58 protein-coding genes, 1 rRNA gene, 1 pseudogene and 2 other annotated features are annotated in these 47,601 nt (G+C 39.6%); all 60 genes and pseudogenes read left to right on the top strand.

Translation table 11 applies throughout. The annotated features are described in order from the left end of the window. A 5S ribosomal RNA gene (gene rrf / locus ACIQZI_RS22970) occupies positions 1 to 93 on the top strand; the annotation flags it as partial. 483 nt (positions 94 to 576) lie between these two features. After that, a complete protein-coding gene (locus tag ACIQZI_RS22975; RefSeq protein ID WP_062187155.1) occupies positions 577 to 1,038 on the top strand; it encodes a CtsR family transcriptional regulator in 462 nt (153 codons plus the stop codon). Positions 1,039 to 1,059: 21 nt separating this feature from the next. Continuing rightward, positions 1,060 to 1,617, top strand: a complete 558-nt coding sequence (mcsA, locus tag ACIQZI_RS22980; protein ID WP_403077892.1) for a protein-arginine kinase activator protein McsA — start codon at positions 1,060 to 1,062, stop codon at positions 1,615 to 1,617. After that, the gene (gene mcsB / locus ACIQZI_RS22985) at positions 1,614 to 2,690 is read left to right on the top strand and encodes a protein-arginine kinase McsB (RefSeq protein WP_403077899.1); all 1,077 of its coding nucleotides are present in this window, start codon (positions 1,614 to 1,616) and stop codon (positions 2,688 to 2,690) included. Before mcsA ends, mcsB begins: the two co-directional genes overlap by 4 nt. A gap of 14 nt (positions 2,691 to 2,704) precedes the next feature. Next, entirely contained in the window at positions 2,705 to 5,146 is a 2,442-nt protein-coding gene (clpC, locus tag ACIQZI_RS22990) for an ATP-dependent protease ATP-binding subunit ClpC (protein WP_403077901.1), read from the top strand. A gap of 211 nt (positions 5,147 to 5,357) precedes the next feature. Next, positions 5,358 to 6,752: a DNA repair protein RadA gene (radA, locus tag ACIQZI_RS22995; protein WP_403077903.1), complete on the top strand. Its 1,395-nt coding sequence runs from the start codon at positions 5,358 to 5,360 to the stop codon at positions 6,750 to 6,752. 2 nt (positions 6,753 to 6,754) lie between these two features. Continuing rightward, positions 6,755 to 7,828: a DNA integrity scanning diadenylate cyclase DisA gene (gene disA / locus ACIQZI_RS23000; RefSeq protein WP_403077905.1), complete on the top strand. Its 1,074-nt coding sequence runs from the start codon at positions 6,755 to 6,757 to the stop codon at positions 7,826 to 7,828. A gap of 154 nt (positions 7,829 to 7,982) precedes the next feature. Further along, on the top strand, positions 7,983 to 9,071 hold the full coding sequence (locus ACIQZI_RS23005; RefSeq protein WP_403077907.1) for a PIN/TRAM domain-containing protein: 1,089 nt from the start codon (positions 7,983 to 7,985) through the stop codon (positions 9,069 to 9,071). 40 nt (positions 9,072 to 9,111) lie between these two features. Beyond that, positions 9,112 to 9,795, top strand: a complete 684-nt coding sequence (gene ispD, locus ACIQZI_RS23010; protein WP_403077909.1) for a 2-C-methyl-D-erythritol 4-phosphate cytidylyltransferase — start codon at positions 9,112 to 9,114, stop codon at positions 9,793 to 9,795. A gap of 18 nt (positions 9,796 to 9,813) precedes the next feature. After that, positions 9,814 to 10,293, top strand: a complete 480-nt coding sequence (gene ispF, locus ACIQZI_RS23015; RefSeq protein WP_062187163.1) for a 2-C-methyl-D-erythritol 2,4-cyclodiphosphate synthase — start codon at positions 9,814 to 9,816, stop codon at positions 10,291 to 10,293. Between the two features lie 124 nt (positions 10,294 to 10,417). Next, complete coding sequence (gene gltX / locus ACIQZI_RS23020) at positions 10,418 to 11,875, top strand: glutamate--tRNA ligase (RefSeq protein WP_403077913.1); 1,458 nt, start codon at positions 10,418 to 10,420, stop codon at positions 11,873 to 11,875. A gap of 44 nt (positions 11,876 to 11,919) precedes the next feature. Further along, positions 11,920 to 12,154: a binding site (T-box leader), on the top strand. A gap of 154 nt (positions 12,155 to 12,308) precedes the next feature. Then, entirely contained in the window at positions 12,309 to 12,968 is a 660-nt protein-coding gene (gene cysE, locus ACIQZI_RS23025; protein ID WP_062187165.1) for a serine O-acetyltransferase, read from the top strand. Continuing rightward, positions 12,958 to 14,355 carry a cysteine--tRNA ligase gene (cysS, locus tag ACIQZI_RS23030; protein ID WP_403077917.1) on the top strand — a complete coding sequence of 466 codons (1,398 nt, stop codon included), beginning with the start codon at positions 12,958 to 12,960 and terminating at the stop codon, positions 14,353 to 14,355. Before cysE ends, cysS begins: the two co-directional genes overlap by 11 nt. 5 nt (positions 14,356 to 14,360) lie before the next feature. After that, positions 14,361 to 14,774, top strand: coding sequence for a Mini-ribonuclease 3 (locus ACIQZI_RS23035; protein ID WP_403077920.1), 414 nt, complete (start codon positions 14,361 to 14,363; stop codon positions 14,772 to 14,774). Between the two features lie 4 nt (positions 14,775 to 14,778). Next, entirely contained in the window at positions 14,779 to 15,522 is a 744-nt protein-coding gene (rlmB, locus tag ACIQZI_RS23040) for a 23S rRNA (guanosine(2251)-2'-O)-methyltransferase RlmB (RefSeq protein ID WP_062187168.1), read from the top strand. A 3-nt stretch (positions 15,523 to 15,525) separates the two neighbouring features. Beyond that, positions 15,526 to 16,035 carry an NYN domain-containing protein gene (locus ACIQZI_RS23045; protein WP_403077923.1) on the top strand — a complete coding sequence of 170 codons (510 nt, stop codon included), beginning with the start codon at positions 15,526 to 15,528 and terminating at the stop codon, positions 16,033 to 16,035. 69 nt (positions 16,036 to 16,104) lie between these two features. After that, positions 16,105 to 16,755, top strand: coding sequence for an RNA polymerase sporulation sigma factor SigH (gene sigH, locus ACIQZI_RS23050; protein ID WP_062187170.1), 651 nt, complete (start codon positions 16,105 to 16,107; stop codon positions 16,753 to 16,755). Positions 16,756 to 16,855: 100 nt separating this feature from the next. Next, positions 16,856 to 17,005: a 50S ribosomal protein L33 gene (gene rpmG / locus ACIQZI_RS23055; protein ID WP_082675257.1), complete on the top strand. Its 150-nt coding sequence runs from the start codon at positions 16,856 to 16,858 to the stop codon at positions 17,003 to 17,005. Between the two features lie 50 nt (positions 17,006 to 17,055). Next, entirely contained in the window at positions 17,056 to 17,238 is a 183-nt protein-coding gene (secE, locus tag ACIQZI_RS23060; protein ID WP_403077927.1) for a preprotein translocase subunit SecE, read from the top strand. A gap of 364 nt (positions 17,239 to 17,602) precedes the next feature. Continuing rightward, positions 17,603 to 18,136, top strand: a complete 534-nt coding sequence (nusG, locus tag ACIQZI_RS23065; protein WP_062187250.1) for a transcription termination/antitermination protein NusG — start codon at positions 17,603 to 17,605, stop codon at positions 18,134 to 18,136. A 176-nt stretch (positions 18,137 to 18,312) separates the two neighbouring features. Beyond that, positions 18,313 to 18,738, top strand: coding sequence for a 50S ribosomal protein L11 (gene rplK / locus ACIQZI_RS23070; RefSeq protein WP_028390474.1), 426 nt, complete (start codon positions 18,313 to 18,315; stop codon positions 18,736 to 18,738). 107 nt (positions 18,739 to 18,845) lie between these two features. Further along, complete coding sequence (gene rplA / locus ACIQZI_RS23075) at positions 18,846 to 19,547, top strand: 50S ribosomal protein L1 (RefSeq protein WP_062187172.1); 702 nt, start codon at positions 18,846 to 18,848, stop codon at positions 19,545 to 19,547. Between the two features lie 48 nt (positions 19,548 to 19,595). Then, positions 19,596 to 19,744 (top strand) — a sequence feature (ribosomal protein L10 leader region). 39 nt (positions 19,745 to 19,783) lie between these two features. Continuing rightward, positions 19,784 to 20,284 carry a 50S ribosomal protein L10 gene (rplJ, locus tag ACIQZI_RS23080; protein WP_062187173.1) on the top strand — a complete coding sequence of 167 codons (501 nt, stop codon included), beginning with the start codon at positions 19,784 to 19,786 and terminating at the stop codon, positions 20,282 to 20,284. Positions 20,285 to 20,342: 58 nt separating this feature from the next. Then, positions 20,343 to 20,702 (top strand): 50S ribosomal protein L7/L12, encoded by a 360-nt coding sequence (rplL, locus tag ACIQZI_RS23085; protein ID WP_403077930.1) that lies wholly within the window; start codon positions 20,343 to 20,345, stop codon positions 20,700 to 20,702. 131 nt (positions 20,703 to 20,833) lie between these two features. After that, on the top strand, positions 20,834 to 21,439 hold the full coding sequence (locus ACIQZI_RS23090; RefSeq protein ID WP_403078035.1) for a class I SAM-dependent methyltransferase: 606 nt from the start codon (positions 20,834 to 20,836) through the stop codon (positions 21,437 to 21,439). Positions 21,440 to 21,678: 239 nt separating this feature from the next. Beyond that, positions 21,679 to 25,260 (top strand): DNA-directed RNA polymerase subunit beta, encoded by a 3,582-nt coding sequence (gene rpoB / locus ACIQZI_RS23095; protein ID WP_062187175.1) that lies wholly within the window; start codon positions 21,679 to 21,681, stop codon positions 25,258 to 25,260. Positions 25,261 to 25,450: 190 nt separating this feature from the next. Then, the gene (gene rpoC, locus ACIQZI_RS23100) at positions 25,451 to 29,050 is read left to right on the top strand and encodes a DNA-directed RNA polymerase subunit beta' (protein ID WP_403077933.1); all 3,600 of its coding nucleotides are present in this window, start codon (positions 25,451 to 25,453) and stop codon (positions 29,048 to 29,050) included. 191 nt (positions 29,051 to 29,241) lie between these two features. Further along, positions 29,242 to 29,490, top strand: a complete 249-nt coding sequence (locus tag ACIQZI_RS23105; protein ID WP_062187177.1) for a 50S ribosomal protein L7ae-like protein — start codon at positions 29,242 to 29,244, stop codon at positions 29,488 to 29,490. A 105-nt stretch (positions 29,491 to 29,595) separates the two neighbouring features. Continuing rightward, on the top strand, positions 29,596 to 30,018 hold the full coding sequence (gene rpsL / locus ACIQZI_RS23110; RefSeq protein ID WP_028390466.1) for a 30S ribosomal protein S12: 423 nt from the start codon (positions 29,596 to 29,598) through the stop codon (positions 30,016 to 30,018). Positions 30,019 to 30,058: 40 nt separating this feature from the next. Beyond that, positions 30,059 to 30,529 (top strand): 30S ribosomal protein S7, encoded by a 471-nt coding sequence (rpsG, locus tag ACIQZI_RS23115; protein WP_403077938.1) that lies wholly within the window; start codon positions 30,059 to 30,061, stop codon positions 30,527 to 30,529. Positions 30,530 to 30,579: 50 nt separating this feature from the next. Continuing rightward, entirely contained in the window at positions 30,580 to 32,658 is a 2,079-nt protein-coding gene (gene fusA / locus ACIQZI_RS23120; RefSeq protein ID WP_403077941.1) for an elongation factor G, read from the top strand. Positions 32,659 to 32,777: 119 nt separating this feature from the next. Then, on the top strand, positions 32,778 to 33,965 hold the full coding sequence (gene tuf, locus ACIQZI_RS23125; RefSeq protein WP_403077943.1) for an elongation factor Tu: 1,188 nt from the start codon (positions 32,778 to 32,780) through the stop codon (positions 33,963 to 33,965). A gap of 615 nt (positions 33,966 to 34,580) precedes the next feature. Continuing rightward, positions 34,581 to 34,889 carry a 30S ribosomal protein S10 gene (gene rpsJ / locus ACIQZI_RS23130; protein ID WP_040372540.1) on the top strand — a complete coding sequence of 103 codons (309 nt, stop codon included), beginning with the start codon at positions 34,581 to 34,583 and terminating at the stop codon, positions 34,887 to 34,889. 36 nt (positions 34,890 to 34,925) lie between these two features. Beyond that, positions 34,926 to 35,555: a 50S ribosomal protein L3 gene (gene rplC / locus ACIQZI_RS23135; protein WP_403077948.1), complete on the top strand. Its 630-nt coding sequence runs from the start codon at positions 34,926 to 34,928 to the stop codon at positions 35,553 to 35,555. Positions 35,556 to 35,580: 25 nt separating this feature from the next. Further along, positions 35,581 to 36,204: a 50S ribosomal protein L4 gene (gene rplD / locus ACIQZI_RS23140; RefSeq protein WP_062187182.1), complete on the top strand. Its 624-nt coding sequence runs from the start codon at positions 35,581 to 35,583 to the stop codon at positions 36,202 to 36,204. After that, complete coding sequence (gene rplW, locus ACIQZI_RS23145; RefSeq protein WP_403077952.1) at positions 36,204 to 36,488, top strand: 50S ribosomal protein L23; 285 nt, start codon at positions 36,204 to 36,206, stop codon at positions 36,486 to 36,488. Before rplD ends, rplW begins: the two co-directional genes overlap by 1 nt. A gap of 26 nt (positions 36,489 to 36,514) precedes the next feature. Next, positions 36,515 to 37,345, top strand: coding sequence for a 50S ribosomal protein L2 (gene rplB / locus ACIQZI_RS23150; RefSeq protein WP_403077955.1), 831 nt, complete (start codon positions 36,515 to 36,517; stop codon positions 37,343 to 37,345). Between the two features lie 60 nt (positions 37,346 to 37,405). Beyond that, the gene (gene rpsS / locus ACIQZI_RS23155; protein WP_062187185.1) at positions 37,406 to 37,684 is read left to right on the top strand and encodes a 30S ribosomal protein S19; all 279 of its coding nucleotides are present in this window, start codon (positions 37,406 to 37,408) and stop codon (positions 37,682 to 37,684) included. Positions 37,685 to 37,701: 17 nt separating this feature from the next. Then, positions 37,702 to 38,043 (top strand): 50S ribosomal protein L22, encoded by a 342-nt coding sequence (gene rplV / locus ACIQZI_RS23160; protein WP_049679545.1) that lies wholly within the window; start codon positions 37,702 to 37,704, stop codon positions 38,041 to 38,043. Positions 38,044 to 38,046: 3 nt separating this feature from the next. After that, on the top strand, positions 38,047 to 38,703 hold the full coding sequence (gene rpsC / locus ACIQZI_RS23165) for a 30S ribosomal protein S3 (protein WP_403077959.1): 657 nt from the start codon (positions 38,047 to 38,049) through the stop codon (positions 38,701 to 38,703). Between the two features lies 1 nt (position 38,704). Next, positions 38,705 to 39,139, top strand: coding sequence for a 50S ribosomal protein L16 (gene rplP / locus ACIQZI_RS23170; RefSeq protein ID WP_062187186.1), 435 nt, complete (start codon positions 38,705 to 38,707; stop codon positions 39,137 to 39,139). Continuing rightward, positions 39,129 to 39,332 carry a 50S ribosomal protein L29 gene (gene rpmC / locus ACIQZI_RS23175; protein WP_028390454.1) on the top strand — a complete coding sequence of 68 codons (204 nt, stop codon included), beginning with the start codon at positions 39,129 to 39,131 and terminating at the stop codon, positions 39,330 to 39,332. The genes rplP and rpmC overlap by 11 nt, the downstream gene beginning before the upstream one ends. Positions 39,333 to 39,351: 19 nt before the next feature. Beyond that, positions 39,352 to 39,615, top strand: coding sequence for a 30S ribosomal protein S17 (gene rpsQ / locus ACIQZI_RS23180; RefSeq protein WP_049679548.1), 264 nt, complete (start codon positions 39,352 to 39,354; stop codon positions 39,613 to 39,615). Between the two features lie 42 nt (positions 39,616 to 39,657). Beyond that, a complete protein-coding gene (gene rplN, locus ACIQZI_RS23185; RefSeq protein ID WP_028390452.1) occupies positions 39,658 to 40,026 on the top strand; it encodes a 50S ribosomal protein L14 in 369 nt (122 codons plus the stop codon). A gap of 42 nt (positions 40,027 to 40,068) precedes the next feature. After that, positions 40,069 to 40,380, top strand: coding sequence for a 50S ribosomal protein L24 (rplX, locus tag ACIQZI_RS23190; RefSeq protein ID WP_049679550.1), 312 nt, complete (start codon positions 40,069 to 40,071; stop codon positions 40,378 to 40,380). 29 nt (positions 40,381 to 40,409) lie between these two features. Continuing rightward, a complete protein-coding gene (rplE, locus tag ACIQZI_RS23195) occupies positions 40,410 to 40,949 on the top strand; it encodes a 50S ribosomal protein L5 (protein WP_049679551.1) in 540 nt (179 codons plus the stop codon). A 25-nt stretch (positions 40,950 to 40,974) separates the two neighbouring features. Next, positions 40,975 to 41,160 (top strand): type Z 30S ribosomal protein S14, encoded by a 186-nt coding sequence (locus ACIQZI_RS23200; protein ID WP_028390449.1) that lies wholly within the window; start codon positions 40,975 to 40,977, stop codon positions 41,158 to 41,160. A 30-nt stretch (positions 41,161 to 41,190) separates the two neighbouring features. Further along, on the top strand, positions 41,191 to 41,589 hold the full coding sequence (gene rpsH / locus ACIQZI_RS23205) for a 30S ribosomal protein S8 (protein WP_062187187.1): 399 nt from the start codon (positions 41,191 to 41,193) through the stop codon (positions 41,587 to 41,589). A gap of 30 nt (positions 41,590 to 41,619) precedes the next feature. Beyond that, positions 41,620 to 42,156: a 50S ribosomal protein L6 gene (gene rplF / locus ACIQZI_RS23210; protein WP_062187193.1), complete on the top strand. Its 537-nt coding sequence runs from the start codon at positions 41,620 to 41,622 to the stop codon at positions 42,154 to 42,156. A 32-nt stretch (positions 42,157 to 42,188) separates the two neighbouring features. Further along, positions 42,189 to 42,551: a 50S ribosomal protein L18 gene (gene rplR / locus ACIQZI_RS23215; protein WP_062187195.1), complete on the top strand. Its 363-nt coding sequence runs from the start codon at positions 42,189 to 42,191 to the stop codon at positions 42,549 to 42,551. Positions 42,552 to 42,574: 23 nt separating this feature from the next. Beyond that, positions 42,575 to 43,075, top strand: coding sequence for a 30S ribosomal protein S5 (rpsE, locus tag ACIQZI_RS23220; RefSeq protein WP_062187203.1), 501 nt, complete (start codon positions 42,575 to 42,577; stop codon positions 43,073 to 43,075). 13 nt (positions 43,076 to 43,088) lie between these two features. Further along, positions 43,089 to 43,271 carry a 50S ribosomal protein L30 gene (gene rpmD, locus ACIQZI_RS23225; RefSeq protein WP_062187205.1) on the top strand — a complete coding sequence of 61 codons (183 nt, stop codon included), beginning with the start codon at positions 43,089 to 43,091 and terminating at the stop codon, positions 43,269 to 43,271. Between the two features lie 35 nt (positions 43,272 to 43,306). Next, positions 43,307 to 43,747 carry a 50S ribosomal protein L15 gene (rplO, locus tag ACIQZI_RS23230; RefSeq protein WP_028390443.1) on the top strand — a complete coding sequence of 147 codons (441 nt, stop codon included), beginning with the start codon at positions 43,307 to 43,309 and terminating at the stop codon, positions 43,745 to 43,747. Continuing rightward, positions 43,747 to 45,042: a preprotein translocase subunit SecY gene (secY, locus tag ACIQZI_RS23235; protein WP_062187207.1), complete on the top strand. Its 1,296-nt coding sequence runs from the start codon at positions 43,747 to 43,749 to the stop codon at positions 45,040 to 45,042. Before rplO ends, secY begins: the two co-directional genes overlap by 1 nt. A gap of 62 nt (positions 45,043 to 45,104) precedes the next feature. After that, positions 45,105 to 45,755, top strand: coding sequence for an adenylate kinase (locus ACIQZI_RS23240; protein ID WP_062187209.1), 651 nt, complete (start codon positions 45,105 to 45,107; stop codon positions 45,753 to 45,755). A gap of 79 nt (positions 45,756 to 45,834) precedes the next feature. Continuing rightward, positions 45,835 to 45,968, top strand: a pseudogene (locus tag ACIQZI_RS23245) (type I methionyl aminopeptidase); the annotation flags it as partial. 244 nt (positions 45,969 to 46,212) lie between these two features. After that, complete coding sequence (infA, locus tag ACIQZI_RS23250) at positions 46,213 to 46,431, top strand: translation initiation factor IF-1 (RefSeq protein WP_028390440.1); 219 nt, start codon at positions 46,213 to 46,215, stop codon at positions 46,429 to 46,431. A gap of 40 nt (positions 46,432 to 46,471) precedes the next feature. Further along, entirely contained in the window at positions 46,472 to 46,585 is a 114-nt protein-coding gene (gene rpmJ / locus ACIQZI_RS23255) for a 50S ribosomal protein L36 (RefSeq protein ID WP_003156543.1), read from the top strand. 23 nt (positions 46,586 to 46,608) lie between these two features. Further along, positions 46,609 to 46,974: a 30S ribosomal protein S13 gene (gene rpsM, locus ACIQZI_RS23260; RefSeq protein WP_049679559.1), complete on the top strand. Its 366-nt coding sequence runs from the start codon at positions 46,609 to 46,611 to the stop codon at positions 46,972 to 46,974. 22 nt (positions 46,975 to 46,996) lie between these two features. Further along, on the top strand, positions 46,997 to 47,386 hold the full coding sequence (gene rpsK, locus ACIQZI_RS23265; RefSeq protein WP_028390438.1) for a 30S ribosomal protein S11: 390 nt from the start codon (positions 46,997 to 46,999) through the stop codon (positions 47,384 to 47,386). The last annotated feature ends 215 nt before the right edge of the window (positions 47,387 to 47,601 follow it).

Below are 47,601 nucleotides of genomic sequence, written 5' to 3' on the forward strand. Positions count from 1 at the left end.
CACACCCGTTCCCATTCCGAACACGGAAGTTAAGCTCTTTAGCGCCGATGGTAGTTGGGGGTCTCCCCCTGTGAGAGTAGGACGTTGCCAAGCAAATTGAGAGGAGAGGTCAGCTATTTATAGCTGGCCTCTTTTTAATTTAAATGAGCCGTTTAAGGTACTGCTACGAAATCAAAAAAACCAGCTATTTATAGTTGAGTTTTTTGATTTCTCACATATATACTCAATAAATAGCATCATTCCTGAAACTAACTATAGTAATGGTGCTTTTACACACCACTTTTATTGACTAAAGCTTTGCTTGGTATTGAAGGCTAACTCCTTAATTTAAGTTTGAATTTTATAAATTTGTTTAGAGTTTTCCTTCCGAACAAAAATTAAAAATCCTGCACAACCTTTCATTATGGTTAAAGAAATCACTGAGTATTAAAAAAATTAATTTTCAAGTTAAAATACATAACAAATGGAAATAATGGATTATATAATCAAAAAAATAAATGCATCTAGGTTGCAAAATTGGTTTTTCGTTGTATAATGATAGTCAAATATAGTCAAAGTCAGGATGGGGGAGGGCGAGTGAAAAATATATCTGATATTATCGAAGGTTATTTAAAACAAGTTCTCGAGATGAGTCAGAAAGACATTTTAGAAATTAAAAGAAGCGAAGTTGCTGATAAGTTTCAATGTGTACCATCTCAAATAAATTACGTAATTAATACGAGATTTACCATTGAACGAGGCTACTTAGTGGAAAGTAAGCGCGGTGGTGGGGGTTACATTAGAATTATGAAGGTTCAAACACACGACCACGCGGATTTAATAGATCAACTACTGGCATTAATTGGTTCTAGAGTTTCTCAAACAGCAGCTGAAGATATTATTATACGGCTTGTGAATGAGGATATTATTTCTAATAGAGAGGCGAAAATCATGCTTAGTGTGATTGATCGTTCTGTGATTTATATCGATTTACCTGTACGTGATGAATTAAGGGCAAGCATTTTAAATGCAATGCTAACCACTTTAAAATATAAATAAAGACCCGGCAGAGGTGATAAAATGGTTTGTCAAGAATGTAATCAAAGACCAGCAGCTTTGCACTTCACAAAAATTATTAATGGTGAAAAGAAAGAAATCCATATTTGCGATAAGTGTGCACAAGAAAAAGGTGATTTATTTATGCAAAGTGGTGCAAACGGATTTTCAATAAACAACTTATTGTCCGGTTTACTTAATATAGAACCATTTCTTCAGCAAAAGAAAACGAGTACGTTTCCACATGTTGAAGAGTTAAAGTGTAAGAACTGTCATTTAACGTTTAAAGAATTTGTCCATGTTGGGAAATTTGGATGTGCAACATGTTATGAGGAGTTTAAAGATAGTTTGGATCCTATTTTAAAAAGAGTGCATGGCGGCAATACTGCACATGTTGGGAAAATACCAGAAAGATTAGGCGAGAGCATTCATCTTAGAAAACAAATAAAGGATTTAAAAAGTGAACTGAAAGCCCTCATTGATCAAGAAGAATTTGAACAGGCGGCTTTGGTGCGAGATCAAATACGTTTACTTGAAAAAGGTGACGAAGCAGCTGTAGAGGAAAGGGGAAACCAGCTATGACTTTAGATCACTTTGCGCAAAATGCAAAAAGCTCTTGGTGGAATGAAGCTGGTCCTGATGCGGATATTGTTCGAAGTTCCAGAATTAGATTGGCGAGAAACTTCAGGGATTATAAATTCCCAACTATATACAATAAAGAAGAAGCCAACGAAATTATGGAGTTAGTAAAGGAAAAGCTAGAAAAGTCAAATGCCACTGTAGTGGGAAATTTGGAGCTTTTCGAATTAGAGAAGCTTGAACCTCTCGAAAGGCAGGTATTGGTTGAAAAACACTTGATCAGTCCCAATTTAGCCGAAGATTCCTTGTGCGCTGCTTGTCTGCTATCTGAAAATGAGGAAATTAGCATTATGGTGAATGAAGAGGAGCATATCCGGATTCAATGCATGGTATCTGGTTTGCAGTTAACAGAAGCCTTGGAAGTAGCTAATAAATATGATGATTGGGTGGAGCAGCAGATTGATTATGCGTACGATGAAGAGAGGGGCTATTTAACAAGCTGTCCAACAAATGTAGGAACAGGCTTAAGAGCGTCAGTTATGATGCATCTACCGGGCCTAGTCCTGACTCGTCAAATTAACAAAATTATCCCAGCAATTAACCAATTAGGTCTTGTTGTCAGAGGAATGTATGGGGAGGGCAGTAGTGCAGTAGGTAATATTTTTCAGATATCAAACCAGATTACACTTGGAAAATCAGAGAAAGATATTGTGGAAGACTTGACTAGTGTTGTTCAACAAATCATTGCACAAGAAAGGTCCGCCAGAGAAGCATTAGTTAAAACCTCTCACATACAATTAGAAGATAGAGTATATCGTTCTCTTGGAGTTTTATTGAATGCGAGGATTATTGAATCAATAGAAGCTGCTACATGTATATCAGATGTTAGTTTAGGTATCGATTTAGGGTATATAAAAAATATAGAAAAAAGTGTAATGAATGAATTAATGATTTTAACGCAGCCAGGATTTTTACAAAAGTACGCAGGTGGACCGTTACAACCATATGAAAGAGATGTTCGCCGCGCTTCGTTAATACGTGAACGGTTAGATTCAGCCCAAATTGAAAATTCTTAAGGAGGAATTATCCTATGATGTTTGGACGATTTACTGAGAGAGCTCAAAAAGTATTAGCATTAGCCCAAGAAGAAGCTATTCGTTTGGGACATAATAATATTGGAACCGAACATATTCTATTAGGTCTCGTTCGTGAGGGAGAAGGTATTGCTGCAAAGGCACTATACGCACTGGGGCTTGGCTCAGATAAAATTCAAAAGGAAGTAGAAAACTTAATTGGCCGTGGTCAAGAGAAGGCTCAAACGATTCATTATACCCCAAGAGCCAAAAAGGTCATTGAGCTTTCTATGGATGAAGCACGAAAACTTGGGCATTCTTATGTTGGTACTGAGCATGTTCTACTAGGGTTAATCCGTGAAGGAGAAGGCGTCGCTGCCCGTGTTCTTAATAATCTTGGAGTAAGTTTGAACAAAGCACGTCAGCAAGTACTACAACTGCTAGGGAGCAATGAGACTGGTGGTCATCAGGGTACTGCATCAGTAAATGCCAGTACGCCAACCCTAGATGGTTTAGCCCGTGATTTAACGGCAATTGCACGTGAAGGAAGTCTGGACCCGGTCATTGGCCGTAGTAAAGAAATTCAACGTGTGATCGAAGTGCTAAGTCGTCGTACAAAAAATAACCCAGTCCTAATCGGAGAACCGGGAGTAGGTAAAACAGCAATTGCAGAAGGACTTGCGCAACAAATTATTAATAATGAGGTTCCAGAAATTCTTCGTGACAAGCGCGTTATGACACTTGATATGGGGACTGTAGTAGCTGGCACGAAATACCGTGGTGAGTTTGAAGATCGTCTGAAGAAAGTGATGGATGAAATTCGCCAAGCTGGAAATATCATTTTATTTATTGATGAGTTACACACATTAATTGGTGCTGGTGGAGCAGAGGGAGCGATTGATGCATCCAATATTTTAAAACCTTCATTAGCTCGTGGTGAGTTGCAATGTATTGGAGCAACGACTCTCGATGAATATCGAAAATATATTGAAAAAGATGCAGCCCTAGAACGCAGATTCCAGCCAATTACAGTTAATGAGCCTACAATAGAGGAATCGATTCTAATTCTTAAAGGGCTACGTGATCGTTATGAAGCGCATCACCGTGTTTCAATTACAGATGAATCGATTGATGCAGCGGTTAAGCTTTCTGATCGTTATATTTCTGACCGTTTTCTTCCAGATAAAGCGATTGATTTAATTGATGAAGCTGGTTCGAAGGTTCGATTGCGTTCTTATACGACTCCACCAAATTTAAAAGAATTAGAAGTGAAACTTGATGAAGTACGAAAAGAAAAAGACTCTTCTGTACAAAGCCAAGAGTTTGAAAAGGCAGCTTCTTTACGTGATACTGAACAGCGATTAAGAGAGCAGCTGGAAGAAACGAAGAAGACATGGAAAGAAAAGCAGGGTCAAGAAAATAGTGAAGTAACAGTGGATGATATCGCTCACGTCGTATCAAGTTGGACGGGTGTCCCTGTTACAAGACTCGCACAAACAGAATCAGATAAATTATTGAATATGGAATCTATACTTCACGATCGTGTAATTGGTCAAGAGGAAGCGGTCATTGCTGTTGCAAAAGCCGTTCGCCGTGCTCGAGCAGGCTTGAAAGATCCGAAACGTCCAATAGGTTCATTTATTTTCCTTGGACCGACAGGAGTTGGGAAAACAGAATTAGCAAGAGCATTGGCTGAATCCATCTTTGGTGATGAAGAGGCAATGATTCGTATTGACATGTCGGAATACATGGAGAAACATTCGACTTCACGCCTTGTTGGTTCACCTCCGGGATATGTAGGATATGAAGAAGGTGGGCAATTAACGGAAAAAGTACGTAGAAAGCCGTACTCTGTCGTTCTATTAGATGAGATTGAAAAGGCTCATCCAGATGTATTCAACATCCTTCTTCAGGTATTAGAGGATGGGAGATTAACGGACTCTAAGGGTCGTACAGTAGATTTTAGAAATACGATTCTAATTATGACTTCTAATGTGGGGGCATCTGCTCTAAAATTGAATAAATATGTAGGATTTAACATTCAAGATCAAGGTCAGGATTATAAGGATATGAAAGGAAAGGTAATGGAAGAGCTGAAGCGAGCATTCCGTCCAGAGTTCCTTAACCGTATCGATGAAACAATTGTATTCCATGCACTTGAGAGAAAGCATCTGAAAGAAATTGTTACACTAATGTCAGCTCAACTTACAAATCGCCTAATCGAGCAGGAAATTCTCATTGAATTGACGGATGCTGCGAAAGAAAAGATCGCTGAAGTAGGGTATGATCCCGAATATGGGGCTCGCCCAATTCGTAGGGCACTTCAGAAACACGTGGAAGATTACTTATCTGAAGAGCTATTGAAAGGAAATGTTCAAAAAAATCATCCGGTTACTATAGATGTAAAAGACGGCGAATTTTTACTAAAATATGAAGAGCCAGTAAATAGTAATATATAAGGCAATGACAAGAAGAGGTACATACTATAATGTGATGTACCTCTCTTTTATTAAGTAAATCTATATTTTTTTAGAAAATAGTTGGAATGATTATGAGATAAGCAGGATTATTACGACTTCATACATAATATCTTTAGTGTAGGGATTTTTTTACATAAATATATTTGGGAATAAGAGGCTTATTTATTTTACTAAAAGAGAGGAAGCTATTATGGCAACAAAGAAAAAGACAAAATTTATGTGTCAATCATGTGGATATGAGTCAGCAAAATGGATGGGGAAATGCCCAGGCTGTGGCGAATGGAACAAGATGGTTGAGGAAGTTGAAATTGTGAAGCCACAGAGACGTGGAGGAGCCTTTACGCATTCAGAGGGTATCACGGGAAATGCAGAGCGTCAAAAGGCAATACCCATTACAACAATTGAAACGTTGCAAGAGCCAAGAATTGCTACGGATTTAGCTGAGCTAAACCGGGCATTAGGTGGAGGGATTGTTCAAGGGTCACTCGTTTTAATCGGTGGTGATCCGGGTATTGGTAAGTCAACACTTTTGCTACAAGTATCATCTCAACTCGCACAGAAGCAGAAGAAGGTCCTCTATATTTCCGGAGAAGAGTCTGTTAAACAAACAAAGTTACGTGCCGATCGACTTGGTGTTACATCTGACCATTTATATGTGTATTCAGAAACAGATATGGATTATATCCAGCAGGCGATTGCTGAAGTGAATCCAGACCTTGTTATTATTGATTCCATTCAGACGGTCTACCAGTCGGAAGTCACCTCAGCCCCTGGAAGTGTATCACAGGTAAGGGAATGTACAGCTACTTTAATGCGCATCGCAAAATCGAATGGAATTGCCATTTTTATTGTTGGGCATGTAACGAAGGAAGGGGCAATTGCAGGTCCAAGATTATTGGAGCATATGGTAGATACGGTATTATACTTCGAAGGAGAGAGACATCATACATATCGAATTATCCGAGCTGTCAAGAATCGCTTTGGTTCGACAAATGAAATGGGTATTTTTGAAATGAAAGAGAGTGGCCTGGAAGAGGTCGCAAATCCATCTGAAATTTTCCTCGAAGAACGGTCCCAAGGTGCCGCTGGTTCAACAGTCGTTGCCTCTATGGAAGGAACACGACCTGTGCTTGTGGAAATCCAAGCACTCGTATCTCCGACAAGCTTTGGAAACCCACGAAGGATGGCAACTGGAATTGACCATAATCGAGTATCGCTTTTGATGGCTGTTTTAGAAAAAAGAGTCGGTTTACTCTTACAAAATCAAGATGCTTATCTAAAAGTAGCGGGCGGAGTAAAACTGGATGAACCTGCAATCGACCTTGCTATTTCTGTAAGTATTGCTTCGAGCTTTCGTGACAAATCAACGAAACCTACGGATTGTATTATTGGAGAGGTAGGACTAACAGGTGAAGTTAGAAGAGTATCAAGAATTGAACAAAGGGTTCAGGAGGCGGTTAAACTTGGCTTTGAACGGGTGATTGTTCCAGCTAATAATATCAGTGGTTGGAGTGCACCTAAAGGAATTGAAATTATCGGAGTGTCAACCGTTGCGGAAGCTCTTAAGTATGCTCTAGGAGGCTAAAAATGACAGACAAAAAAGCGTTTGAAAAGATAAAATTAGAAATCCTTCACATGATTGCCCCAGGTACACCATTAAGAGAAGGGATTGATAATGTCTTACGTGCTAATACAGGAGGACTCATCGTTGTTGGTGATAATGAGAAGGTCAGATCCATAGTTGACGGTGGATTTCAAATTAATTCACCTTGTACACCAAGCACATTATATGAATTGGCAAAGATGGACGGTGCGATTCTTTTAAATGAAAAAGCGGATAAAATCATCCTTGCTAATGCACAGTTGGCACCAGACACATCTGTACCATCCAAGGAAACTGGTATGCGTCATAGAACAGCTGAGCGTGTAGCAAGGGAAACGAAATCACTTGTTATTGCGATTTCACAGCGGAGAAATGTCATTACCCTCTATCAAGGGAGTTTCCAATATGTACTTAAAGATATTGCTGTTATTTTAGCAAAAGCGAATCTTGCGATACAAACGCTGGAAAAATATAAAATTGTTTTGCAGCAAAGTATTAATGACCTTGGTTTGCTTGAATTCGAGGATATGGTGACCTATACAGATTTATTGCAGGTCTTCCATCGCTATATTATGGTTTTAAGAATAAAAATTGAGTTAGTGAATTATTTGAATGAGCTTGGTACAGAAGGTAGATTAATCCGTCTTCAAATGAATGAGCTGCTTTTTGAATTGGAAAGTGAAGGAAAACTGATTGTAAAAGATTATATTAATCAGAAGGGAGACCATCCACAGGAAATAATAGAAAAGCTGCACGAATTGGCCCAGCAGGAGAAGTTTGAAGAAGGAAATTTGTTAAAAGTACTTGGATATAATGGCTACATTCATTTGGATGAAACGATCAGTCCAAGAGGGTATCGAATTCTACATAAAATTCCGAGATTGCCATTTTTGATTGTAGAGAATCTTATCAATCAATTTAGTAATTTTATTACTATCTATCAGGCTTCTGTTGAAGAGCTGGACGATGTTGAAGGTATTGGAGAAGTACGGGCGAATAAAATTCAAGAGGGTCTTAAGCTACTGAAAACACAACTTGTTGCAGAGCAAAGAATGTGAATGGGGGGTGAATAATTTTTGACACTCCAATATGCGAATGCTAGGCTGAGGTATGGAAGTTATCTATATTTTATAGCGAAATCTTATCAAAATATTAAATAACAAGGTTTCGAATTATAATATTTGTTAATAATGAATAAAGGGAGGTGAAGGGATGTTAAAACGCATTATACAAGCATGCTTCTTAATTGTCGGGGGAACACTTGGCATTGTGTTAATTCCGTGGCTATTGACGATGGTACATGCAGATGATATTGCATTAATAAATAACCCTTATGTTACTGCTATTTTAGGAGCCATCATTTTTTATCTTATTACTTTTGGGGCTGTAGAGTATGTCGTTAATTTTATGAAGTGGCTTGAGGAACAGCTTGTCAAGGCACCGATTACAGATATTGTTTTCGGAAGTATCGGCTTGCTCGTGGGGCTCTTAGCTGCCTATATTATCGGTTCAGCGCTCAATGCCATCCAAGTACCTATTCTAAATACAGTAGCACCGATTCTTTTGACTTTATTGTTTGGGTATCTCGGCTTTCAGGTTGGATTTAAGAAGCGGGATGAATTCTTGAATTTATTCTCCAAAGCAGGGAAAAGGAAAATTCAAGACAGTGAACAGGAGTTAGAAGAACAAAATCGAAAAATGAAAATACTGGATACAAGCGTCATTATTGATGGGAGAATTGCGGATATTTGCCAGACGGGATTTTTAGAAGGCGTGATTGTCATCCCACAATTCGTTTTGGCAGAGCTTCAACATATTGCTGATTCCTCAGACGCGTTAAAAAGAAATCGTGGCCGTCGAGGGTTGGATATCCTTAATCGCATTCAAAAGGAATTATCGATTAAGGTAGAAATATATGAAGGGGATTTTGAGGATATTCAAGAGGTAGATAGCAAATTAGTTAAGCTTGCGAAAGTTTCCAACGGTGTTGTTGTTACAAATGATTTTAACCTCAATAAAGTGTGTGAATTTCAAGGTGTACCTGTGTTGAATATTAATGATTTAGCAAATGCAGTCAAGCCTGTTGTACTACCAGGGGAAGAAATGAGTGTACAAGTCATTAAAGATGGGAAAGAGCAGAATCAAGGCATTGCTTATCTCGACGATGGAACGATGATTGTTGTTGAAGGTGGAAGAGATTATATCGGCAAGCGGATCGATGTATTAGTAACGAGTGTCCTTCAAACATCTGCGGGTCGTATGATTTTTGCAAAGCCTAAATTATTAGAAAAAGCATTATAGGAGGAAACAGAGTCTTATAGTGTAACAAGGAGAGGCCGGCATGTTTTATGAAGTAGTTATACCAGCAGCAGGACAAGGGAAAAGAATGAAGGCTGGAAAGAATAAGTTATTTATCGAGCTGATAGAAACCCCTATTATTGTTTATACACTACAAGTATTTGATCGTGACCCTGCCTGTAAGCGGATTATCCTAACAATTAATCCTGAAGAAGCAGCCATTTTCACAGGCCTAATTAAGAAGTATGAGATAAAAAAGACGATTAAGCTTGTACCTGGTGGTAAAGAGCGTCAGCAAAGCGTGTTTAACGGATTGAAAGAAATCAAGGAAGATGGCCTTGTGCTAGTTCACGATGGAGCAAGGCCGTTTATTGACCATTTGCTTATTAAACGGTTAACAGAAGCAGCGTTCACTCATGGTGGGGCAATAGTTGCGGTCCCTGTTAAGGATACAATAAAAAAAGTGAAAGATAGTATGGTTATAGAAACCGTGGAGCGATCTAGCTTGTGGGCAGTCCAAACACCACAGGCTTTTCGTGTGTCCATTTTAAAAAAGGCACATGAAGATGCAGAGAAAGCCAATTATTTAGGTACAGATGATGCTAGTCTTCTTGAACGAATGGGGCAACCTGTTGTAATTATTGAAGGCAATTATGATAACATTAAGATTACGACTCAAGAAGATTTATATTTTGCGGAAGCAATTTTACATAAAAATAAAAGGTGAAGAAGGAGAGATGAAATGATGTTTAGAGTTGGACAAGGATTTGATGTTCATCAGTTGGTAGAAGGAAGGCCATTGATTATTGGTGGAGTTACAATTCCTCATGAAAAAGGCTTACTTGGCCATTCAGATGCGGATGTATTACTTCATACAGTAGCCGATGCATGTCTTGGTGCTATTGGGGCAGGGGATATTGGAAGGCACTTCCCAGATACAGATCCGGAGTATAAAGATGCCGATTCAGCGAAGCTACTTCAACACGTATGGGCGATTGTGAAAAAGGAAGGGTATGTACTCGGAAATGCGGATTGTACGATCATAGCCCAAAGTCCTAAAATGGCCCCCTATAATGAAAAAATAAAAGCAAGAGTAGCCGAGTTGCTGGAAGCTTCCGTGGATCAAATCAATGTGAAAGCAACGACAACGGAAAAGCTTGGTTTTACTGGTCGTGGAGAAGGAATTGCTGCACAAGTTGCTGTACTCTTAGTGAAAGCGGAGTAACCGCCAAGAGATACTTTATTCAATGACCTATTGATGGTAAAATAAAACGAGACAACCCACATGGTTAGGCCAATCTGGGATTATGAAGTGACGTATGGAATGTATTCATTAGGAGGAGTCAGATATGAGCAGTGACATTCGAGTTAGATATGCACCTAGTCCAACAGGGCATTTACATATAGGTAACGCACGTACGGCTTTGTTTAATTATTTGTTTGCACGAAATCAAGGCGGGAAGTTTATTATCCGGATTGAAGATACAGATCAAAAGCGGAATATTGAAGGTGGAGAAGAGAGTCAGCTTCAATATTTAAAATGGCTTGGGATTGAGTGGGACGAAAGCGTTGATATTGGTGGAGAATTTGGACCTTACCGTCAATCTGAGCGAAATGATATCTACAAAGATTTGTATGAAGAGCTACTCGAAAAAGGCTTGGCATATAAATGTTATTGTACCGAAGAAGAAATTGAAGCAGAGCGCGAGGAACAGCTTGCTCGTAATGCAACCCCGAAATATTCAGGGAAATGCCGTCATTTGACAGAAGAAGACCGGAGTAAGTTAGAAGCAGAGGGAAGAAAGCCTAGCATTCGCTTTGCAGTTCCATCCGACAAGGTCTTCACGTTTAAAGATATGGTTAAAGATGACGTGTCCTTTGAAGCGGAAGGGATTGGCGACTTTGTTATTGTGAAAAAGGACGGGATTCCTACATATAATTTTGCGGTGGCAGTAGATGATCACTTGATGAAAATCTCACATGTACTTCGTGGCGATGATCATATTTCGAACACGCCAAAACAATTGATGATTTATGAAGCATTTGGTTGGGAGCCACCTATGTTTGGGCATATGACTCTTATCGTTAATGAGAGCCGCAAGAAATTAAGTAAACGCGATGAATCAATTATTCAATTTATTGAGCAATATGAAGAATTAGGGTATTTGCCAGAAGCGTTATTCAATTTCATTACATTATTGGGTTGGTCTCCAAGCGGTGAAGAAGAAATTTTTTCAAAAGAAGAGTTTATCAAAATGTTTGATGCAGACCGTTTGTCGAAATCACCGGCATTATTTGACACGCAGAAGCTAACATGGATGAACAATCAATATGTGAAACAACTTGATGTTAGCCGCGCTGTAGATTTATCACTGCCTCATCTTGTAAAAGCAGGGAAAGTATCTGCTGAGCTAAGCGAAGAAGAAGCTAAATGGGTCTATCAATTAGTTGATTTGTATCAAGAACAAATGAGCTTTGGTGCGGAAATCGTTGAACTATCACAACTATTCTTTAAGGAAGAACTGGATTTTGAAGGAGAAGCAAAAGAGGTACTTGCAGAAGAGCAAGTGCCAGAGGTTATGCAAGCATTCCTTCAAGAACTCGATACCCTTGAAACATTTACCGCTGACGAAATTAAGAAGGCCATTAAAGCCGTTCAAAAAAGTACAGGACAAAAAGGGAAAAAACTTTTTATGCCGATTCGTGCAGCAGTTACAGGGCAAACACACGGGCCTGATCTACCGAAAGCTATTGCGCTTTTAGGGAAGGAAAAAATAAAACAGCGTGTAGAGAGCATTTTAAGTTAACAATTTGTTGGAAATGTAATATAGTATTAGATAATTATTAGCTAAAAAACGCGTAGATAGGGAGAAGTAAGAAAATGATGCTTGAAAGAGAGAACCATAACCTGCTGAAAGTGGTTTAAGCCCCTCATTTCCTGAAATGCACCCTGGAGCCCTTTGTTGAACTAACTGATAGTAGGCAAAGGCGGAATTTCCTCCGTTATCGGGAAATAAGTTGGAAACGGAAGCGATTCGCTGAACATTTCAAACAGAGTGGAACCGCGCTGACAAAGCGTCTCTGTCTATTGGACAGAGGCGTTTTTTTATTGAGTAAACCGAAACAACGTTCATGTGGAGAATGTTTAGCAAGTTCACAGGTAGCTAGAAAAGATCACACTGATCCATTACATCATGCTAAATAGAAAAGAATAGAAGGGATATATAGGAGGTAACAACGGTGTTTAAACTATTCAAGGAAGATTTAGAGGTCATATTTGACCAGGATCCTGCTGCACGTAGTTATCTAGAAGTTATTTTGACATATGCTGGATTGCATGCAATTTGGAGTCATCGACTGGCCCATGCCTTTTATAAACGTAAATTCTTTTTCATTGCAAGAACTATTTCACAAATTAGCCGCTTTTTTACTGGTGTTGAAATTCATCCAGGTGCGCAAATTGGGAATCGTTTTTTTATTGATCATGGAATGGGGATCGTGATTGGTGAAACTTGTGAAATTGGAGATAATGTATCTGTATTCCAAGGTGTTACACTTGGAGGAACAGGAAAAGAAAAAGGAAAAAGGCATCCCACGATTAAAGATAATGTATTAATTGCTACAGGTGCTAAGGTTTTGGGATCCATTGAAATTGGAGAAAATTCCAAAATCGGCGCAGGTTCAGTTGTATTGAAAGAAGTTCCTCCAAATTCGACTGTTGTTGGTATTCCAGGAAAAGTCGTCATTCAGGATGGGGTAAGAATAAGTAAAGATTTAAACCACACAGACCTTCCTGACCCTATTGCAGACCGCATTATAGAATTGGAAAAGGAACTGTTGGATATGAAAGCGGAATTGTATGTGTTGAAGGAAGAAAGGAGAAAAGAATATGACTATTAAAATTTATAATACTGTAACCCGGCAGAAGGAAGAATTTATTCCATTAGAAGAAGGTAAGGTTAAGATGTACGTTTGCGGACCTACCGTATACAACTATATTCATATTGGCAACGCTCGCCCTGCCATCGTGTTTGATACTGTTCGCAATTATCTTAAGTTTAGCGGTTACGATGTGAACTTTGTTTCAAATTTCACAGACGTAGATGATAAATTAATTAAAGCTGCAAAGGAATTAGGGGAAGATGTTCCGACGATTGCAGAACGATTTATTAACGCCTATTTTGAAGATGTCTCAGCGTTAGGCTGCAAAAAGGCAGATAAACATCCGACTGTAATGGAGAATATGGATACGATTATTGACTTTGTTTCTGCATTGATTGAAAAAGGATATGCATATGAATCTGAAGGGGATGTCTATTTCCGTACTCGTAAATTCGACTCGTATGGCAAGCTTTCACATCAGTCCATTGATGAACTGCGCATTGGCTCAAGAATTGAAGTGGGGGATAGGAAACAAGACGCTTTAGACTTTGCCTTGTGGAAAACAGCGAAGGAAGGAGAAATTTCTTGGGAGTCTCCATGGGGAAATGGCCGTCCGGGTTGGCATATTGAATGTTCCGCAATGGCGAAGAAATACCTTGGTGATACAATTGATATTCATGCAGGTGGGCAAGATCTAACATTCCCACACCATGAAAATGAAATTGCCCAATCAGAAGCATTGACAGGGAGAACGTTTGCGAAGTACTGGATGCATAATGGCTATATAAATATAGATAATGAAAAAATGTCGAAATCTCTAGGGAATTTTGTCCTTGTACATGACATTATTCAGCACCATGATCCACAAGTATTGAGATTTTTCATGTTATCTGTTCATTATCGTCACCCGATCAATTATAGCGAAGAAGTACTTGAGAAGACAAAAGCGGCATTTGACCGTTTGAAAACATCTTTTCAAAACTTAAAGCATCGTTTAGATTCAAGCACGGGATTAACGGATAACGATGGCTTATGGTTGAAGAAAATTACGGACTTACATGATGAATTTACCCGTGAAATGGACGATGACTTTAATACAGCTAATGCAATCTCTGTCTTGTTTGAACTTTCCAAGCAAGCCAATTACTATCTGATGGAAAAGAATACAGATCAGAATGTGATTGAGAAATTCATCAAAGAGTTTAAAACGTTAACGTCCGTTCTTGGTTTGACTCTAGAAGAAGAAGCCTTGTTGGATGAAGAAATTGAAGCGTTGATTCAGCAGCGCATTCAAGCACGTAAAGACAGGGATTTTAAGCTTTCAGATGACATTCGTGACCGGTTAAAAAATGTAAATATTATTCTCGAAGATACACCTCAAGGTACAAGATGGAAAAGAGGATAAGCAATATGCAATATGAGAAGAAAGTCGATGAAAAAATGGTGAACAGCCTTGCTCTTGCCTACATGGGTGATGCCATATATGAAACGTATATACGGCATCATCTTCTGAAAAAAGGTGCAGTGAAGCCGCATCTGCTTCATAAAGAAGCAACTTCTTTTGTATCAGCAAAAGCACAAAGTAAAATCATTCATTTCTTTATCGAAAACAATCAATTAACAGAGGAAGAACGAGCTGTGGTAAGGCGCGGACGGAATGCTAAATCAGGTAGTGTACCTAAGAATACAGATGTTCAAACTTATCGATATGGCACAGCGTTTGAAGCTTTAATGGGCTATGTATACTTATCAGGGAACAATGAGAGATTAGAAGTTCTTATCGATCAATCGATACAATTTATTGAAGAAGAAAAGGGGAGATGATCTTATGAGTGAGGAATATATTATTGGAAAGAACCCTGTACTTGAAGCATTGCGGTCTGAGCGTGATATGAATAAAATATGGATTGCTGAAGGGTCGCAAAAAGGTACAATGCAGCAGATTATTGCACTAGCAAAAGAGCGGAATATATTCGTTAATTTTGTCCCGAAGAAAAAGATTGATCAAATGACAGAAGGCATTCATCAAGGGGTTGTTGCCCAGGTAGCTGCGTATACATATGCAGAATTAGATGATCTATTTGCTGTGGCAGAGTCTCGTGATGAAGCTCCCTTTTTTATATTATTAGATGAAATTGAAGATCCTCATAATCTTGGATCGATCATGCGTACAGCTGATGCAGTAGGAGCTCATGGAATTATTATTCCGAAACGTAGAGCCGTGGGTTTAACTGCAACTGTAGCAAAATCATCAACAGGAGCCATCGAATACATCCCTGTTGCCAGAGTTACAAATATGTCTAGAACGATTGATGAATTGAAAGAACGCGGGGTCTGGATTGTTGGTACCGATGCATTGGGCAAAGATGATTACCGAAACATGGACGGTAAGATGCCGATAGGTCTCGTAATTGGCAGTGAAGGAAAGGGAATGGGCCGCCTTATTAAAGATAAATGTGATTTCCTTATTCGTATGCCAATGATTGGAAAGGTAACTTCTTTGAATGCATCTGTTGCAGCAGGTTTGTTGATGTATGAAGTTTATCGAAAAAGAAATCCTTTAGGGGAATAGGTAATGAATATTCTGTTGGTAGACGGTTATAACATTATTGGAGCTTGGCCGGAACTAAGAGAATTAAAGGAACACAATTTATCAGAAGCGCGTGATCGCCTGATTGAGAAGATGGCAGAATATCAAGCTTTTTCAGGTTACAGAGTCATAGTCGTGTTTGATGCCCATTTTGTTCAGGGAATTGAGCGTAAATATAAAAATTTTAAGGTGGAAATTATTTTTACAAGAGAAAATGAATCCGCGGATGAACGGATTGAAAAAATGGCTGGCCTTTTAAATAATATTAAAACGCAGATTTATGTGGCAACCTCTGATTTTACTGAACAATGGGTGGTTTTTGGGCAAGGAGCTTTACGGAAATCTGCACGTGAGCTATTAATAGAAATGGAACATATAGAAATTGAAATTGACAAAAAGCTTGACAAAACGACAAAATCCAAACAAAATTCTAAGATTGATTTAACAGATGAAGTGGCAGAAATTTTTGAAAAATGGCGTCGGGGGAAGTTTTGAGCTGTTGACGAGTAATTTTCACCTACTGTATAATATTGCTAACTATGTGTACGGTCAGGGGGATAAAATGTGGGGTCCAACTTCGGAATAAAAGTGAATGAGGATTATGGCCAGTTTGATGATGACGTGCTTGTGGATTATGTGCATAAAGGAGACAGTGAGGCTTTGGATTATCTAATCCAAAAATACCGTAACTTTGTAAGAGCTAAAGCTAGAACCTATTTTTTAATCGGTGCTGATAAAGAAGATATTGTGCAAGAAGGTATGATAGGTTTATATAAGGCAATTCGTGATTTCAAAGGAGATAAACTGTCATCATTTAAAGCATTTGCAGAGCTTTGTATTACAAGACAAATCATTACAGCGATTAAAACAGCAACAAGACAAAAACACATCCCCTTAAACTCATATGTTTCTTTGGACAAGCCTATCTATGATGAAGAATCAGATCGCACGCTTATGGACGTTATTTCTGGAGCAAAAGTTTTAAATCCCGAAGAACTGTTCATAAATCAGGAAGAATTTGACGACATCGAATTAAAAATGGCGGAATTATTGAGTGATTTAGAAAGAAAGGTTCTTGCACTTTATCTTGATGGACAATCTTATCAGGAAATTTCAGAGGAATTAAACCGACACGTAAAGTCAATTGACAATGCTCTTCAACGAGTCAAGAGAAAACTTGAACGGTATTTGGAAGTGAGAGAGATTACCCTATAAACCCTTGTATGCATGCGGTATTTAGGCTTATTGTTTATTGACAATAAGTAACAGCCATGATAAAGTTTTAACGATGTAGAGATAGATAGGTGTGGAAATGATGAGAAAAAAGTTAATCCTCGCTTGTACGGATTGTGGTTCAAGAAATTACTCTTCTGAAAGCAATAAAACAGCAAGTGTAGAACGTCTGGAAATTAAGAAATTCTGTAGTACTTGCAATGCCCATACCATGCATAAAGAAACAAAGTAACTGTTTAAATAGATTGACAGAAGCTACCTAATTGGTTGGAGGTTACATTCATGAATCGCATAACCGAATTTTTCCGTGGTGTTGCCAGAGAGATGAGAAAAGTAAGCTGGCCTAAAAGAAAAGAGCTTACAAGATATACGGTTGTTGTGCTTTCAACTGTTGTCGTTATGGCAGTGTTCTTTGCTGTAGTAGATTTAGGCATATCTGAACTAATTCGTCTTGTTATTGAATAAGAGATTCGAAAATAAGCTATAATAGTGCTAGAATGATAAACAACAGCAAAAAGCCCGGAAACGGGTTTTTTAATTTGTCTTTTTTAAGATTAAGAAAGTATTGGTTTTTCTAAGGGTTTTGATGCTTAGTGAAAGTGAACTGACCTCGATAGTCAATAGACAAGTAATTGGATGGACTGAAAATGATTCTTTCCATACAGCTTATTTGACACATACTCGCTTTCGGGTGAAACAAGGCGCTTGCGCTTTTCTTAAAAAGTAATGTCTCCAGAAGTCAGTGACGGCTTCTCGAGTTTTTTTGTGCAAAATGAAAAATGGTGTCAAAAAAGTTACGGGGAGGGAAGGGCGATTTAGTCCTAATGATATGGAGAAAAATTGGTATGTTGTACACACATACTCAGGATATGAGAATAAAGTAAAAGCGAATCTTGAGAAACGTGTCGAGACAATGGCGATGCAAGATAAGATATTCCGCGTCGTTGTCCCTGAAGAAGAAGAAACAGAAATTAAAGATGGTAAGAAAAAAGTTTTAAAGAAGAAGGTATTTCCAGGGTATGTGCTTGTAGAGATTATTATGACGGATGACTCTTGGTATGTAGTTCGTAATACACCCGGAGTAACAGGGTTTGTAGGTTCTTCTGGGGCTGGTTCGAAACCAACTGCTTTACTACCTGAAGAAATTGAAGTCGTTCTGAAACGCATGGGTGTTGATGAACAGCGGATCGAAGTAGATTTCGAATTAGGTGACACCGTAACGGTTAAGGAAGGTCCTTTCTCCGATTTTACGGGAGTTATCGAAGAATTGGATAAGGACAAAGGTAAAGTACGGGTGCTTGTCAATATGTTCGGTAGAGATACCCCGGTTGAACTCGACTTTAATCAGGTGGAAAAAATATAATCTGAAAAAACTTGAAATCAATGTTGGAAAGTGGTAAAATTTCAAAGGTCAGTATGTTTCTATTATGAGACCTAAATGATACAACATTCTTTATTTAATTAAAGAATTTAAGATGAGTGGGAGGGTATACCCCTATTACCACATCACGGACTTAGACTTATAAGGAGGTGTGTCTCGTGGCTAAAAAAGTAATTAAAATGGTTAAATTGCAAATTCCTGCTGGGAAAGCGAATCCGGCACCGCCGGTTGGTCCTGCACTAGGTCAAGCTGGTGTTAACATCATGGGATTCTGTAAGGAGTTCAACGCTCGTACAGCAGATCAAGCTGGTCTAATTATTCCTGTTGAAATTACGGTATTTGAAGACCGTTCATTTACATTCGTAACAAAAACTCCACCTGCTGCAGTATTGCTTAAAGTTGCAGCTGGAATTGAGTCTGGTTCTGGTGAACCTAACCGTAATAAAGTTGCTACAGTCAAACGCGATAAAGTACGCGAGATTGCAGAAACAAAAATGCCTGATCTAAACGCAGCAAACGTTGAGTCTGCAATGCGTATGGTTGAAGGTACAGCACGCAGCATGGGTATTGTCATCGAAGATTAATCCCATCTAAACAGTTATTCGTTTCTACGGGGTTGCGATTCATACTCGCAACCTTTATTCGTGGGAGGTTATTCCGTTAAAACCACAATATAGGAGGATTTTATATCATGGCTAATAAAGGTAAAAAATATCTTGAAGCGGTACAATTAATTGACCGTACTAAAGCATATTCAGTAACAGAAGCTGTAGAACTTGCTAAAAAAACTAGCTTTGTAAAATTTGATGCAACAGTTGAAGTTGCTTTCCGTTTAGGCGTTGACCCTAAGAAAGCTGATCAACAAATCCGTGGAGCAGTTGTGCTTCCAAACGGAACTGGTAAAACTCAACGTGTATTAGTTTTTGCTAAAGGCGAAAAAGTTAAAGAAGCTGAAGCAGCAGGCGCTGATTATGTTGGAGATTCAGAATACATCAACAAAATCCAACAAGGTTGGTTTGAATTCGATGTGATCGTTGCTACTCCAGATATGATGGGTGAAGTTGGTAAATTAGGACGAGTATTAGGACCAAAAGGTCTAATGCCGAACCCGAAAACTGGTACAGTTACATTTGATGTAACGAAAGCAGTTAATGAAATCAAAGCTGGTAAAGTTGAATACCGCGTTGACAAAACAGGTATTATTCACGCTCCAATTGGTAAAGCTTCTTTCGAAGACAGCAAATTGGTTGAAAACTTTACAACGATCTATGATACGTTAATGAAAGTAAAACCTGCGGCAGCTAAAGGAACTTACATGAAGAATGTTTCTGTAACGACTACAATGGGCCCTGGTGTTAAGGTTGATCCTTCTTCATTCAGTGTAAAAAATTAACATTTGACAATATGAAACGATTATTGCTATAATCTGTTTTGTTAATATAAAAGAATATCATTTGTACCGTAGACAGTAGGTGCTCAAAAATTGAGCTTAATTTCCTGCCGAGGTAATTCGATAAAATAGTCCATGACTATGACTTTCAAATTACTGCCTCCTCGTCTGCAAGATGTGGAGGCTTTATCTTTGACCGGTATAAATGTTTTCAAGCAAATCTAATAGGAGGTGTAAGGATGAGCGCCATTATCGAACAAAAGGTTCAAATTGTTAATGAGATTACTGAGAAATTCAAAGCTAGCCAATCAACTGTTGTTGTTGACTACCGCGGATTATCTGTTTCAGAATTAACAGAACTTCGTAAACAACTTCGTGAAGCAGGCGTTGAGTTCAAGGTTTACAAAAACTCTATGACTCGCCGTGCTGTTGAAGCTGCTGAATTAGTTGCTTTAAATGAATCATTGACTGGCCCGAACGCAATTGCATTCTCAACTGAAGATGTTATTGCTCCTGCGAAAATCCTTAACGATTTCGCGAAAAAACATGAAGCATTAGAAATTAAAGCTGGAGTTATCGAAGGAAACGTTGCAACGGCTGAAGAAATTAAAGCTCTTGCAGAACTTCCATCACGCGAAGGTCTACTTTCAATGCTACTCAGCGTGCTACAAGCACCTATTCGCAATCTTGCTCTTGCTACAAAAGCTGTGGCAGATCAAAAAGAAGAACAAGGAGCGTAAGTTAACACTTAGCCCTTGGTAACAAAAACTAAAACAAAACCCTAGGAGGAAATATACAATGACTAAAGATCAAATCATTGAAGCAGTTAAAACTATGACTGTTTTAGAACTAAACGACCTAGTTAAAGCAATCGAAGAAGAATTTGGCGTAACTGCTGCTGCTCCTGTAGCTGTAGCTGCTGCTGGTGGCGCTGCTGCTGAAGAACAAACTGAGTTTGATGTTATTCTTACTTCTGCAGGCGACCAAAAAATCAAAGTTATCAAAGCTGTTCGTGAAATCACAGGACTTGGTCTTAAAGAAGCGAAAGAAGTTGTTGATAACACTCCTAAAGCAATCAAAGAAGGCGTATCTAAAGAAGAAGCTGAAGAATTCAAAGCTAAACTTGAAGAAGTTGGAGCTGGCGTTGAAGTTAAGTAATCTTTCTTGTTAAAAAGCTCGCTATTATGGCGGGCTTTTTTTCTCTTACTTTTGAAACAGTAAGCTTCTAATCTTCACAAATCTTCTCTCGAAATTCTTCAATTAATCTTTTCTGATAGGAGGAGATGACTCTGGCAGATCATTACTACTCACAAAAACCGGATGTTGAAAGCAATCCGAAATTTTGGGACTACACTCTAAGAGGACGCTCGTTTCGCTTCAAAAGTGACAATGGAGTGTTCTCGAAAAAAGACATTGATTTCGGATCGCGCTTATTAATTGAAACCTTTACTCTTGAAGAAGAGATTAAGGGAAGTATTTTAGATGTGGGTTGTGGATATGGTCCGATTGGGCTTTCCATTGCTGCATCTTTCCCTGAAAGAACAATAGAATTGATAGATATTAATAGTCGTGCAGTGGATCTTGCAAAAGATAATGCGAAATCAAATGGAATTGCTAATGTAAGTATTTATGAAAGTGATCAATTGGACAGTGTTGAATTCGATCAATTTGCAGCAATACTGACTAACCCGCCTATCCGTGCGGGGAAAACAGTCGTTCACGGTATTTTAGAAAAAAGTCATGCAAAATTGACGGATGGCGGCGAGTTATGGGTTGTCATTCAGAAAAAGCAAGGTGCTCCGTCTGCGATGGATAAGATGGAACAGGTTTTTGGGAATGTTAAGACGGCTGTAAAGAAAAAGGGTTATTATATACTTGTATCTAAAAAAAATTGACTCAGTTTTTCCGCTATGTTAGTATTGTATAATGCAAATATATAATTCCTTAACTATGCAATTTTTATACTAAATGTGTATAAAAAGTGGTTTAATTGGAAAAAATATATAAATAATAGTTCGTTTTATGAAAAATTGTGGTTTTTAAAACAAAAACCATTTTCTTTTTGTCTATGGAATTACACTTTTTCCAAGAGGCAAATGGAACCTTATAACGCTTGATTTAAGGGGTGAATCGGTTGACAGGTCAACTAGTTCAGTATGGACGACACCGCCAACGTAGAAGTTATGCAAGAATCAGTGAGGTATTGGAATTACCAAACCTAATTGAAATTCAAACCGCTTCTTATCAATGGTTTCTTGATGAAGGATTAAGAGAGATGTTCCAGGATATTTCTCCTATTGAGGACTTTACGGGCAATTTATCGCTTGAATTTATCGATTACAGTTTGGGAGATCCAAAATATTCGGTAGAAGAATCGAAAGAACGTGATGTAACGTACTCAGCACCACTTCGTGTAAAAGTCAGACTTGTAAATAAAGAAACTGGGGAAGTCAAAGACCAAGATGTATTCATGGGTGATTTTCCTCTTATGACTGAAACAGGTACATTTGTCATTAATGGTGCAGAACGTGTTATCGTTTCACAACTTGTTCGTTCACCAAGTGTGTACTACAATGGAAAAATGGATAAAAACGGGAAGTACGGCTTTACAGCTACTGTTATTCCTAACCGAGGTGCATGGTTGGAGTATGAGACAGATGCAAAAGACGTAGTTTATGTCAGAATTGACCGTACGCGGAAGTTGCCAATTACAGTATTGATGCGTGCTCTTGGGTTTGGGTCTGATCAAGAAATTCTTGACCTTATTGGAGACAATGAGTATATCCGTAATACGCTAGAAAAGGATAATACCGAAAGCGTAGAAAAAGCATTACTAGAGATTTACGAACGTCTTCGCCCGGGTGAACCACCGACTGTAGAAAACGCGAAAAGTCTTTTGGTTTCACGTTTCTTTGATCCAAAGCGTTATGACTTAGCGAATGTAGGCCGCTATAAACTAAATAAAAAACTGCATATTAAAAACCGTTTATTTGGTCAACGTATCGCTGAGACATTAGTTGATCCGGAAACTGGTGAGATTATTGTTGAAAAGGGTACACTTCTGGACCGACGCATTTTAGACCGCATCCTTCCTCATCTTGATGAAGGAATTGGCAATCGCACATATCAGCCAGTAGGCGGTGTGGTAGAAGATGAGATTTTGCTTCAACCAATTAAGATATATGCTCCAAATGATACAGAAGGCGAGAAAATCATCAACGTAACCGGGAATGCAAATGTAACGGATCGTGTGAAAAACATTACACCTGCCGACATTTTATCTTCTATTAGCTACTTCTTTAATTTACTTCATGGGGTAGGGATTACAGATGATATCGATCACCTTGGTAATCGCCGTCTTCGTTCAGTAGGTGAATTATTACAAAATCAATTCCGAATTGGATTATCAAGGATGGAGCGAGTTGTTCGTGAAAGAATGTCTATTCAAGACACGAATACCATTACACCGCAGCAATTAATTAATATTCGCCCGGTGATTGCTTCTATCAAAGAATTCTTCGGAAGTTCTCAATTATCACAATTCATGGACCAAACGAATCCATTAGGCGAATTGACGCATAAACGTCGTCTTTCTGCATTGGGACCAGGCGGTTTAACACGTGAACGTGCCGGTTTTGAAGTGCGTGACGTTCATTATTCTCACTATGGTCGTATGTGTCCAATTGAAACACCAGAGGGTCCAAACATTGGACTGATCAACTCATTATCTAGCTATGCGAAGGTGAATCCATATGGATTTATCGAAACGCCATTCCGTCGTGTGGATCCTGAAACAGGAAAAGTTACAAATCGCATTGACTATTTGACAGCAGATGAAGAGGATAACTATGTAACGGCGCAAGCGAATACTCGCTTAGATGACGATGGGTCATTTGTAGACGATCAAATCGTAGCCCGTTTCCGTGGTGAAAACACGGTAGTACCACGCGACCGCGTTGACTATATGGATGTTTCCCCGAAACAGGTTGTATCAGCGGCGACAGCTTGTATTCCGTTCTTGGAGAATGATGACTCTAACCGTGCCCTAATGGGAGCAAACATGCAACGTCAAGCAGTGCCGTTATTACAACCAGAAGCACCACGTGTCGGAACAGGTATGGAGTATGTATCTGCTAAAGATTCTGGAGCAGCTGTGATTTGTAAGCACGAAGGAATCGTTGAGCATGTTGAATCTCGTGAAGTCTGGGTTCGACGAGTAAGTGTTGTGGATGGACAAGAGGTCAAAGGAAATCTTGATAAATACCGTCTTTTGAAATTTATCCGTTCTAACCAAGGAACGTGTTATAACCAACGCCCAATCGTAAGCGTAGGGGATAAAGTGGTCAAAGGGGAAATCTTAGCTGATGGTCCGTCAATGGAATCAGGTGAGCTTGCTCTAGGTCGTAACGTCCTTGTGGCATTTATGACATGGGATGGTTATAACTATGAAGATGCTATTATTATGAGTGAGCGTCTTGTGAAAGATGATGTCTATACATCGATTCACATTGAAGAGTATGAGTCAGAATCACGAGACACAAAACTTGGACCTGAAGAAATTACTCGGGATATTCCAAACGTTGGGGAAGATGCACTTCGTAACCTTGACGAACGTGGCATAATCCGCATCGGCGCTGAAGTTAAAGACGGAGACTTACTAGTAGGTAAAGTAACGCCAAAAGGTGTAACGGAACTTACAGCTGAAGAGCGTCTTTTACACGCTATCTTTGGTGAAAAAGCACGTGAAGTACGTGATACGTCCCTTCGTGTACCACATGGCGGTGGCGGAATCGTACATGACGTTAAAGTGTTTAACAGAGAAGATGGAGATGAACTTCCACCAGGCGTAAACCAACTTGCACGTGTGTATATTGTTCAAAAACGTAAAATTCACGAAGGTGACAAAATGGCAGGTCGTCATGGTAATAAAGGGGTTATCTCTCGCCTTCTTCCGGAAGAAGATATGCCATATTTACCGGACGGCACACCGGTTGACATCATGTTAAACCCATTAGGTGTACCATCTCGTATGAACATTGGGCAGGTATTGGAATTGCATTTAGGAATGGCAGCCAGGGCCCTTGATATTCATGTTGCTTCTCCGGTTTTCGATGGAGCAACAGAGGAAGATGTTTGGGCAACAATTGCTGAAGCTGGAATGGCGAGCGATGCGAAAACAGTCTTATATGATGGACGCTCAGGTGAACCATTCGATAACCGCGTATCAGTAGGTATTATGTATATGATCAAACTTGCTCATATGGTTGATGATAAGCTTCATGCGCGATCAACAGGACCTTACTCACTCGTTACGCAGCAACCACTTGGTGGTAAAGCGCAATTCGGTGGACAACGTTTCGGTGAAATGGAAGTATGGGCACTTGAAGCATATGGTGCTGCATACACCTTGCAAGAAATTCTTACTGTTAAGTCCGATGATGTCGTTGGTCGTGTGAAAACATATGAAGCGATTGTGAAGGGCGAAAATGTACCGGAGCCGGGTGTTCCTGAATCATTCAAAGTATTGATTAAGGAGCTTCAAAGCTTGGGATTGGATGTCAAAATCATGAATGCACAAGACCGCGAAGTTGAAATGCGTGATTTGGAAGATGAGGATGATGTAAATCATTCTGACTCCTTGAACATAGATAAAGAAGGTAAAGAAATGGTTGCCTCAGATGCTGGCACGAAGACAAATGCCATCACAACGGATTAACACTTTGAATAAATAGTTTTTTTACCACTCTGACTAGGCAGTATTGGCTCTTCAACTAATCGAACCATGCTGCCTGTTGGAGTTCAATTAATTAGGTCGGTCATTCTAAGGGAAAGTGGCGCCTGATAGTATGAAAGAACAATTTAAGCAATTTGGGTAAAACTTGGAGATCAAAAGGGAGGTAGGCCCCTTGATAGATGTAAATAATTTTGAATATATGAAAATTGGTCTTGCTTCACCAGATAAGATTCGTTCTTGGTCACATGGCGAAGTAAAAAAACCAGAAACAATTAACTATCGTACATTAAAGCCTGAGAAGGACGGTTTGTTCTGCGAAAGAATTTTTGGACCACAAAAGGACTGGGAATGTCATTGTGGTAAATACAAACGTGTTCGTTATAAAGGTGTCGTTTGTGATCGCTGCGGTGTAGAAGTTACACGTGCGAAGGTTCGCCGTGAGCGTATGGGGCATATTGAGCTTGCTGCACCTGTATCTCACATTTGGTATTTCAAGGGTATTCCAAGCCGAATGGGACTTGTATTAGATATGTCTCCACGCGCTTTGGAAGAAGTGATTTATTTTGCATCCTACGTTGTCACTGAAACAGGTGATACAACGTTAGAAAAGAAACAGCTTCTTTCTGAAAAAGAATATCGTGCATACCGCGAAAAGTACGGAAAAAAATTCCAAGCTGGTATGGGTGCGGAAGCAATAAAAAAATTACTACAAGACATTGATACAGAAAAAGAAACAGAAGCTTTAAAAGAAGAATTAAAAACAGCTCAAGGACAACGTAGAACTCGAGCAATTAAGCGTCTTGAAGTGTTGGAGGCTTTCCGTAATTCTGGAAACGAGCCTTCTTGGATGATTCTTGATGTACTTCCTGTTATTCCACCGGAACTTCGTCCTATGGTGCAATTAGACGGTGGTCGTTTTGCGACTTCTGACTTGAATGATTTGTATCGACGAGTAATAAACCGTAACAATCGTTTGAAACGTTTATTGGATCTTGGTGCTCCGAGCATCATCGTTCAAAACGAAAAACGTATGCTTCAAGAAGCAGTAGATGCTTTGATTGATAATGGTCGTCGCGGCCGTCCGGTAACAGGACCTGGTAACCGCCCATTGAAATCACTTTCTCATATGCTTAAAGGGAAGCAAGGGCGTTTCCGCCAAAATCTACTTGGTAAGCGTGTTGACTATTCTGGTCGATCAGTAATTGTTGTTGGACCGAACTTGAAAATGTATCAATGCGGACTTCCGAAAGAAATGGCAATTGAACTATTCAAACCATTTGTTATGAAAGAACTCGTTCAAAAAGGGTTAGCACACAACATTAAATCAGCTAAACGTAAGATTGAACGGTTGTCTCCAGAAATTTGGGACGTACTTGAAGCTGTCATTAAGGAGCATCCGGTATTACTGAACCGTGCACCTACACTTCACAGACTTGGTATTCAAGCATTTGAACCGACACTTGTTGAGGGCCGGGCAATCCGACTTCATCCGCTTGTATGTACTGCATACAATGCTGACTTTGACGGTGACCAAATGGCTGTACACGTTCCGTTATCATCTGAAGCACAAGCTGAAGCAAGATTGCTAATGCTAGCTGCGCAAAACATTCTAAACCCGAAAGATGGAAAACCAGTTGTTACTCCTTCACAGGATATGGTATTAGGTAACTATTACTTAACTTTAGAAAGAGCTGGAATCATTGGCGAAGGAATGATTTTTAAAGATACAAGCGAAGCTTTGTTAGCTTATCAAAATGGCTATGTACACTTGCACTCGCGTGTTGCTGTTCATGCAGGATCCCTAAATAACGAAACATTTACTGAACAACAAAATAAACAGCTCTTATTAACAACTGTTGGTAAAATGATTTTTAATGAGATTTTACCTAAATCATTCCCTTACATTAATGAACCTACAGGATATAATTTAGAAGTGAAAACTCCTGAGAAGTATTTTGTCGAAAATGGGGCAAACATTAAAGAACTTATCCAAGCACAACCATTGATTGATCCATTCAAGAAGAAAATTCTTGGGAACATTATCGCAGAAGTATTTAAACGTTTCAAAATTACCGAAACGTCAAAAATGCTTGATCGGATGAAAAACCTTGGATTCAAACATTCTACAAAAGCCGGAATCACTGTTGGTGTTTCTGATATCGTAGTTTTGGGTGAAAAACAGGAAATCATCGAAGAAGCACAACAAAAAGTGGATAATGTATTGAAACAATTTAGACGTGGTCTCATAACGGAAGACGAGCGCTATGATCGTGTTATTTCAATTTGGAGTGCGGCTAAAGATACGATTCAAGCTAAACTAATGGATTCATTAGACCGTAGCAACCCAATCTTTATGATGAGTGATTCTGGAGCGCGTGGTAACGCATCTAACTTTACTCAGTTAGCGGGTATGCGGGGATTGATGGCCAACCCGGCTGGACGTATTATCGAGTTGCCAATTAAATCAAGTTTCCGTGAAGGCTTAACGGTATTAGAGTACTTTATCTCTACTCACGGTGCTCGTAAAGGTCTTGCTGATACAGCACTTAAAACAGCCGATTCCGGATATCTTACTCGTCGTCTCGTAGACGTTGCACAAGATGTTATTGTTCGTGATGACGATTGTGGAACTGACCGTGGATTGAAGGTTTCAGCTCTAAAAAATGGTACAGAGATTATAGAGACATTAGAAGAACGTTTGATTGGTCGTCATGCTAGAAGAGCAATTAGACATCCTGAAACGAAAGAAGTTATTGTTCGTGAAAATGGGCTAATCACTGAAGACCTTGCTAAGTATATTGAAGATAGCAGTATCGAGGAAGTATGGATTCGTTCTGCATTTACATGTAACACCAGTCATGGTGTATGTAAAAAATGTTATGGACGCAATCTTGCAACAGGGCAGGAAGTTGAAGTTGGAGAAGCAGTCGGAATTATTGCTGCACAATCTATCGGAGAGCCTGGTACACAGTTAACAATGCGTACATTCCATACAGGTGGAGTTGCCGGTGATGATATCACCCAAGGTCTACCTCGTATCCAAGAAATCTTTGAAGCAAGGAACCCTAAAGGACAAGCGCTTATTACAGAAATTGAAGGTACTGTTGTTTCAATTAATGAAATACGCGACAAGCAACAAGAGATTGTGGTCCAAGGTGCTGTTGAGTCTCGCACGTTTACCGCGCCATACTCTGCACGATTAAAAGTGTCCGTAGATTCATATGTACAGCGTGGAGAAGAATTAACAGAAGGGTCAATTGATCCGAAAGAGTTACTTAGAGTTACGGACGTACTTGCAGTTCAAGAGTACTTGTTAAGCGAAGTACAGAATGTATACCGTATGCAAGGGGTAGAAATCGGGGACAAACATATCGAGGTTATGGTTAGACAAATGCTTCGGAAAGTCCGCGTGCTTGATGCAGGTGAAACGGATGTTCTTCCAGGAACGTTACTTGATGTGCATCAGTTTACTCAAGCGAATACAGACGCACTTCTTAGTGGCAAGAACCCAGCTACTGGCCGACCAGTACTGCTCGGTATAACAAAAGCATCACTAGAAACAGATTCCTTCTTATCGGCGGCATCATTCCAAGAAACGACTAGAGTTTTAACAGATGCAGCGATAAAAGGAAAACGCGATGAATTACTTGGGTTAAAAGAGAATGTTATCATTGGTAAACTTGTACCAGCAGGAACAGGAATGCTTCGTTACCGCAAGGCAAGCCCAGTTATTGTTGAAGATACAAATGAAGACAGCGTCCCAGTAGAGTAATAATATAAACACTGGCTCGTGAGGTGCTTGCTCTTTTACAAGACGGAGTTTAAACTTGCTAAAAGGTCATGCATATCACGAGTCGGTATTATATAATTATTATTAAAAGATAAGTTGACAAAAAGACATCATAAGTGATATTATTGCAAATGTGCTCCTATGATACCCTGTAACTTTGGAGGATATGATAGATGTCTTATGAAAAAGTACTACAGGCAAAGTCAGTGATAATAGGAACGAAACAAACCCTGAGAGCTCTCAAACAGCATTTAATTCGAGAGGTCATCATTGCACAGGATGCTGATCTGTTGCTGACAGCTCATGTTGCAGAGACTGCTCGAGAATTAGAAGTTCCAATCACGTACGTTGATTCGATGCGGATGCTTGGAAAAGCATGCGGTATTGATGTCGGAGCAGCTACTGTTGCCATTAAAAAGTAAAACTGTTTTTGCGGAATTGTTTTTTGCAAAAACTTTGTTTTTGCTCATTTATGAACCACCTGGATGTGTGGTACTAGAACTGAAAAGTGAAGGGAGGACAAATTAATGCCTACTATTAATCAATTAGTGCGTAAAGGTCGCGAGTCTAAAGAATACAACTCTAAATCACCAGCACTTAACAAAGGCTATAACAGCTTTAAAAAATCACAAACTAACGTAACTTCTCCACAAAAACGCGGTGTTTGTACTCGTGTGGGAACTATGACACCGAAAAAACCAAACTCAGCGTTACGTAAATATGCGCGTGTACGTTTGACGAATGGTATCGAAGTAACAGCTTACATTCCTGGTATCGGACATAACCTACAAGAACACAGCGTGGTACTAATCCGTGGAGGTCGTGTAAAAGATTTACCAGGGGTACGTTATCACATCGTTCGTGGTGCGCTTGATACAGCTGGAGTGAATAACCGTATGCAAAGTCGTTCTAAATACGGAACAAAACGTCCAAAAGCACCAAAAAAATAATAGAACCAAAATATGAACTACACCGAAAGGAGGAAACATAATGCCTCGTAAAGGACCTGTTTCTAAAAGAGACGTATTACCAGATCCAATTTATAATTCAAAACTTGTGACTCGTTTAATCAACAAAATGATGGTTGATGGACAAAGAGGTAAATCACAAAAAATTCTTTATTCTGCATTTGATACAATCCAAGAACGTACTGGCAACAACCCGATGGAAGTGTTTGAACAAGCACTTAAAAACATCATGCCTGTACTAGAAGTAAAAGCACGCCGTGTGGGTGGTGCTAACTACCAAGTACCAGTTGAGGTGCGTCCAGATCGACGTTCAACTCTTGGTCTTCGTTGGTTAGTAAACTATTCTCGTTCTCGTGGAGAAAAAACGATGGAAGAGCGTTTAGCTTACGAAATCATGGATGCTGCAAACAACACTGGAGCAGCTGTTAAGAAACGTGAAGATACACACAAAATGGCAGAAGCTAACAAAGCGTTTGCTCATTACCGTTGGTAAGATTGTATTATATAAAAACATTCTCATAAAAAGGAAGGAGAAAGACCAAGATGGCAAGAGAGTTCTCCTTAGCAAATACGCGTAATATCGGTATCATGGCTCACATCGATGCTGGTAAAACGACGACAACCGAACGTATTCTTTTTTACACTGGTAAAATCCATAAAATTGGTGAAACGCACGAAGGTGCATCACAAATGGACTGGATGGAACAAGAGCAAGAGCGTGGTATTACAATTACATCTGCGGCTACAACAGCACAATGGAATGGAAACCGCGTAAATATCATTGATACACCGGGACACGTAGACTTCACTGTAGAAGTTGAGCGTTCCCTACGTGTACTTGATGGAGCTGTAGCTGTACTTGATGCACAATCAGGTGTTGAGCCACAAACAGAAACTGTTTGGCGCCAAGCTACGACATACGGTGTACCACGTATCGTGTTCGTAAACAAAATGGACAAAACAGGTGCGGATTTCCTATATTCTGTAGGAACTTTACATGATCGCCTTCAAGCGAACGCGCACGCAATCCAAATTCCTGTGGGCGCTGAAGATCATTTCACAGCTATCATTGACTTAGTAGAAATGAAAGCTACTTTCTATGGCAATGACCAAGGTACTGAAATCTCTGAAGGTGAAATCCCTGAAGAACATCTTGAATTAGCTCAAGAACACCGTGAGAAATTAATTGAAGCGGTAGCTGAACTTGATGAAGAATTAATGGAGAAGTACCTAGGCGGAGAAGAAATCTCAGTAGCTGAACTTAAAGCTGCAATCCGTAAAGCGACACTTAGTGTTGAATTCTACCCTGTAATTTGTGGTACTGCTTTCAAACACAAAGGTGTTCAATTAATGCTTAATGCAGTAGTTGATTACTTACCATCTCCTCTTGATGTACCTGCTATCAAAGGTACGCTACCTGACACAGAGGAAGAAGTTGAGCGCCATGCTGATGATGAAGAACCATTCTCTGCACTTGCATTTAAAGTTATGACGGATCCTTATGTAGGGAAACTTACATTCTTCCGCGTATACTCTGGTACATTGCAATCTGGTTCTTACGTAATCAACTCAACAAAAGGTAAACGTGAACGTGTTGGTCGTATCTTACAAATGCACGCAAATAGCCGTGAAGAAATCTCTGTAGTACACGCAGGGGACATCGCAGCTGCTGTAGGTTTGAAAGATACTACAACTGGTGACACATTATGTGATGACAAAGACCAAGTTATTCTTGAGTCTATGGTCTTCCCAGAACCGGTTATCTCACTTTCTGTTGAACCAAAATCAAAAGCTGACCAAGATAAAATGGGTCAGGCACTACAAAAACTTCAAGATGAAGATCCAACATTCCGTGCACATACTGACCAAGAAACTGGTCAAACGATTATTGCAGGTATGGGAGAACTTCACTTAGATATCCTTGTAGACCGTATGCGTCGCGAGTTTAAAGTAGAAGCAAACGTAGGTGCTCCTCAAGTAGCGTACCGTGAAACATTCCGTGGATCTGCGCAAGTTGAAGGGAAATTCGTTCGCCAATCTGGTGGTCGTGGACAATTTGGTCACGTTTGGATCGAGTTTTCTCCAAACGAAGAAGGAAAAGGATTCGAATTTGAAAATGCTATCGTCGGTGGTGTTGTTCCTCGTGAGTACATCCCAGCTGTTCAAGCAGGTCTAGTTGACTCACTTGATCGTGGTGTTATCGCAGGATATCCACTTGTAGATATTAAAGCAAAACTATTTGACGGATCTTACCATGACGTTGACTCCAACGAAATGGCATTTAAAATCGCTGCATCTATGGCACTTAAAAATGCAGCATCTAAATGTAAACCAGTTATTCTTGAGCCGATTATGAAAGTAGAAGTTGTTATTCCAGAAGAATACATGGGAGATATCATGGGTGACGTTACATCACGCCGTGGCCGTGTAGAAGGTATGGAAGCTCGCGGAAACACACAAATGGTTAAAGCGATGGTTCCACTATCTGAAATGTTCGGATATGCAACATCTCTACGTTCTAACACTCAAGGAAGAGGAACGTTCTCTATGCACTTCGATCACTATGAAGAAGTACCGAAGAGCATCGCTGAGGAAATTGTTAAAAAAAATAAAGGTGAATAATTGATTTTCATCTTCTATTAAAGTATAACTACTTATGTAAGCTGCGAAACTAGGTATTACCTTGTTTCGTAGTGTCATAAGTCTAAAAAAAATTTATAATTTCAAGGAGGAATATCCTAATGGGTAAAGCAAAATTTGATCGTTCAAAACCACACGTTAACGTTGGAACAATTGGTCACGTTGACCATGGTAAAACAACTCTTACAGCTGCTATCACAACTGTACTTGCAAAAGCAGGTGGTGCAGAAGCACGCGGATATGACCAAATCGACGGTGCACCAGAAGAAAGAGAACGTGGTATCACAATTTCTACTTCACACGTTGAGTATGAAACAGAAGCTCGTCACTATGCACACGTTGACTGCCCAGGTCACGCTGACTATGTTAAAAACATGATCACTGGTGCTGCACAAATGGACGGCGGAATCTTAGTAGTATCTGCTGCTGACGGCCCAATGCCACAAACTCGTGAGCACATCCTTCTTTCTCGTCAAGTAGGTGTTCCTTTCCTAGTTGTATTCATGAACAAATGTGACATGGTTGACGACGAAGAGTTACTTGAATTAGTAGAAATGGAAATTCGTGACCTTCTTTCTGAATATGAATTCCCTGGTGATGATATTCCAGTAATTAAAGGTTCTGCTCTTAAAGCTCTTGAAGGTGAAGCAGCTTGGGAAGAAAAAATTCATGAATTAATGAACGCTGTTGATGAATATATTCCAAACCCAACTCGTGACACTGACAAACCATTCATGTTACCAGTTGAGGATGTATTCTCAATCACTGGTCGTGGAACAGTTGCTACAGGACGTGTTGAGCGTGGACAAGTTAAAGTCGGAGATGTTGTAGACATCATCGGTATGACTGAAGAGCCAAAACCAACTACTGTAACTGGTGTTGAAATGTTCCGTAAGCTTCTTGATTATGCTGAAGCTGGTGACAACATTGGAGCACTTCTTCGTGGGGTTTCTCGTGAAGATATCCAACGTGGACAAGTACTTGCTAAACCAGGTTCAATCACTCCACACACTAAATTCAAAGCGGAAGTTTATGTTCTTTCAAAAGAAGAAGGTGGACGTCATACTCCATTCTTCACAAACTACCGTCCACAATTCTACTTCCGTACAACGGATGTAACTGGTATCTGTAATCTTCCTGAAGGCGTAGAAATGGTTATGCCTGGAGATAACATTGAAATGACAGTAGAACTAATTGCACCAATCGCTATCGAAGAAGGTACTAAATTCTCTATCCGTGAGGGTGGACGTACTGTAGGCGCTGGTGTAGTTGCTAAAATCACTGAGTAATTGAATAATTGAAAGGGACGCCTTTCGAAAGGGAGCAGCAGGGACGCCGGCTGCTCCCTTTTTGTATTTTAAAAAGGAAAGGATAAGAGTTTGTTCTAAAAAGATCGGTAAAATAGCTTGCGAATTTGGTCAAAGATCATTAAGGTTATCTGTAAAATCGTACAAATTCAGTTCATATTGCAAAAGTTAAGGTACCCTAATCAAGGAACGTCCCCTATATTTTCCTATTTACAAACTCTTCTTCCATACTGTATTCTGTGTTAAGTACAAGAACGAATCGATGTTTACAGTAGGATCTTTACTAGATGTTTGATAAAGTACATTGAAGTTCAGATGGCTATTGATAGTAAGAGCCGAATCATAAAAAATGCATATAAAAATTAAACTTGATAAAGAGTTACTTACTATGTATAATAGTAAAAGTGTCTTGCACAAAGAAATGTTTAAGTTTTACTTGATTATTTTAGGTGCTTTAGATATAATAGACAATGTTGGTCTTTGACTGCGATGATTTGGAAGGTTGCTGACACACCCGGCCGCTTTGCCATGGCGAGTGTGTGGGAAATTTCCAATGAGAAAGTCTATTTAGAAAATAGGCGAAAAGGAGGGAAAATAATGGCAAAACAAAAGATTCGTATTCGTTTAAAAGCATATGATCACCGAATCCTTGATCAATCTGCTGAGAAAATTGTTGAAACTGCAAAACGTTCTGGTGCTGCTGTATCGGGTCCAATCCCATTACCAACTGAACGTTCTGTTTACACGGTTCTTCGTGCAGTTCACAAATATAAAGATTCTCGTGAGCAATTCGAGATGCGTACTCACAAACGTCTTATCGATATCGTGAATCCAACTCCTCAAACAGTTGATTCATTGATGCGTTTAGACTTACCATCTGGTGTTGACATTGAAATCAAACTTTAATTATAGAAAATTAGAAAAAATCAGGAGGTGTGACTAATGACCAAAGGAATCTTAGGAAGAAAAATTGGTATGACGCAAGTATTTGCTGAAAATGGTGAACTTATTCCAGTAACAGTAATCGAAGCAGCTAACAACGTAGTTCTTCAAAAGAAAACATTTGAAACTGACGGTTATGAAGCAATTCAAATCGGTTTTGAAGATAAACGTGAAAAGCTTTCGAATAAACCTGAAAAAGGCCATGTTCAAAAAGCAAACACTGCACCTAAGCGCTTCGTTCGCGAATTCCGTTCAGCAAATCCAGCTGATTACGAATTAGGTCAAGAAGTCAAAGTTAGTATTTTCGCAGAAGGCGATACAGTAGATGTAACAGGGATCTCTAAAGGTAAAGGTTTCCAAGGTGCAATCAAGCGCCACGGACAATCTCGTGGACCAATGACTCACGGATCACGTTACCACCGTCGACCAGGTTCAATGGGTCCTGTTGCTCCAAACCGCGTATTCAAAGGTAAATTATTACCAGGACGTATGGGTGGAGAACAAGTAACTGTTCAAAACTTAACAATTGTTAAAGTGGATGTAGAACGTAACTTACTTTTAGTAAAAGGTAATGTTCCGGGTGCTAGAAAAGCTTTAATCAAAGTTAAGTCTGCTGTTAAAGCTAAGTAATATCTGAGAAAGGAGGAGCATTAGAATGCCAAAAGTTACATTGTTCAACCAAACTGGCTCAAAAGTTGGCGATATCGAACTAAATGAGTCGATTTTCGGAATTGAACCTAATAATTCTGTATTATTTGAAGCAATTATCATGCAAAGAGCTTCTTTAAGACAAGGAACTCATAAAGTGAAAACTCGTTCTGAAGTTGCAGGCGGCGGTCGTAAACCATGGAAACAAAAAGGAACTGGACGTGCGCGTCAAGGTTCAATTCGTTCACCACAATGGCGTGGCGGCGGTACTGTATTCGGTCCGACACCAAGAAGCTACTCTTACAAATTACCTAAAAAGGTTCGTCGTTTAGCGATTAAATCTGCTTTATCGGCTAAAGTCCTTGAAGATAATGTATTAGTACTTGAAAACCTAGTTTTCGAAGCTCCAAAAACAAAAGAATTTGCAGCTGTTCTTAAAGGACTTTCTATTGAAACTAAAACGTTGATCGTAACTGACGGTTTAGATGAGAAAGTTGCGTTATCTGCTCGTAACATCCCAGGTGTTACTGTTGTAGAGGCGAATGGTCTTAATGTTCTTGATGTTGTTTCACACAACAAATTGATCTTGACTAAATCTGCTGTTCAAAAAGTAGAGGAGGCTCTAGCATAATGGATGTTCGTGATATCATTAAGCGACCAGTAATTACAGAAGCTTCTTCAGACGCAATGGCTGAGAAGAAGTATACGTTTGAAGTTGATGTGAAAGCTAACAAGACTCAAGTTAAAGATGCTGTTCAAGAAATCTTTGACGTACAAGTTGAGAAAGTTAACATCATGAACTACAAAGGTAAATTTAAACGCATGGGTAAACATGCAGGTTATACAAACAAACGCCGTAAAGCGATTGTTAAACTAACTGCTGATAGCAAAGAAATCGAATTATTCGAAGCTTAATTCATTAGAGAAGGAGGGAAATACACATGGCGATTAAAAAGTATAAACCTACCTCTAACGGTCGACGTAATATGACTACATCTGACTTTGCTGAGATTACTGCAAGCAAACCAGAAAAATCATTACTTGCTCCTTTAACACGTAAAGGCGGCCGTAATAACCAAGGTAAGTTAACAGTTCGTCATCAAGGTGGCGGCCATAAGCGTCAATACCGTATCATTGATTTCAAACGAATCAAAGATGGTATACCAGGACGCGTTGCTACAATTGAGTACGATCCAAATCGTTCTGCAAACATTGCATTAATTAACTATTTAGATGGAGAAAAACGTTATATCCTAGCTCCTAAAAACCTAGAAGTAGGCATGGAGATTATGTCAGGCGTTGACGCTGATATTAAAGTAGGTAACGCTCTTCCATTAGCAAACATTCCAGTTGGTACAGTAATCCATAACATCGAATTAAAACCAGGAAAAGGTGGACAATTAGTCCGTTCTGCAGGTACATCTGCACAAGTTCTTGGTAAAGAAGGTCGTTATGTACTTGTACGTTTAAATTCTGGTGAGGTTCGTATGATTCTTGCAACTTGCCGTGCTACTATCGGTCAAGTGGGTAATGAGCAACACGAATTAATCAACATCGGTAAAGCCGGACGTTCACGCTGGTTAGGAAAACGCCCAACAGTTCGTGGATCTGTAATGAACCCGAATGATCACCCACATGGTGGTGGGGAAGGCCGTTCACCTATCGGACGTAAATCTCCAATGTCTCCTTGGGGTAAACCAACTCTTGGTGCTAAAACCCGTAAGAAGAAAAACAAATCCGATAAATTTATCGTGCGTCGTCGTAAAAAATAACGGGATTGAACTACGGTTCATATATAGAGCCGTAGCACAATCACGAAGGGAGGTACACTCATGGGTCGCAGCTTAAAAAAAGGTCCATTTGTTGATGAGCATTTGATCGTTAAGGTTGAAAAGTTAAATGAAACTGAGAAGAAACAAGTTATTAAAACTTGGTCTCGTCGTTCAACAATCTTCCCACAATTTATCGGTCACACAATCGCTGTCTATGATGGTCGTAAACACGTACCGGTTTATGTAACGGAAGACATGGTAGGTCATAAACTTGGCGAATTCGCACCTACACGTACTTATAAAGGTCACGCAAGTGATGATAAGAAAACAAGACGTTAACGAGAGGAGGGCATCTCATGCAAGCAAAAGCTGTTGCTAGAACAGTTCGTATTGCTCCTCGTAAAGTCCGTTTAGTTGCAGATTTAATTCGAGGAAAACAATTAGGTGAAGCTGTAGCGATTCTTCGCTTAACTCCAAAAGCCGCTTCTCCAATCGTAGAAAAAGTTTTGAAGTCTGCTGTTGCAAACGCAGAACACAACTACGAAATGGATATCAATAACCTAGTTGTTTCAGAGGCATACGTAAATGAAGGACCAACATTGAAACGTTTCCGTCCACGCGCAATGGGACGTGCGAGTGCGATTAACAAACGTACTAGTCATATTACTATCGTTGTATCAGAAAAGAAGGAGGGGTAAACTGTGGGTCAAAAGATAAATCCAATCGGTATGCGTATCGGAATTATTCGTGATTGGGAATCGAAATGGTACGCTGATAAAGACTATGCTACTCTTTTGCATGAAGATCTTAAAGTTCGTGAGTATATCACGAAACGTTTAAGCGATGCTTCTGTATCAAAAGTCGAAATTGAACGTGCTGCTAACCGCGTAAATGTTTCAGTACACACTGCTAAACCAGGTATGGTTATTGGTAAAGGTGGTACTGAAGTTGAAGCACTTCGTAAAGCTTTGAACCAGTTAACTGGTAAAAGAGTTCATATTAATATCATCGAAATTAAAAGAGCAGATCTTGATGCTAAATTAGTTGCTGAAAACGTAGCACGTCAATTAGAAAACCGTGTTTCGTTCCGTCGTGCACAAAAACAAGCGATTCAACGTACTATGCGTGCTGGCGCTAAAGGAATCAAAACACAAGTATCTGGTCGACTTGGCGGAGCTGATATCGCTCGTGCTGAACACTACAGTGAAGGAACTGTACCTCTACACACACTTCGCGCTGACATTGACTATGCACATGCTGAAGCGGATACTACTTACGGTAAGCTAGGCGTGAAAATATGGATCTACCGTGGAGAAGTTCTTCCTACTAAGAAGAAATCTGAGGAAGGAGGAAAATAATATGTTATTGCCTAAACGCGTTAAATACCGTCGTGAACATCGCGGTAAAATGAGAGGTAATGCTAAAGGCGGAACTGAAGTACACTTCGGTGAATATGGCCTTCAAGCAATAGATGCATCATGGATTACAAACCGTCAAATCGAAGCTGCTCGTATCGCTATGACTCGTTATATGAAACGTGGTGGTAAGGTTTGGATCAAAATTTTCCCAAGCAAACCATACACTGCTAAACCTCTAGAAGTACGTATGGGTTCCGGTAAAGGGGCACCTGAAGGCTGGGTTGCAGTTGTAAAACCGGGTAAAGTAATGTTTGAAATCTCTGGCGTATCTGAAGAGGTGGCACGAGAAGCGTTACGTCTTGCAGCACACAAACTTCCGATTAAATGTAAGTTTGTTAAACGTCAAGAAATTGGTGGTGAATCAAATGAAGGCTAATGAAATTAAAGAGTTAACCACTGCCGAAATTGAACAAAAAGTAAAATCTCTTAAAGAAGAATTATTTAATCTTCGTTTCCAGTTAGCTACTGGACAACTTGAAAATACAGCACGTATTCGTGAAGTTCGTAAATCGATCGCTCGTATGAAAACAGTTGTTCGTGAAAGAGAGATCGGTGTCAACAATCGATAATTGAGGGGAGGTTTGCAGAATGAGCGAACGCAACCAACGTAAAGTATATACTGGACGCGTTGTATCCGACAAAATGGATAAAACGGTAACTGTTCTTATAGAAACTTACAAAAAGCACTCACTATACGGTAAGCGCGTAAAGTATTCTAAGAAATTCAAGGCTCATGATGAGTTAAATGAAGCTAAAATTGGCGATGTAGTTAAAGTAATGGAAACTCGTCCATTATCCGCTACAAAACGTTTCCGTTTATTAGAAGTAGTAGAAAAAGCTGTAATTATCTAATCTATGTTCGGATTAAGTTAAATCCGAAGGGAGGTTTCGTACATGATTCAACAAGAATCACGTTTAAAAGTAGCTGATAACTCTGGTGCTCGTGAAGTACTAACAATTAAAGTTCTTGGTGGTTCAGGCCGTAAAACTGCTAACATCGGTGATGTTATCGTTGTAACAGTCAAACAAGCAACACCAGGTGGCGTTGTTAAAAAAGGTGAAGTAGTTAAAGCAGTTGTTGTACGTACAAAACGCGGTATGCGTCGTCCTGATGGATCTTACATTCGTTTCGATGAAAATGCATGTGTCATTATTAAAGATGATAAGAGCCCGCGTGGAACACGTATTTTTGGACCTGTTGCACGTGAACTACGTGACAGCAACTTTATGAAAATCGTATCACTTGCTCCAGAAGTTTTATAATGATAAATATCGTAAAAAGCCTTTCAAGGAGGTGCGAAGCTAATGCATGTTAAAAAAGGTGACAAAGTCGTAGTCATCTCTGGTAAGGACAAAGGCAAACAAGGTACAATTCTTGTAGCATACCCTAAGAAAAATCGTGTGCTTGTTGAAGGAATTAATATCGTGAAAAAGCACTCTAAGCCATCTCAATTGAATCCACAAGGTGGAATCATCAGTAGAGAAGCTGCTATTCACGCATCCAATGTTATGCCACTTGATCCGAAAACAGGTAAACCAACTCGTGTTGGTTATAAGATTGAAGACGGCAAAAAAGTACGCGTAGCTAAAATTTCAGGTGAATCTTTAGATAAATAAGTCATTAATGAAGGGAGGTACACTAAGTAATGAACCGCCTAAAAGAAAAATTTCAAAAAGAAATTAGTCCTGCTCTAGTGAGCAAATTTAATTATAAATCAGTAATGCAAGTCCCTAAAGTGGACAAAATCGTTATTAACATGGGTGTTGGCGATGCAGTCTCAAATTCAAAAGCATTAGATGTTGCTGTTGAAGAATTGGCACTTCTATCCGGACAAAAACCTGTTGTAACAAAAGCTAAAAAATCTATCGCAGGCTTCCGTCTACGTGAAGGTATGCCTATCGGTGCGAAAATTACATTACGCGGTGAGCGTATGTATGATTTCCTTGATAAGCTAGTTTCTGTTTCTTTACCACGTGTACGTGACTTCCGCGGAGTTTCAAAAAAATCTTTTGATGGTCGCGGAAACTACACTTTGGGTGTTAAAGAGCAACTTATCTTCCCTGAGATTGACTACGATAAAGTGAGCAAAGTTCGTGGTATGGATATCGTTATTGTAACGACTGCTAATACTGACGAAGAATCTCGTGAACTACTTACTCAATTAGGAATGCCGTTCCAAAAGTAATCTCTAAGTAAAGGGAGGCGAAAACGTGGCTAAAAAATCAATGATCGTGAAGCAAAAACGCGGAGCTAAATTTGGTGTTCAAGAGTACACACGTTGCGAACGTTGCGGACGTCCACACTCTGTATACCGTAAATTTAAACTATGCCGTATTTGTTTCCGTGAACTTGCATATAAAGGACAAATTCCTGGCGTGAAAAAAGCTAGCTGGTAAAACCCGATTATGGGAAGGAGGTAAATAATAATGGTCATGACAGATCCTGTTGCAGATATGCTGACTCGCATTCGTAATGCGAATATGGTTCGTCACGAGAAATTGGAAGTTCCCGCTTCTAAGATCAAAAAGGAAGTTGCTGAGATCTTAAAGCGTGAAGGCTTCGTACGTGACGTTGAGTTAATCGAAGACAACAAACAAGGTATCATCCGCATCTTCTTAAAATACGGTGCAAACAATGAACGTGTTATCACAGGACTAAAACGTATCAGTAAACCTGGTCTACGTGTTTATGCGAAAACTGGTGAGGTTCCACGCGTTCTTAATGGTTTAGGTATCGCAATTGTTTCTACTTCTCATGGAGTTTTAACAGATAAAGAAGCTCGCGCTAAACAAGTTGGCGGAGAAGTGCTAGCATACGTTTGGTAATACATTTTCACAAGAATGGAGGTGCACTAAATGTCACGTATAGGTAAAAAACCTATTGAAATTCCTGCTGGTGTAACAGTAACTATCAATGGTAGTGAAGTAGCTGTTAAAGGACCAAAAGGTGAATTATCTAGAACTTTCAATTCAGATCTTACAATTTCTATGGAAGAAAACGTGTTAACCGTAACACGTCCATCTGACGCAAAAGAACACCGTGCCCTTCATGGTACAACTCGTGCGGTTATCGCAAACATGGTTGAGGGTGTTTCTAAAGGATTTGAAAAAACTCTAGAACTTATCGGGGTAGGTTACCGTGCTCAAAAGCAAGGTAATAAACTTGTCCTAAGTGTAGGATATTCTCACCCGGTTGAATTCGATGTTGAACAAGGACTAGAAGTTGAAGTTCCTTCAAATACAAAAGTTATTATCAAAGGGATTAACAAAGAACGCGTTGGCGCATTAGCTGCTGATGTTCGTCAAGTTCGTCCGCCAGAGCCTTATAAAGGTAAAGGTATCCGTTACGAAGGCGAATTTGTTCGTCGTAAAGAAGGTAAAACAGGTAAGTAATGTCGCCTGAGTAAATGAAAGGAGTGACGTAAATGATTACGAAGCTTGATAAAAACGCTACTCGTCAGAAAAGACATGCACGTGTTCGTGCAAAACTTTCTGGAACTGAAGCTCGTCCTCGTTTAAATGTGTTCCGTTCGAACAAACACATTTACGCTCAATTAATTGACGATGCAAATGGCGTAACTCTAGCAAGTGCTTCTACTCTTGATAAAGAGCTTAATATTGAAGCAGCAGGTAATGCAGAAGCTGCTAAACAAGTTGGCGCACTTATTGCTAAACGTGCAGTTGAAAAAGGACACAGCGCTGTTGTATTTGACCGCGGTGGATACCTTTTCCACGGACGTGTTAAAGCATTAGCTGACGCTGCTCGTGAAAACGGCTTACAATTTTAATAGATAAAGGAGGGACAAAACTGATGCGAGGTATTGATCCTAATAAATTAGAACTTGAAGAGCGTGTAGTAACAGTTAACCGCGTAGCTAAAGTTGTAAAAGGCGGACGTCGTTTCCGTTTCACTGCACTTGTAGTTGTAGGTGACAAGAATGGTCACGTTGGCTTTGGAACAGGTAAAGCACAAGAAGTACCTGATGCAATCCGTAAAGCTATTGAGGATGCTAAGAAAAATCTAGTAACGGTTCCTGTCGTTGGTACGACAATTCCACATCTAGTGAACGGTCGCTTTGGTGCAGGTCATGTCCTTTTAAAACCTGCTTCTGAAGGTACAGGAGTTATCGCTGGTGGTCCGGTTCGTGCGGTACTAGAATTAGGTGGAGTAAGTGACATTCTTTCGAAATCACTTGGAACGAACACGCCTATTAATATGGTTCGTGCTACAGTTGAAGGATTAAAGCAATTAAAACGTGCTGAGGACGTAGCAAAACTACGTGGTAAATCAGTAGAAGAACTGTTAGGATAAGGAGGGAATATCAATGGCAAATAAATTAGAAATTACCCTCACTCGCAGCTTGATTGGTCGTCCGGATGACCAACGCGTTACAGTTAACACTCTGGGTTTACGCAAAATGCATCAAACAGTTGTTCATGATGATAACCCTGCGATTCGCGGTATGATTAACAAAGTTGCTCATCTTGTTACTGTAAACGAACAATAAAATAACTACCACTTAACAAGGAGGTGCCAACAACAATGAAACTTCATGAATTAAAAGCTGCAGAAGGTGCTCGTAAAGAGCGTAAACGTAAAGGTCGCGGTATTGGTTCTGGCAACGGTAAAACAGCAGGTAAAGGCCATAAAGGTCAAAATGCTCGTTCTGGTGGCGGAGTACGTCCTGGATTCGAAGGTGGTCAAACTCCTTTATTCAGACGTTTGCCTAAACGCGGGTTTACGAACATTAACCGTAAAGACTATGCTATCGTAAATCTTGAAGTATTAAACCGCTTCGAGGATGGTACTGAGGTAACACCTGCTCTATTAATTGAGACAGGTATTGTAAGTAAAGAAAAAGCAGGAATTAAAATTCTTGCTAAAGGCAATGTTGAGAAAAAGCTTACTGTTAAAGCTCATAAATTCTCCTCTACTGCAAAAGAAGCTATTGAAGCAGCTGGCGGTACAACTGAGGTGATCTAATGTTTCAAACGATTTCCAACTTTATGCGCGTGGCTGATATAAGAAACAAAATTATGTTTACCCTTTTAATGCTCATCGTCTATCGCATCGGTACATTTATACCCGTACCGAATGTGAATGCCGATGTGCTAAAGGCACAAGATCAGCTAAGCGTATTTGGTGTTCTTAACACTTTTGGTGGTGGGGCACTCCAAAACTTCTCTATCTTGGCTATGGGAATTATGCCGTATATTACGGCTTCGATCATTATCCAACTTTTACAGATGGATGTTGTTCCAAAGTTCACTGAGTGGTCCAAACAAGGAGAAGCTGGACGTCGTAAGTTAGCTCAGTTTACCCGTTATTTCACTATTGTACTTGGATTTATCCAAGCACTTGGTATGTCTTATGGCTTTAACAATATGTCTAATGGAATGCTTATCAAAAACGCTGGTGTTAGTACTTATCTGCTTATTGCACTAGTATTAACTGCTGGTACGGCTTTTCTCTTGTGGTTAGGAGAACTGATTACGTCCAAAGGAGTTGGTAACGGAATTTCCATTATCATCTTTGCTGGTATCGTTGCAGGTATGCCGACGACTGCAAACCAGATTTTTGCTCAGCAATTTGAAGATGCGGGAGACCAACTCTTCTTGAGGATTATTACAGTTGTTTTACTTTTAATTGCAGTGTTAGCAGTTGTAGTTGCTGTTATCTTTATCCAACAAGCACTACGTAAAATTCCGATCCAATACGCTAAGCGTGCGGCTGCTGGTCGTACACCAGCGGGAGGGCAATCTACACACTTACCGTTAAAAGTAAATGCTGCAGGTGTTATACCTGTAATCTTTGCCATGGCATTTCTTGTTACGCCGACAACAATCGCTTCATTCTTTGGCTCGAATAAGGTTACAGAATGGATAGCTAATAATCTAACTTATGAACACCCGATTGGTATGGTCATCTACGTGGCTCTTATCATTGCATTTTCTTATTTTTATGCATTTATTCAAGTTAATCCTGAACAAATGGCAGATAATCTGAAGAAACAGGGTGGCTATGTACCAGGTATCCGACCAGGAAAAGCGACGCAAGATTATGTGACAAGTGTGTTATATCGCTTGACTTTCGTAGGCTCGCTATTTTTAGCAGCTATTGCGATAATGCCAGTGATATTCATACAACTTGCTAACTTGCCGGCCTCGGCACAAATTGGTGGAACGAGTATCTTAATCGTTGTCGGTGTTGCACTTGATACGATGAAGCAACTTGAATCACAGTTAGTAAAGCGTCATTATAAAGGATTTATAAAGTAATGGAGTTTTGGGGACAATGATGTTCCCTAAAATCCATTATGGAGTTTGAGGGGGAACAAAACGTGAATTTAGTGTTAATGGGTCTTCCGGGTGCCGGAAAAGGTACTCAAGCCGAAAGAATCGTCGAAAAGTATAACATCCCTCATATCTCAACTGGAGATATGTTCCGAGCAGCTATCAAAGATAGCACGGAACTTGGTTTACAAGCTAAATCATTCATGGATAAAGGCGAGTTAGTTCCTGATGAAGTAACAATCGGTATTGTTCGTGAGCGATTAAGTCAAGATGATTGCAGTCAAGGTTTCTTGCTTGACGGTTTTCCTAGAACTGTAGCTCAAGCAGAAGCGCTTGAAAAGATTCTTTCAGACTTGGATCGACAATTACAATATGTAATTAATATCGATGTTGATAAAAGCATCTTAATGGAAAGATTGACTGGGCGACGCATTTGCAAATCTTGCGGTGCTACTTATCACCTTGTTTTCAATCCTCCTGCAGTTAATGATGTATGTGACCGTTGCGGCGGAGAGCTATATCAACGTGCTGATGACAATGAAGAAACGGTTCAGAATCGTCTGGACGTAAATCTTAAGCAAACACAACCACTTCTTGACTTCTATGAAGTGAAGGGTTATGTGCGCAACATTAACGGTCAACAGGATATTAATATTGTTTTTGAAGATATCAATAAGCTGCTGTCAACTCTGCGATAAGGTTTTAGAGAAATAAAACGACTCTTTAAAGAAGCTAGAGTCATTATATAGAGAGTTTTAAAGAAGCGCGTAACTTGTGCGTCTTTCAAACATCTCCCATGCTATTCAAACCTATGTTAAGGCTGGAAGCTTCTCTTTCAGTAGAGAGTATGGAGGCCACATAATCGGTCAAGACTTACATGAGGGCCAAATATTCCTCAAACCGATCCGCCTAAAACTTGGTTATCGGTAGAAGCCTGGTACGGTTACGCCCGTGTTTAAAGGCGCAATCTGAAAAAGCAGAGATGTGAAGACTTTAGAGGATGATGGACGAAAGTAAAGTTGACGGAAAGATGTGAACCATTTTTGGAGAGAGCTATATTTCCCACGGATCTTTGTCTTCATTGACAATGTATTACAAAGGTGATATTGTTCATTTGCTAAATGGGTCCATGCATAGAGAAGGGAGAATCACTTAATGGCGAAAGACGATGTAATTGAAGTAGAAGGCACAGTACAAGAGACTTTGCCAAATGCAATGTTTAAGGTAGAATTAGAAAATGGTCATACTGTTTTAGCTCATGTATCCGGTAAAATTCGTATGCACTTTATTCGCATTTTGCCTGGAGATAAAGTTACGGTTGAGCTTTCCCCGTATGATCTAACTCGCGGCAGAATCACATACCGATTTAAATAATCTGGTTACGCTCCGATCTGTATAAGGAGGTTAGATAGCAATGAAAGTCAGACCATCTGTAAAGCCAATCTGCGAAAAGTGTAAAGTTATCCGCAGAAAAGGTAAAGTTATGGTTATTTGCGAAAACCCTAAACATAAACAAAAACAAGGCTAATATAGAAGGAGGTGCACACATCAATGGCACGTATTGCTGGTGTTGATATTCCCCGTGACAAACGTATTGTCATTTCTTTAACATATATTTTCGGTATTGGAAAACAAACTGCGATTAAAATTCTTGCAGATGCTGGTATTTCTGAACAAACTCGTACTCGCGACTTAACGGAAGATGAATTAAACAAAATCCGTGAAATCATCGATGCTTTAAAAGTAGAAGGTGACCTTCGTCGTGAAATTTCTCTAAATATCAAACGTCTAATGGAAATTGGTAGCTACCGTGGTTTACGCCACCGTCGTGGTCTTCCAGTTCGCGGACAAAATACAAAAAACAACGCTCGTACGCGTAAAGGACCTCGTCGTACAGTAGCTAACAAGAAAAAATAATCAGTAAAGGAGGTTACATTTCATGGCACGTAAAACTAATACACGTAAACGTCGTGTGAAAAAGAATATAGAAACAGGTATCGCGCATATTCGTTCTACTTTCAATAATACGATTGTTACTATCACAGATTCACATGGTAACGCAATTTCATGGTCAAGTGCTGGAGCACTAGGTTTCCGTGGATCACGTAAATCGACTCCATTCGCTGCTCAAATGGCTGCTGAAACTGCTGCAAAAACATCAATCGAACATGGTATGAAAACTCTTGAAGTTACTGTAAAAGGACCAGGTGCTGGACGTGAAGCTGCAATTCGTGCACTTCAAGCTGCTGGACTAGAAGTAACTGCAATTAAAGACGTAACTCCAGTTCCTCATAACGGATGCCGTCCACCAAAACGTCGCCGTGTTTAATTTTTCTGTATAAATTTTGTATTCATGTCTATAATGGGACATAATACTAAGTTTGCGTTCTAACAGAATGATTAATTCAGTTGTTGCTCACAAGCGGGAACGTATACATGGGGAATTTCGGTTATAAGTTCGGATACTTACTAACCGGGGTTTCGACGTTTTGAAGGAGGGTTTGTTAAATGATCGAAATAGAAAAACCAAAAATCGAAACGGTT

Source organism: Peribacillus sp. NPDC096379 (assembly GCF_044762875.1).
Lineage (GTDB): Bacteria > Bacillota > Bacilli > Bacillales > DSM-1321 > Peribacillus.

What these genes read in the sequence shown, in the direction of transcription:
- mcsA (WP_403077892.1), top strand. Translation starts at nt 1,060, where the DNA reads ATGGTTTGTCAAGAATGTAATCAAAGACCAGCAGCTTTGCACTTCACA.
- mcsB (WP_403077899.1), top strand. Translation starts at nt 1,614, where the DNA reads ATGACTTTAGATCACTTTGCGCAAAATGCAAAAAGCTCTTGGTGGAAT.
- clpC (WP_403077901.1), top strand. Translation starts at nt 2,705, where the DNA reads ATGATGTTTGGACGATTTACTGAGAGAGCTCAAAAAGTATTAGCATTA.
- radA (WP_403077903.1), top strand. Translation starts at nt 5,358, where the DNA reads ATGGCAACAAAGAAAAAGACAAAATTTATGTGTCAATCATGTGGATAT.
- disA (WP_403077905.1), top strand. Translation starts at nt 6,755, where the DNA reads ATGACAGACAAAAAAGCGTTTGAAAAGATAAAATTAGAAATCCTTCAC.
- ACIQZI_RS23005 (WP_403077907.1), top strand. Translation starts at nt 7,983, where the DNA reads ATGTTAAAACGCATTATACAAGCATGCTTCTTAATTGTCGGGGGAACA.
- ispD (WP_403077909.1), top strand. Translation starts at nt 9,112, where the DNA reads ATGTTTTATGAAGTAGTTATACCAGCAGCAGGACAAGGGAAAAGAATG.
- ispF (WP_062187163.1), top strand. Translation starts at nt 9,814, where the DNA reads ATGTTTAGAGTTGGACAAGGATTTGATGTTCATCAGTTGGTAGAAGGA.
- gltX (WP_403077913.1), top strand. Translation starts at nt 10,418, where the DNA reads ATGAGCAGTGACATTCGAGTTAGATATGCACCTAGTCCAACAGGGCAT.
- cysS (WP_403077917.1), top strand. Translation starts at nt 12,958, where the DNA reads ATGACTATTAAAATTTATAATACTGTAACCCGGCAGAAGGAAGAATTT.
- ACIQZI_RS23035 (WP_403077920.1), top strand. Translation starts at nt 14,361, where the DNA reads ATGCAATATGAGAAGAAAGTCGATGAAAAAATGGTGAACAGCCTTGCT.
- rlmB (WP_062187168.1), top strand. Translation starts at nt 14,779, where the DNA reads ATGAGTGAGGAATATATTATTGGAAAGAACCCTGTACTTGAAGCATTG.
- ACIQZI_RS23045 (WP_403077923.1), top strand. Translation starts at nt 15,526, where the DNA reads ATGAATATTCTGTTGGTAGACGGTTATAACATTATTGGAGCTTGGCCG.
- rpmG (WP_082675257.1), top strand. Translation starts at nt 16,856, where the DNA reads ATGAGAAAAAAGTTAATCCTCGCTTGTACGGATTGTGGTTCAAGAAAT.
- secE (WP_403077927.1), top strand. Translation starts at nt 17,056, where the DNA reads ATGAATCGCATAACCGAATTTTTCCGTGGTGTTGCCAGAGAGATGAGA.
- nusG (WP_062187250.1), top strand. Translation starts at nt 17,603, where the DNA reads ATGGAGAAAAATTGGTATGTTGTACACACATACTCAGGATATGAGAAT.
- rplA (WP_062187172.1), top strand. Translation starts at nt 18,846, where the DNA reads ATGGCTAATAAAGGTAAAAAATATCTTGAAGCGGTACAATTAATTGAC.
- rplJ (WP_062187173.1), top strand. Translation starts at nt 19,784, where the DNA reads ATGAGCGCCATTATCGAACAAAAGGTTCAAATTGTTAATGAGATTACT.
- rplL (WP_403077930.1), top strand. Translation starts at nt 20,343, where the DNA reads ATGACTAAAGATCAAATCATTGAAGCAGTTAAAACTATGACTGTTTTA.
- ACIQZI_RS23105 (WP_062187177.1), top strand. Translation starts at nt 29,242, where the DNA reads ATGTCTTATGAAAAAGTACTACAGGCAAAGTCAGTGATAATAGGAACG.
- rpsL (WP_028390466.1), top strand. Translation starts at nt 29,596, where the DNA reads ATGCCTACTATTAATCAATTAGTGCGTAAAGGTCGCGAGTCTAAAGAA.
- rpsG (WP_403077938.1), top strand. Translation starts at nt 30,059, where the DNA reads ATGCCTCGTAAAGGACCTGTTTCTAAAAGAGACGTATTACCAGATCCA.
- fusA (WP_403077941.1), top strand. Translation starts at nt 30,580, where the DNA reads ATGGCAAGAGAGTTCTCCTTAGCAAATACGCGTAATATCGGTATCATG.
- tuf (WP_403077943.1), top strand. Translation starts at nt 32,778, where the DNA reads ATGGGTAAAGCAAAATTTGATCGTTCAAAACCACACGTTAACGTTGGA.
- rpsJ (WP_040372540.1), top strand. Translation starts at nt 34,581, where the DNA reads ATGGCAAAACAAAAGATTCGTATTCGTTTAAAAGCATATGATCACCGA.
- rplC (WP_403077948.1), top strand. Translation starts at nt 34,926, where the DNA reads ATGACCAAAGGAATCTTAGGAAGAAAAATTGGTATGACGCAAGTATTT.
- rplD (WP_062187182.1), top strand. Translation starts at nt 35,581, where the DNA reads ATGCCAAAAGTTACATTGTTCAACCAAACTGGCTCAAAAGTTGGCGAT.
- rplW (WP_403077952.1), top strand. Translation starts at nt 36,204, where the DNA reads ATGGATGTTCGTGATATCATTAAGCGACCAGTAATTACAGAAGCTTCT.
- rplB (WP_403077955.1), top strand. Translation starts at nt 36,515, where the DNA reads ATGGCGATTAAAAAGTATAAACCTACCTCTAACGGTCGACGTAATATG.
- rpsS (WP_062187185.1), top strand. Translation starts at nt 37,406, where the DNA reads ATGGGTCGCAGCTTAAAAAAAGGTCCATTTGTTGATGAGCATTTGATC.
- rplV (WP_049679545.1), top strand. Translation starts at nt 37,702, where the DNA reads ATGCAAGCAAAAGCTGTTGCTAGAACAGTTCGTATTGCTCCTCGTAAA.
- rplP (WP_062187186.1), top strand. Translation starts at nt 38,705, where the DNA reads ATGTTATTGCCTAAACGCGTTAAATACCGTCGTGAACATCGCGGTAAA.
- rpmC (WP_028390454.1), top strand. Translation starts at nt 39,129, where the DNA reads ATGAAGGCTAATGAAATTAAAGAGTTAACCACTGCCGAAATTGAACAA.
- rpsQ (WP_049679548.1), top strand. Translation starts at nt 39,352, where the DNA reads ATGAGCGAACGCAACCAACGTAAAGTATATACTGGACGCGTTGTATCC.
- rplN (WP_028390452.1), top strand. Translation starts at nt 39,658, where the DNA reads ATGATTCAACAAGAATCACGTTTAAAAGTAGCTGATAACTCTGGTGCT.
- rplX (WP_049679550.1), top strand. Translation starts at nt 40,069, where the DNA reads ATGCATGTTAAAAAAGGTGACAAAGTCGTAGTCATCTCTGGTAAGGAC.
- rplE (WP_049679551.1), top strand. Translation starts at nt 40,410, where the DNA reads ATGAACCGCCTAAAAGAAAAATTTCAAAAAGAAATTAGTCCTGCTCTA.
- rpsH (WP_062187187.1), top strand. Translation starts at nt 41,191, where the DNA reads ATGGTCATGACAGATCCTGTTGCAGATATGCTGACTCGCATTCGTAAT.
- rplF (WP_062187193.1), top strand. Translation starts at nt 41,620, where the DNA reads ATGTCACGTATAGGTAAAAAACCTATTGAAATTCCTGCTGGTGTAACA.
- rplR (WP_062187195.1), top strand. Translation starts at nt 42,189, where the DNA reads ATGATTACGAAGCTTGATAAAAACGCTACTCGTCAGAAAAGACATGCA.
- rpsE (WP_062187203.1), top strand. Translation starts at nt 42,575, where the DNA reads ATGCGAGGTATTGATCCTAATAAATTAGAACTTGAAGAGCGTGTAGTA.
- rpmD (WP_062187205.1), top strand. Translation starts at nt 43,089, where the DNA reads ATGGCAAATAAATTAGAAATTACCCTCACTCGCAGCTTGATTGGTCGT.
- rplO (WP_028390443.1), top strand. Translation starts at nt 43,307, where the DNA reads ATGAAACTTCATGAATTAAAAGCTGCAGAAGGTGCTCGTAAAGAGCGT.
- secY (WP_062187207.1), top strand. Translation starts at nt 43,747, where the DNA reads ATGTTTCAAACGATTTCCAACTTTATGCGCGTGGCTGATATAAGAAAC.
- infA (WP_028390440.1), top strand. Translation starts at nt 46,213, where the DNA reads ATGGCGAAAGACGATGTAATTGAAGTAGAAGGCACAGTACAAGAGACT.
- rpmJ (WP_003156543.1), top strand. Translation starts at nt 46,472, where the DNA reads ATGAAAGTCAGACCATCTGTAAAGCCAATCTGCGAAAAGTGTAAAGTT.
- rpsM (WP_049679559.1), top strand. Translation starts at nt 46,609, where the DNA reads ATGGCACGTATTGCTGGTGTTGATATTCCCCGTGACAAACGTATTGTC.
- rpsK (WP_028390438.1), top strand. Translation starts at nt 46,997, where the DNA reads ATGGCACGTAAAACTAATACACGTAAACGTCGTGTGAAAAAGAATATA.